This is a genomic window from Neisseria sp. P0008.S004, from assembly GCF_051962755.1.
Classification (GTDB): Bacteria; Pseudomonadota; Gammaproteobacteria; order Burkholderiales; family Neisseriaceae; genus Neisseria; species Neisseria subflava_A.
On record NZ_JBQCUZ010000001.1, the window covers coordinates 115,344 to 173,014 of the forward strand.

56 protein-coding genes and 2 tRNA genes (2 of these 58 cut by a window edge) are annotated in these 57,671 nt (G+C 49.7%); 15 read left to right on the plus strand and 43 right to left on the minus strand.

Features of this window, described 5'->3' with window-relative positions:
- From ftsA to mraZ, 22 genes are all read right to left on the minus strand, one after another.
- Positions 1-886: the 5' portion of a cell division protein FtsA gene (gene ftsA / locus ACTHSW_RS00530; protein WP_070459535.1), read on the minus strand. Its footprint begins 362 nt before the window's first position; the window shows 886 of its 1,248 coding nt (coding positions 1-886); the start codon lies at positions 884-886; its stop codon lies beyond the left edge, outside the window.
- A 74-nt stretch (positions 887-960) separates the two neighbouring features.
- A complete protein-coding gene (locus ACTHSW_RS00535; RefSeq protein ID WP_049328386.1) occupies positions 961-1,680 on the minus strand; it encodes a cell division protein FtsQ/DivIB in 720 nt (239 codons plus the stop codon).
- Positions 1,670-2,584, minus strand: a complete 915-nt coding sequence (locus tag ACTHSW_RS00540; RefSeq protein ID WP_070459538.1) for a D-alanine--D-alanine ligase — start codon at positions 2,582-2,584, stop codon at positions 1,670-1,672. The genes ACTHSW_RS00535 and ACTHSW_RS00540 overlap by 11 nt, the downstream gene beginning before the upstream one ends.
- Before the next feature lie 87 nt (positions 2,585-2,671).
- Positions 2,672-4,081, minus strand: a complete 1,410-nt coding sequence (gene murC, locus ACTHSW_RS00545; protein WP_070459541.1) for a UDP-N-acetylmuramate--L-alanine ligase — start codon at positions 4,079-4,081, stop codon at positions 2,672-2,674.
- A 166-nt stretch (positions 4,082-4,247) separates the two neighbouring features.
- On the minus strand, positions 4,248-5,315 hold the full coding sequence (gene murG / locus ACTHSW_RS00550) for an undecaprenyldiphospho-muramoylpentapeptide beta-N-acetylglucosaminyltransferase (RefSeq protein WP_070459546.1): 1,068 nt from the start codon (positions 5,313-5,315) through the stop codon (positions 4,248-4,250).
- Positions 5,316-5,319: 4 nt separating this feature from the next.
- The gene (locus ACTHSW_RS00555) at positions 5,320-6,582 is read right to left on the minus strand and encodes an FtsW/RodA/SpoVE family cell cycle protein (RefSeq protein ID WP_070459549.1); all 1,263 of its coding nucleotides are present in this window, start codon (positions 6,580-6,582) and stop codon (positions 5,320-5,322) included.
- A gap of 271 nt (positions 6,583-6,853) precedes the next feature.
- Positions 6,854-8,332: an amidase gene (locus ACTHSW_RS00560; RefSeq protein WP_440373739.1), complete on the minus strand. Its 1,479-nt coding sequence runs from the start codon at positions 8,330-8,332 to the stop codon at positions 6,854-6,856.
- Between the two features lie 203 nt (positions 8,333-8,535).
- Positions 8,536-9,096 (minus strand): L,D-transpeptidase family protein, encoded by a 561-nt coding sequence (locus ACTHSW_RS00565; protein ID WP_070459555.1) that lies wholly within the window; start codon positions 9,094-9,096, stop codon positions 8,536-8,538.
- A gap of 13 nt (positions 9,097-9,109) precedes the next feature.
- On the minus strand, positions 9,110-10,447 hold the full coding sequence (murD, locus tag ACTHSW_RS00570) for a UDP-N-acetylmuramoyl-L-alanine--D-glutamate ligase (protein ID WP_070459558.1): 1,338 nt from the start codon (positions 10,445-10,447) through the stop codon (positions 9,110-9,112).
- A gap of 86 nt (positions 10,448-10,533) precedes the next feature.
- Positions 10,534-11,562: an SEL1-like repeat protein gene (locus ACTHSW_RS00575; protein WP_250591738.1), complete on the minus strand. Its 1,029-nt coding sequence runs from the start codon at positions 11,560-11,562 to the stop codon at positions 10,534-10,536.
- A 61-nt stretch (positions 11,563-11,623) separates the two neighbouring features.
- On the minus strand, positions 11,624-12,112 hold the full coding sequence (locus ACTHSW_RS00580) for a group II truncated hemoglobin (protein ID WP_440373740.1): 489 nt from the start codon (positions 12,110-12,112) through the stop codon (positions 11,624-11,626).
- 115 nt (positions 12,113-12,227) lie between these two features.
- A complete protein-coding gene (gene mraY, locus ACTHSW_RS00585) occupies positions 12,228-13,310 on the minus strand; it encodes a phospho-N-acetylmuramoyl-pentapeptide-transferase (protein ID WP_003685861.1) in 1,083 nt (360 codons plus the stop codon).
- Positions 13,311-13,411: 101 nt separating this feature from the next.
- Positions 13,412-13,561 carry a hypothetical protein gene (locus tag ACTHSW_RS00590; protein WP_003748282.1) on the minus strand — a complete coding sequence of 50 codons (150 nt, stop codon included), beginning with the start codon at positions 13,559-13,561 and terminating at the stop codon, positions 13,412-13,414.
- A 15-nt stretch (positions 13,562-13,576) separates the two neighbouring features.
- Complete coding sequence (locus tag ACTHSW_RS00595) at positions 13,577-14,941, minus strand: UDP-N-acetylmuramoyl-tripeptide--D-alanyl-D-alanine ligase (protein WP_070459563.1); 1,365 nt, start codon at positions 14,939-14,941, stop codon at positions 13,577-13,579.
- Positions 14,938-15,441, minus strand: a complete 504-nt coding sequence (locus ACTHSW_RS00600; RefSeq protein ID WP_107768706.1) for a hypothetical protein — start codon at positions 15,439-15,441, stop codon at positions 14,938-14,940. Before ACTHSW_RS00600 ends, ACTHSW_RS00595 begins: the two co-directional genes overlap by 4 nt.
- 21 nt (positions 15,442-15,462) lie before the next feature.
- A complete protein-coding gene (locus ACTHSW_RS00605) occupies positions 15,463-16,317 on the minus strand; it encodes a peptidase (RefSeq protein ID WP_070459570.1) in 855 nt (284 codons plus the stop codon).
- A 24-nt stretch (positions 16,318-16,341) separates the two neighbouring features.
- Complete coding sequence (locus tag ACTHSW_RS00610) at positions 16,342-16,863, minus strand: M23 family metallopeptidase (RefSeq protein ID WP_063069084.1); 522 nt, start codon at positions 16,861-16,863, stop codon at positions 16,342-16,344.
- A 180-nt stretch (positions 16,864-17,043) separates the two neighbouring features.
- Positions 17,044-18,522, minus strand: a complete 1,479-nt coding sequence (locus tag ACTHSW_RS00615) for a UDP-N-acetylmuramoyl-L-alanyl-D-glutamate--2,6-diaminopimelate ligase (RefSeq protein WP_070459574.1) — start codon at positions 18,520-18,522, stop codon at positions 17,044-17,046.
- Positions 18,523-18,548: 26 nt separating this feature from the next.
- Positions 18,549-20,297 (minus strand): peptidoglycan D,D-transpeptidase FtsI family protein, encoded by a 1,749-nt coding sequence (locus ACTHSW_RS00620; RefSeq protein WP_004518895.1) that lies wholly within the window; start codon positions 20,295-20,297, stop codon positions 18,549-18,551.
- Positions 20,298-20,375: 78 nt separating this feature from the next.
- On the minus strand, positions 20,376-20,639 hold the full coding sequence (ftsL, locus tag ACTHSW_RS00625) for a cell division protein FtsL (RefSeq protein WP_003681879.1): 264 nt from the start codon (positions 20,637-20,639) through the stop codon (positions 20,376-20,378).
- A 63-nt stretch (positions 20,640-20,702) separates the two neighbouring features.
- A complete protein-coding gene (rsmH, locus tag ACTHSW_RS00630; RefSeq protein ID WP_070459580.1) occupies positions 20,703-21,665 on the minus strand; it encodes a 16S rRNA (cytosine(1402)-N(4))-methyltransferase RsmH in 963 nt (320 codons plus the stop codon).
- Entirely contained in the window at positions 21,662-22,117 is a 456-nt protein-coding gene (gene mraZ, locus ACTHSW_RS00635; protein WP_003748265.1) for a division/cell wall cluster transcriptional repressor MraZ, read from the minus strand. The genes rsmH and mraZ overlap by 4 nt, the downstream gene beginning before the upstream one ends.
- Positions 22,118-22,518: 401 nt before the next feature.
- Here mraZ and ACTHSW_RS00640 point away from each other — a divergent pair, with 401 nt between their 5' ends.
- From ACTHSW_RS00640 to ACTHSW_RS00650, 3 genes are all read left to right on the plus strand, one after another.
- A complete protein-coding gene (locus ACTHSW_RS00640) occupies positions 22,519-23,670 on the plus strand; it encodes a class I SAM-dependent methyltransferase (protein WP_070459582.1) in 1,152 nt (383 codons plus the stop codon).
- Between the two features lie 106 nt (positions 23,671-23,776).
- Positions 23,777-23,853: transfer RNA gene (locus tag ACTHSW_RS00645), tRNA-Met, on the plus strand.
- 6 nt (positions 23,854-23,859) lie between these two features.
- Positions 23,860-23,935, plus strand: a tRNA-Ala gene (locus ACTHSW_RS00650).
- A gap of 140 nt (positions 23,936-24,075) precedes the next feature.
- Here the strand turns inward: ACTHSW_RS00650 and ACTHSW_RS00655 are convergent.
- The 6 genes from ACTHSW_RS00655 to ACTHSW_RS00680 form a co-directional block, all read right to left on the minus strand.
- The gene (locus ACTHSW_RS00655) at positions 24,076-24,480 is read right to left on the minus strand and encodes a ClpXP protease specificity-enhancing factor (RefSeq protein ID WP_070459585.1); all 405 of its coding nucleotides are present in this window, start codon (positions 24,478-24,480) and stop codon (positions 24,076-24,078) included.
- An 11-nt stretch (positions 24,481-24,491) separates the two neighbouring features.
- Complete coding sequence (locus ACTHSW_RS00660; protein WP_039861850.1) at positions 24,492-25,097, minus strand: glutathione S-transferase N-terminal domain-containing protein; 606 nt, start codon at positions 25,095-25,097, stop codon at positions 24,492-24,494.
- A 214-nt stretch (positions 25,098-25,311) separates the two neighbouring features.
- On the minus strand, positions 25,312-26,097 hold the full coding sequence (locus ACTHSW_RS00665; protein WP_039864285.1) for a cytochrome c1: 786 nt from the start codon (positions 26,095-26,097) through the stop codon (positions 25,312-25,314).
- 14 nt (positions 26,098-26,111) lie between these two features.
- Entirely contained in the window at positions 26,112-27,635 is a 1,524-nt protein-coding gene (locus ACTHSW_RS00670) for a cytochrome b (protein WP_168160493.1), read from the minus strand.
- Positions 27,636-27,653: 18 nt separating this feature from the next.
- A complete protein-coding gene (gene petA, locus ACTHSW_RS00675; protein WP_070459589.1) occupies positions 27,654-28,235 on the minus strand; it encodes a ubiquinol-cytochrome c reductase iron-sulfur subunit in 582 nt (193 codons plus the stop codon).
- Positions 28,236-28,357: 122 nt separating this feature from the next.
- Positions 28,358-29,107: a Nif3-like dinuclear metal center hexameric protein gene (locus tag ACTHSW_RS00680; RefSeq protein WP_070459592.1), complete on the minus strand. Its 750-nt coding sequence runs from the start codon at positions 29,105-29,107 to the stop codon at positions 28,358-28,360.
- A gap of 175 nt (positions 29,108-29,282) precedes the next feature.
- On the opposite strand from ACTHSW_RS00680, the gene ACTHSW_RS00685 reads away from it, so the two are divergent.
- Complete coding sequence (locus ACTHSW_RS00685) at positions 29,283-30,209, plus strand: LysR family transcriptional regulator (protein ID WP_003748251.1); 927 nt, start codon at positions 29,283-29,285, stop codon at positions 30,207-30,209.
- A gap of 75 nt (positions 30,210-30,284) precedes the next feature.
- On the opposite strand, the gene ACTHSW_RS00690 is transcribed toward ACTHSW_RS00685, so the two are convergent.
- From ACTHSW_RS00690 to dnaJ, 3 genes are all read right to left on the minus strand, one after another.
- The gene (locus tag ACTHSW_RS00690; RefSeq protein WP_070459594.1) at positions 30,285-30,935 is read right to left on the minus strand and encodes a TIGR01621 family pseudouridine synthase; all 651 of its coding nucleotides are present in this window, start codon (positions 30,933-30,935) and stop codon (positions 30,285-30,287) included.
- A 1-nt stretch (position 30,936) separates the two neighbouring features.
- Complete coding sequence (locus ACTHSW_RS00695; RefSeq protein ID WP_004518907.1) at positions 30,937-31,515, minus strand: TMEM165/GDT1 family protein; 579 nt, start codon at positions 31,513-31,515, stop codon at positions 30,937-30,939.
- A gap of 296 nt (positions 31,516-31,811) precedes the next feature.
- On the minus strand, positions 31,812-32,969 hold the full coding sequence (gene dnaJ / locus ACTHSW_RS00700) for a molecular chaperone DnaJ (protein ID WP_070459597.1): 1,158 nt from the start codon (positions 32,967-32,969) through the stop codon (positions 31,812-31,814).
- Positions 32,970-33,439: 470 nt separating this feature from the next.
- Between dnaJ and leuS the strand changes: the two genes are divergently transcribed.
- Complete coding sequence (leuS, locus tag ACTHSW_RS00705; protein WP_070459600.1) at positions 33,440-36,070, plus strand: leucine--tRNA ligase; 2,631 nt, start codon at positions 33,440-33,442, stop codon at positions 36,068-36,070.
- 147 nt (positions 36,071-36,217) lie between these two features.
- Here the strand turns inward: leuS and merA are convergent, their stop codons facing one another.
- The 5 genes from merA to ACTHSW_RS00730 all read right to left on the minus strand — a co-directional run bounded on the left by merA (position 36,218) and on the right by ACTHSW_RS00730 (position 43,136).
- The gene (gene merA, locus ACTHSW_RS00710) at positions 36,218-37,858 is read right to left on the minus strand and encodes a mercury(II) reductase (protein ID WP_001031935.1); all 1,641 of its coding nucleotides are present in this window, start codon (positions 37,856-37,858) and stop codon (positions 36,218-36,220) included.
- A 28-nt stretch (positions 37,859-37,886) separates the two neighbouring features.
- Positions 37,887-38,279 (minus strand): Hg(II)-responsive transcriptional regulator, encoded by a 393-nt coding sequence (merR, locus tag ACTHSW_RS00715; protein WP_001863748.1) that lies wholly within the window; start codon positions 38,277-38,279, stop codon positions 37,887-37,889.
- Between the two features lie 197 nt (positions 38,280-38,476).
- On the minus strand, positions 38,477-38,758 hold the full coding sequence (locus tag ACTHSW_RS00720) for a helix-turn-helix domain-containing protein (protein WP_070459603.1): 282 nt from the start codon (positions 38,756-38,758) through the stop codon (positions 38,477-38,479).
- Between the two features lie 125 nt (positions 38,759-38,883).
- On the minus strand, positions 38,884-41,499 hold the full coding sequence (gene adhE / locus ACTHSW_RS00725) for a bifunctional acetaldehyde-CoA/alcohol dehydrogenase (RefSeq protein WP_070459607.1): 2,616 nt from the start codon (positions 41,497-41,499) through the stop codon (positions 38,884-38,886).
- 317 nt (positions 41,500-41,816) lie between these two features.
- A complete protein-coding gene (locus tag ACTHSW_RS00730; protein WP_107810952.1) occupies positions 41,817-43,136 on the minus strand; it encodes an MFS transporter in 1,320 nt (439 codons plus the stop codon).
- A 346-nt stretch (positions 43,137-43,482) separates the two neighbouring features.
- Between ACTHSW_RS00730 and ACTHSW_RS00735 the strand changes: the two genes are divergently transcribed.
- Both ACTHSW_RS00735 and ACTHSW_RS00740 read left to right on the plus strand, forming a co-directional pair.
- Positions 43,483-44,856, plus strand: a complete 1,374-nt coding sequence (locus ACTHSW_RS00735; RefSeq protein ID WP_070459610.1) for a Na+/H+ antiporter family protein — start codon at positions 43,483-43,485, stop codon at positions 44,854-44,856.
- A 1-nt stretch (position 44,857) separates the two neighbouring features.
- Positions 44,858-45,085 (plus strand): SlyX family protein, encoded by a 228-nt coding sequence (locus ACTHSW_RS00740; protein ID WP_003684644.1) that lies wholly within the window; start codon positions 44,858-44,860, stop codon positions 45,083-45,085.
- Positions 45,086-45,187: 102 nt separating this feature from the next.
- Here ACTHSW_RS00740 and lysA read toward each other — a convergent pair whose 3' ends face one another.
- Together lysA and lptM are read right to left on the minus strand one after the other, a co-directional pair.
- On the minus strand, positions 45,188-46,408 hold the full coding sequence (gene lysA / locus ACTHSW_RS00745; RefSeq protein WP_070459614.1) for a diaminopimelate decarboxylase: 1,221 nt from the start codon (positions 46,406-46,408) through the stop codon (positions 45,188-45,190).
- A gap of 16 nt (positions 46,409-46,424) precedes the next feature.
- Entirely contained in the window at positions 46,425-46,616 is a 192-nt protein-coding gene (gene lptM, locus ACTHSW_RS00750; RefSeq protein ID WP_003684659.1) for an LPS translocon maturation chaperone LptM, read from the minus strand.
- A 50-nt stretch (positions 46,617-46,666) separates the two neighbouring features.
- On the opposite strand from lptM, the gene cyaY reads away from it, so the two are divergent.
- The 3 genes from cyaY (at position 46,667) to ACTHSW_RS00765 (ending at position 49,050) form a co-directional block, all read left to right on the plus strand.
- Positions 46,667-46,990, plus strand: coding sequence for an iron donor protein CyaY (cyaY, locus tag ACTHSW_RS00755; RefSeq protein ID WP_070459616.1), 324 nt, complete (start codon positions 46,667-46,669; stop codon positions 46,988-46,990).
- A 54-nt stretch (positions 46,991-47,044) separates the two neighbouring features.
- Positions 47,045-47,551, plus strand: coding sequence for an S-ribosylhomocysteine lyase (gene luxS, locus ACTHSW_RS00760; RefSeq protein ID WP_004518928.1), 507 nt, complete (start codon positions 47,045-47,047; stop codon positions 47,549-47,551).
- A gap of 155 nt (positions 47,552-47,706) precedes the next feature.
- On the plus strand, positions 47,707-49,050 hold the full coding sequence (locus ACTHSW_RS00765; protein WP_234396206.1) for a hypothetical protein: 1,344 nt from the start codon (positions 47,707-47,709) through the stop codon (positions 49,048-49,050).
- Positions 49,051-49,160: 110 nt separating this feature from the next.
- Here ACTHSW_RS00765 and ACTHSW_RS00770 read toward each other — a convergent pair whose 3' ends face one another.
- The 4 genes from ACTHSW_RS00770 to ACTHSW_RS00785 form a co-directional block, all read right to left on the minus strand.
- Complete coding sequence (locus ACTHSW_RS00770; protein ID WP_070459619.1) at positions 49,161-49,850, minus strand: hypothetical protein; 690 nt, start codon at positions 49,848-49,850, stop codon at positions 49,161-49,163.
- The gene (locus tag ACTHSW_RS00775) at positions 49,832-50,890 is read right to left on the minus strand and encodes a beta-ketoacyl synthase N-terminal-like domain-containing protein (protein WP_070459620.1); all 1,059 of its coding nucleotides are present in this window, start codon (positions 50,888-50,890) and stop codon (positions 49,832-49,834) included. Before ACTHSW_RS00775 ends, ACTHSW_RS00770 begins: the two co-directional genes overlap by 19 nt.
- A complete protein-coding gene (locus tag ACTHSW_RS00780) occupies positions 50,887-51,177 on the minus strand; it encodes an acyl carrier protein (RefSeq protein ID WP_003748215.1) in 291 nt (96 codons plus the stop codon). Before ACTHSW_RS00780 ends, ACTHSW_RS00775 begins: the two co-directional genes overlap by 4 nt.
- A 107-nt stretch (positions 51,178-51,284) precedes the next feature.
- Complete coding sequence (locus tag ACTHSW_RS00785) at positions 51,285-52,010, minus strand: 16S rRNA (uracil(1498)-N(3))-methyltransferase (protein WP_070459623.1); 726 nt, start codon at positions 52,008-52,010, stop codon at positions 51,285-51,287.
- Between the two features lie 166 nt (positions 52,011-52,176).
- On the opposite strand from ACTHSW_RS00785, the gene ACTHSW_RS00790 reads away from it, so the two are divergent.
- Positions 52,177-52,965: an inositol monophosphatase family protein gene (locus tag ACTHSW_RS00790; RefSeq protein WP_003684681.1), complete on the plus strand. Its 789-nt coding sequence runs from the start codon at positions 52,177-52,179 to the stop codon at positions 52,963-52,965.
- Positions 52,966-53,229: 264 nt separating this feature from the next.
- Here ACTHSW_RS00790 and ACTHSW_RS00795 read toward each other — a convergent pair whose 3' ends face one another.
- Positions 53,230-53,697, minus strand: a complete 468-nt coding sequence (locus ACTHSW_RS00795; protein ID WP_070459625.1) for a YchJ family protein — start codon at positions 53,695-53,697, stop codon at positions 53,230-53,232.
- A 163-nt stretch (positions 53,698-53,860) separates the two neighbouring features.
- Between ACTHSW_RS00795 and ACTHSW_RS00800 the strand changes: the two genes are divergently transcribed.
- From ACTHSW_RS00800 to ACTHSW_RS00815, 4 genes are all read left to right on the plus strand, one after another.
- Positions 53,861-54,709, plus strand: a complete 849-nt coding sequence (locus ACTHSW_RS00800) for an RnfABCDGE type electron transport complex subunit B (protein WP_199901400.1) — start codon at positions 53,861-53,863, stop codon at positions 54,707-54,709.
- A 70-nt stretch (positions 54,710-54,779) separates the two neighbouring features.
- A complete protein-coding gene (locus ACTHSW_RS00805) occupies positions 54,780-55,778 on the plus strand; it encodes a BtrH N-terminal domain-containing protein (RefSeq protein ID WP_070459631.1) in 999 nt (332 codons plus the stop codon).
- A gap of 113 nt (positions 55,779-55,891) precedes the next feature.
- Positions 55,892-56,806: an ABC transporter ATP-binding protein gene (locus tag ACTHSW_RS00810; protein WP_070459634.1), complete on the plus strand. Its 915-nt coding sequence runs from the start codon at positions 55,892-55,894 to the stop codon at positions 56,804-56,806.
- Positions 56,803-57,671, plus strand: partial view of an ABC transporter permease gene (locus ACTHSW_RS00815; protein ID WP_070459637.1) — the 5' portion only. Its footprint extends 385 nt past the window's final position; only the first 869 of its 1,254 coding nucleotides appear in the window; its start codon is at positions 56,803-56,805; its stop codon lies beyond the right edge, outside the window. The genes ACTHSW_RS00810 and ACTHSW_RS00815 overlap by 4 nt, the downstream gene beginning before the upstream one ends.

A 57,671-nucleotide genomic window follows, 5' to 3' on the forward strand; every position in this document is an offset into this window, starting at 1 on the left:
TGATTTCAGCCAATACACGGCGTGAAATTTGACGTGATTGACGGTCGCCAACGCTAGGAACTTCAATCATTTCATCCAAGCCGTCCATAGTCGGAATGGCAGCACCGTAATGGATTTTGATGTACTCGGCTGCAGTGTGCGGCGTACGCAAGGCTTGTGCCAAGTCTTTGGTAATCAAATCGCCGGCAACGGGAATGACCGCAGTATGGCGGATTGCGCCATTGGTATAAACCGCGATGTCGGTTGTACCGCCACCGATATCAATGACGCACACGCCCAAATCTTTTTCGTCTTCAGTCAAAACGGCGTGACCGCTTGCCAAAGGCTGAAGCATGATTTGATCCATTTGCAGGCCGCAACGTTGGATACATTTTTGGATATTTTGCAAAGCAGTATTCGCACCGGTGATGATGTGTACACGGGTATCCAAACGCACGCCGCTCATGCCGATAGGCTCTTTCACACCGGGTTGGTTGTCGATGATGTACTCTTGAACCACAGTATGCAAGATATTGTGATCAGGCGGAATATTGATGGCTTTGGCCGTTTCGATGGCACGATCGATGTCGGCTTGCGATACTTCGCCATCTTTAATTTTGACCACGCCTTGTGAATTCAGACTGCGGATATGGTTACCGGCAATACCGGTGACGACGTGGGAAATTTTGGTATCTGCCATCAGCTCGGCATCTTCTACCGCCTGACGAATGGCTTGTGCAGTGGCGTCAATGTTGGTCACCATACCTGCACGCAGGCCGCGTGAAGGGCTTTGACCCAAGCCAACAATGTGGATTTCGTTATCTTCCCGAATCTCACCGATTAAGGCGATGACCTTGGACGTACCAATGTCTAAGGCACTGATATATTTATTTTGTTGTTGTTCCATAATTGCTCGTTCGCTATGTTGTCTGACTGACGGTTTGATTATTTTTGAAACAAGATTGCTTCACGTCTAATCGGCTATTCACTGTCGGAAGGGTTTTCAGACGGCCTGTAACGGACTGAAAAACCATCCTTATAACGCATATCGACATACTCGATACGACTTTGTTTTTTACGCAGCAGCGATGGCCAAATCTGGGCAAACTGCTGCAAACGTTTGATTTCGTTTTCACGCCCCAAGCGCACGGTAATGCCGTTATTCAATACAAGCAGCCATGCCGAACGCGGCGTGTAGATCAATTCTTTGATGGTCAGTTTCAACGGGCTCAAAATACCGGAAAAGTCCGCATAATGTTTGACCATGTCTTTGCCTGTCCCCTGCTGCCCTTCAAATATAGGCAGGTCCTGTTTCAGGCTTGCGGCAAACACATTGCCCTTACTGTCCACCAAGCCGCCAGCGCGCCAATGCGCAACCGGCACACGCTCGGTCAGGATAATTTCCACAGTTTCCGGAAAACGGCGGCGTACCATTGCCGAGTCAATCCAAGGCAGCTCCTGAAAAGCGGCCTGCGCCGAATCAATATCGGCGCGGAACATATTACCCCTGATATGCTCTCTTGCAACAGTTTGCAATTCTTTGCTGGAAGCATATTTCAGCTTGCCCTGAATGGCAATCTGTTTCACAGGGAAATATTTGGAATTGTAAAGCCAAGCTATGCCCGAACCTATCAACAGAAAGGTCATCAGCACCAATAGCCGGCGGGTCAGCCGACCCAGTGCGCCTGCATCATCCCACATGAGCGGTCTTCAAAATCTCAATACACAAATCAGCAAAATCTACGCCGGTATGGCCTGCAGATTTTGGCACCAAACTGTGGCTGGTCATACCGGGCAAGGTATTAATTTCCAAGAGATACAGTTTACCGTCCGTATCTTTCAGAAAGTCCACGCGCGAACAGCCGTCCGCACCAATCGCCTGCGCGCCACGCACAGCGAGTTCTCGCATCAGGTTTTCCTCCGCCTCGCTCAAATCTTCCGACGGGCATTGATAAACCGTATCGTCGCGGTTGTATTTGGCTTCGTAGTCGTAAAACTCGGTAGCCGGAATAATATGAATGCTCGGCAGACCTTTGCCGTTCAATACCGGACAAGAATATTCGCCGCCGCCGATAAAGCGTTCGGCAATGATTTCGCCCTGCAAGTGTTTCAATTCTTCGTAAACGCTTTTCAGACGGCCTTTTTCTTTTACTTTTACCACGCCGACGCTACTGCCTTCCGCGGCAGGTTTCACAAACATCGGCAGGCCCAATTTTTCTTCAACGGCATCAAAGTCGCTGTCGTCATGCAATACGGCAAACTCAGGAACAGGCAAGCCCACGGCCTGCCAAATCAGTTTGCAGCGGTATTTGTCCATACCCAGCGCAGAGGCGGCCACACCGCTGCCGGTGTAAGGAATACCCATCAGTTCCAACGCGCCTTGAACCGCGCCATCTTCGCCGAAAGTGCCGTGCAGAATATTGAAGGCCGTCTGAAAACCTTGTGTTTTCAATTCAGACAACGGGGTTTCTTTGGGGTCGAACGCATGGGCATCGACACCTTTGCTTTTCAAGGCAGCCAAAATAGTGGCGCCGCTGTCCAGCGAAACTTCGCGCTCGCTGGAAAAGCCACCCATCAACACGGCCACTTTGCCAAAATTCTGCATAATTTCCACTTTCTTAAATACTGATACAGGCCGTCTGAATATTGTTCAGACGACCTATCTGTCCTCAAAGGCCAATATGCCTGTTTATTATGATTGTTTCGACAATTCCACCAATGCAGACGGAACGCGGTTGATACTGCCGGCACCCATATTCAACACGACATCGCCGTCTTGCAAAACATTCAACAGCATTTGCGGCAGGTCGGCAACGTTTTCACAGTAAATCGGCTCAAGTTTGCCTAATACTCGGATGGCGCGTGCCAGAGCGCGGGAATCGGCTGCGGCAATCGGCTCTTCGCCTGCGGCATAAACTTCGGTCAACACCAGCGCATCGACGGTATTGAGGACTTTGGTGAAATCTTCGAACAAATCACGTGTGCGGGTATAGCGGTGCGGTTGGAAAGCCAAGACCAAGCGTTTTTCAGGGTATGCACCGCGCGCAGCGGAAAGGGTTGCCGCCATCTCGACAGGATGGTGACCATAATCGTCCACCAGCAGCGCAGTTCCGCCGTTTGGCAATTTGATGTCGCCATATTTTTGGAAACGGCGGCCGACACCTTCAAAGCCGAGCAAACCTTTTTGAATGGCTTCAACCGATGCGCCAACTTCCAGCGCAACGCCGATAGCCGCCAACGCATTGAGGACGTTGTGGCGGCCGGGCATATTCAAAACAACTTCAAACGGCTCTTGCTCATGTCCTTTCATTTGAACATGAACGGTAAATTTCATTTGCGCGCCGATGTTTTCAATATCGGTTGCGTAGATATCGGCAGTATCGTCCAAGCCGTAAGTAGCATAAGGCTTGCTCACTTTGGGCAAAATCGCGCGGACGTGTTCGCTGTCGATGCACAAAAACGCTTTGCCGTAAAACGGCATACGGTGGATAAAATCCACAAACGCCTGATGCAGCTTCTCAACACTGTGGCCGTAAGTGTCCATGTGGTCTTCATCGATATTGGTCACAACGGACATAATCGGGGTCAGGTGCAGGAAAGAGGCATCAGATTCGTCGGCTTCGGCAACGATGTATTCGCCTTTACCCAAACGGGCGTTGGTACCTGCTGCGTTGAGCTTTCCGCCGATAACGAAAGTCGGGTCAAGACCTGCCGCGCCGAGAATAGAAGCAGTCAGGCTGGTTGTTGTGGTTTTACCGTGCGTACCGGCAATGGCGATACCATCGCGGAAGCGCATCAGTTCCGCCAACATCAACGCGCGCGGAATCACGGGAATCTGCTGTTCCAACGCGGCAACGACTTCAGGATTGTCTTTTTTAACGGCAGTAGAGGTAACAACCACGTCGGCACCATTGACGTGTTCGGCAGTATGCCCTGGGTAAACTTGGATGCCGAGAGCGCTCAAATGCTCAGTAACGGCATTACGCGCCTGATCCGAACCGGAAACTTTAAAGCCCAAATTGTGTAAAACTTCGGCAATACCGCTCATGCCGACGCCGCCGATTCCGACAAAATGGATGTTGGTCACTCGATTTTTCATCATAACGTTGCGTTCCGGTTGGTTTTTAGTGCGTAAAGGCGTTATTTTAAAGGGCTATCCGCTTCTGCGCTATGCTTTTATTGTAAAGGAATTTTAACAAAAGCAATAAAGGCCGTCTGAAACGCCGTTAATTAACTTTTCAGACGGCCTTGAACAAAGTCTTGCCTGCTTATTCGGCACAAGATATGGCAATTTCCGCCACATCGTCTGCACTGTGCGGCAACGCCAAGGTACGGGCATTTTTCGCCCATTTCAGGCATTTTTCACGGTTTAATCCGCCGAGGATTTCGGCCAGTTTTTCTGCCGTCAGTTGAGTTTGCGGAAGCAGCAAACCAGCTTCGGCTTGCACCATAAAGCGCGCATTAGCTGTTTGATGGTCGTCCACCGCGTGCGGATACGGCACCAGCAATGCACCCAAACCGGCAGCCGTCAGCTCGGCAATCGTCAGCGCGCCGGCACGGCAAATTACCAAATCGGCATCGCGGTAGGCGGATACCATATCGGTAATAAATTCGACGCACTCGGCTTGTACACCCAATGCATCATAATCCGCCTGCAGGTTACCCAATTTATTGCGGCCGGACTGATGATACATTTGCGGACAGGCCGCCTCAGGCAATAATGCCAAAGCTTGCGGAACGGTTTTGTTCAACACATCCGCACCCAAACTGCCACCCACCACCAAAACTTTCAGACGGCCTTGACGGTTTTCAAAGCGTTCTTCGGGAACAGGCAATGCCGCAATATCGGCACGGACAGGGTTACCCACCAATCCGCCTTCATGTTGAAATGCTTTGGGGAAAGCGTACAGGACACGTTTTGCCCAACGCGACAGTTGGCGGTTGGACAAACCGGCTACGGCGTTTTGCTCATGAATCACAATCGGCACACCGGAAATTTTTGCCGCCAAGCCACCGGGGAAAGTAACAAAACCGCCAAAACCGATAACGCACTCGACACGGTGTTTCTTAATAATCTGCTGCGCCGCACGGACGGTTTTATACAGCGTAAATGGCAACATCAGCTTGCGCTTGATTCCGTTGCCGCGTATGCCTTTAATGGCCAGCGTTTCCAAGCGTATGCCGTATTGCGGCACGATACGCTCTTCCATCGAATCCTGACTGCCCAGCCAAATCACATGATGGCCGCGCTTTTGCAGCGACTCGGCAACCGCCAATGCAGGGAAAATATGGCCGCCCGTACCGCCGGCCATCAGCATAAAAGTTTTACCGCTCATGGTTTTACTCCACCGAATAACCGCGCATTTTTTGGCGGTTTTCATAATCAATGCGCAATAACAAAGTAATGCACACCAGCATGATAAAGACAGCCGAACCGCCGTAAGACATAAACGGCAAAGTCAGGCCCTTAGTGGGTAGGATACCGATGTTTACACCGATATTGAAGAAACTCTGAATACCAATCCAAATACCGATACCGTTGGCAATGTACGCGCTGAACATCAAGCCCGAATCACGCGCCTGCTTGCCGATGGAAAACGCGCGCCACACCAGCCAGCCGTAGCAGAACACCAAAACCAGCATCCCGAAAAAGCCGAATTCCTCGCCGATGACGGCAAAAATAAAGTCCGTATGCGCTTCAGGCAGGTAGAAACGTTTTTCCAAACTCGCACCCAAGCCCTCGCCAAACCAGCCGCCGCGCGCAATCGCCATCAAGGAATGGGTCAGCTGATAGCCTTTACCCAAAGGATCGCTCCAAGGGTCCAAAAACGCCGCCACACGCGCCATACGGTAAGGCGCGGCCAAAATCAGCAAGCCCATACCGCTCACAACGGTCGCCACCAATACAGCAAAATACTTCCACGGGAAGCCTGCCAAAAACAGCATACCCATGGTAATCACAACAATCACGACAAACGAGCCAAAGTCCGGCTGACCCATAATCAAAACCAAACCGACCGCCACCAACATAATCGGCAGAATCAAGGTCTTAAACTTACGGAAGCGTTCCTTTACCCTTACCCAAGCTTCACTTTTAAAGGGGCTGCACACCAAATCGCCAATACCGGTAAACAAAGACGACCAACCCAAAGAATCCAAATCGCGCAACATTTCTTCACGGCGCGTAAACAGGCTGGACAAGTACAAGACCGTCGCCAATTTGAAAAATTCAGTCGGTTGCAAGTTGAGCGGCCCGATATGAATCCAGCGCGTCGCGCCATTAATCTCACGGCCGACAAACAAAACCAGCAACAACAGCAAACCTGAAACAGCAAAATAAAACGGAATAATCCGCCGCCAGAAACTCATCTTCAGCAGGAAAAGCGGCAAGCATATAGCCACTGTAAACAGGATAAACATTGCCTGCTTAAACACAAAAGAAAACTGGCTACCCCCTTCCGATGCCGCATACGCAATAGAAGCCGAATAAATCATAATCAGGCTGAAGACCGTCATTAAGACGACCATCCACAAGAGAGAAACATCAAACTTCCGACCATCGCGCGCAATCGGCCGGTCAAGCATTTTGGAAAGACTAATCATGAAAACATCCGTAACGGCTTGAATAAAATATTCAGACGGCCTGCTAATGGGCAAGAGGCCGTCTGAAAAAATGAATTAACGTTATTTTAAAGGTTTATTTCCAAACCAACAATTCAGAATCTTTAAAGATGCCGGATTCCGACGTTCTTTGCGCCCTCCCCTACCCTTTGATACCGGCAAAAGGCCGTCTGAAAACGCTTTTATGTTCTCAGACGGCCTTGTATAAATTTTTTCTTCAGAAAAATAGGCTACTTTTTATCCAATACAAACCCTAAGCCAACTGCGGTATTTCCACCCACGGCTGTATCTGTTCCAACTGCGCTGCAAGGCGGAGCAGCGTGTCTTCGCGTCCGTGAGCGGCGGCAAACTGAGTACCGACGGGCAGCTCGTTATGCCGGTAAAGCGACACGCTCATGTTCAGCGGCGACGTATAACCGACGTATTGCAGCGCGGCGGCGGCTTCTTTTTCTAAAAACGGGTTGTTTTTCAACAGAAAACCCAAGCGCAGCGTGCCAAACAGCAGGCGCATGGCTTTTTGTGCGGCGGGCGGCGGCATCATCTCGCCGATTTTCGGCGTGGTGCGCGGGCAGACGGGCGTCATTAACACGTCGTAGCGTGTGAAAAATGCTTTGGCGGCACGTTCCTGCGCCAGCATCACGTCGCGCGCCCATGCCATTTCGCCCGCACTGATTTGCCGACCCTGCACAATCATTGCCCACGTTGTCGGCTCAAGCAGGCGGTGCGGCAGTTTTTGTCCGGTTTCGTATTGATATTGGTAGAACAGTTTTGCCGTTTCGCCCATGACGATGATGCGGGCGGCTCGGTTGAGCTGTTCAGGCGGCGCAAAATCGGGCGTGGCTTCTTCCAATTCGTGTCCCGCGTCTTGTATCAGTTTCAAACTATGGGCGAACGCGGCTTCCGTGCCTTCGTCGTTGCCGCCGCCAAACCATGCCTGTTTCCAAAAAGCTATTTTCAGACGACCTGTTTCTTGTTTCAGGCTGCCTGCAAAACCGTTTTCGGGCGGCGGCGGGCAAGCATACAGGGCGCGGGCTTGGGTTTGGGCGGCGATGTCCAGCAAAACCGCGCTGTCACGCACGCTGCGGGTCAACACATGGTCGCATACCAAGCCTTGCCATGCCTCCGATGCGTTCGGCGCGTAACTGCTGCGACCGCGCGTGGGTTTCAGCCCGAACACGCCGCAGTTGTGCGCGGGTAAGCGGATGGAGCCGCCGCCGTCGCTGCCGTGCGCTGCGGGTACGACGCCCGAAGCCACTGCCGCCGCTGCACCGCCGCTGCTGCCGCCCGCGGTGTAATCCAAATGCCACGGATTGCGCGTGATGCCGTAAATTTCGGTTTCGGTAACAGGATACGCGCCCCATTCGGGCGTGGTGGTTTTGCCGAACACGCGCAGCCCAGCATCGAGATAGGCTTGGGTCAAATCGCTGTTTTGTTTGGCAATGTAATGCTGCATCATGCGCGAACCCGACCATGTCGGCGCACCTTCCCAATCCGCCAGCAGGTCTTTGAGCAAAAACGGTACGCCCTCCAGCGGCGTATCGGCATTTTCAGACGACCCCTGCCATGCCGCCGCGCGTTCGCGCAAATCATGCGCCAACAGATTGAGCTTGGGATTAACTTCGTCCAAGCGGTTTAAAGCAGCCTGCAACACTTCATCGGCGGACACTTCTTTTTTGCGGATCAGCTCTGCCAAACCGACGGCATCGTAACGGATGTAGTCTTGAAAATTCATGGGTTTTCCTTTCGGATTGATGAACACACGTTTTTTCGGTCAGGCATGGCTGCCCGCCGCCTCGCCGTTTGCCCGCATAGGCAAACTTTAAGAAACAGTAACACGGGTTAAAGGAAAAGAACAAATTTATCGTTGCTGCAAAAAGGTCGTCTGAAACCGCCTTGACGTTTTCAGACGACCTTTGAGGCAATAGCGCACAAGGTTTACGGCAGAATCTCAATTTCCGCATTGTGTTTCACGCTGCGGTAGAGTTCGTCGATTTCCTCGTCCGTTACCGCGATGCAGCCGTTGGTCCAGTCTTTTTGCAGGTGTTTTTTACCGATAAAACCCCAGCCGTTTTTCATGCCGTGGATTTTAATCAGCCCGCCCGGGCTTTTGCCTTGTGCCGCAGCGTAGGCTTTGTCGGCTTCATTGGGATAGGAAACGCCGAGATTTTTATGGTAGCCGCTATTGGGATTACGCTCATTAATGCGGTATTTCCCTTCGGGCGTTTTGCCGTCGCCTTCAAACTGTTTATGCCCGACCGGTTGCTTGCCCAACGAAATGGGATAGGTTTTCAGCAACCTGCCTTGCGAGTACGCCGACATGGTGCGTTTGCTTTTATGTACGACCAATCTGTCGATAACCGCATCTTCAGGCAACGGCGCTTCGCTTGGCATGGCAACGGTTATCGTGGAACGAATCGGCGCGGCAAACCAAAACACCAAAGCAGCGACAGCCGAAAACACGACTGCCGCCAAGCCGATCTTCAAACCCACTTTCATCTTTCAGACGGCCTTACAAAGCTTTGAACGCCTCGATAAACACTTCCGAACGGTGCGCATAGCCTTTGAACATATCGAAGCTCGCACAAGCCGGGCTAAGCAACACGATATCGCCCGCTTCGGCTTGGGCATATGCCGTCTGAACCGCTTCTTCCAAAGTGGCGCAGTCGGTCATATTCAGACCGCAGCCGTCCAAATCGCGGCGGATTTGCGGCGCATCGACGCCGATCAGGAACACGCCTTTTACCTTGCCGGCAAGCGCGTCGCGCAGGGGCGTGAAATCCTGCCCTTTGCCCATGCCGCCCAAAATCACGAAGAGCGGATTTTGCAAACCGGCAATCGCGGCGGCGGTCGCGCCGACGTTCGTGCCTTTGCTGTCGTCGATAAACACCACGCCGTTTTTCTCGCCGATTTTTTCGACGCGGTGCGGCAAGCCTTGGAAGGTTTTAACGTGTTCGAGCAATGCTTCGCGCGGCAAACCGATAGCCTCGCACAAAGCCACGGCAGCCATAACGTTGGCGGCGTTGTGCAAGCCTTGCAACGGAATGTCTTGCGTAGAAATCAAATCTTCATTGCCTTGTTTCAGGCGGCCTGTCTCGCGTTCCAACCAAAAATCGGCTTCGTGTTCCAACGAAAACCATTTCACCTCGCGCCCGGCGCGTTTCATTGCGCGGCAGAACGCATCATCCGCATTCAAAACCTGCACGCCATCGCCACGGAAAATCTTGTCCTTGGTATGCGCATAGTCGAGCAAGTCGTCGTAGCGGTCGAGATGGTCTTCAGAAATGTTCAGCACCGTCGCCGCCATCGGGTGCAGGCTTTCAGTGTTTTCCAGTTGGAAGCTGGAAAGCTCCAACACCCACACGTCCGCCTTTTTGCCTTCACGCTGCAATTCCGCCTCCAAAACCGGCGTGCCGATATTGCCCGCGATAACGGTATCCAGACCACACTTGATGCAGAGATAGCCGACCAGGCTCGTTACCGTGGTTTTACCGTTGCTGCCGGTAATCGCAATCACCTTGTCGCCACGGCGGTTCACAATGTCCGCCAACAATTCGATATCGCCCAACACACGTCCACCGTTTTGCTTGAACGCCTCAATATCCGGCTGCCGCTCGCTGATGCCGGGGCTGAGCGCCAGAATATCGAAACCGTTGTCCAGCGCATCTTTCAAACGACCCGTGTAAAACACCAGCCCGTCAAACATCTTACCGATTTGCGACACGCGCTCCGGTTTCAGCTCCGCATCATACGCGGCAACCTCCGCGCCGTTTTTACGCAGGTAGGCAATCATGGAAATACCCGTGCCGCCAAGTCCGGCGACGAGGATTTTTTTGTTTTGAAAAGTCATTTTGGTTTTGTCCTAAAACAAATCATATTGTGCAGGGGGGATGTCCGCTCCTGCTCAAGCCGCTTTCAGACGGCATCGCGAGCTGTTCAATAACCCGCCTTCAGGCGTTGGTAAATGTCGCAGCCGTCTTGGTCTCCGTTTTGACAAGCCTTACCAAACCATTCTTGAGCGAGCGCAAGGTCTTGGCGCACGCCGCGTCCTTCGGCATACATCACACCCAAATTGAATTGGGCACCAGCATGCCCTTGTTCTGCAGCCCTACGACACCACTGCACCGCCTGTGTATAGTCTTGACGGACTCCTTGCCCGTTGGCATACATCAGACCCAAATTAACTTGGGCATCGGCATTCCCTTGTTCTGCAGCCCTACGATACCACTGCACTGCCTGTGCATAGTCTTGACGGACGCCTTGCCCTTGTTCATACATCAGGCCCAAATTAACTTGGGCACCAGCATACCCTTGTTCTGCCGCCTTGCGATACCACTGCACCGCCTGTGCATAGTCTTGACGGACGCCTTGCCCTTGTTCATACATCAGGCCCAAATTAACTTGGGCACCAGCATACCCTTGTTCTGCCGCCTTGCGATACCACTGCACCGCCTGTGCATAGTCTTGACGGACGCCTTGCCCTTGTGCATACCCATTGCCCAAATCGGTTTGGGCTTGGACTAATCCCTGCTCCGCTGCCTTACGATACCATCTGAACGCTTCGGCATAGTCTTGACGGACGCCTCGCCCTTGGTTATACATATCACCCAAATTATATTGTGCTTGGACTAATCCCTGCTCCGCTGCCTTACGATACCATCTGAACGCTTCGGCATAGTCTTGACGGACGCCTTCACCTTTGTAATACATCAGACCCAAATTACTTTGGGCTTGGGCATCCCCTTGTTCTGCAGCCTGCCGATACCACTGCACTGCCTGTGCATCGTCTTGAGGGACGCCTTGCCCGATGGCATACATCACGCCCAAATTATATTGGGCATCGACATTCCCTTGCTTCGCAGCTTGAAGCGTTTTCTGAAAATTCGGCATATTATCCGCCCAAACTGCCTGCGCCAAGCCAAAAGATAACAGGGCTACCATCATTTTTTTTAATAATTTATTCATTCTAAAATCCATTTCTTTCAAATTATTGTTTCTGTTTTATCCAAGAAGTTTCAGACGGCCTTTAGCCAGCAAATTCCTTAAAAAAGCTATTTACACCGTAGCTACTCAAAATCTGCTGCAATTCCGGTGCGCGCACCCATGGGTCAACCGCCATCAGCGGCATAGGCGGTTCGATACCGTCTTCGTTTTGGTTACGGCACCAATCTGCCATGGCAAAAACTTGGATTAACACCGGCTCAGCAAGTACTTTGTCGATGTCCAGTTCGCTCATGGCTTGGGCAAAGCAGGCGATCCATTCGTTGCGGACTTGTACGTTGACGGCAAAAGGCATATGGCGGGCGCGCAGTTGAGGATGGCCGTATTTTTCGACAAAAAGTTGCGGTCCCCCGAGCCAGCCGCTAAAAAATTCGTAGAGCTTTTCGCGTATCAGGGTCATGTCTTCGCCGTGCATCTGGCGCAGGGCGCGGTATTGCGGTTCGAGTTCCATCAAGTCGTAGAAACGGTCGGTCAGGGTGCGGATGCCGGTTGCACCACCAAAAGATTGGTACATGTTTGGGGACTTTCTGTGTGGATTATTACGGGATTTATTTTGAGACGTAGGATTCAGGCAAGCATGCTTACCTTACATAATGGCCGTCTGAAAGTTTCAGACGGCCTTTGGAGATTTAGCGGATTTTGAGGGTACTCAAGCCGATTAACACCAAGACGATGGTGATAATCCAGAAACGGACGACGACTTGGGTTTCTTTCCAGCCTTTTTGTTCGTAATGATGATGAATCGGCGCCATCAGGAAGATGCGTTTTTTGGTGCGTTTGTACCAACCGACTTGCAACATAACGGAAATGGCTTCAACAACAAACAGGCCGCCCATGATGACGAGGACAAATTCTTGGCGGATGATGACGGCAACGGTACCGAGCGCCGCACCAAGCGCGAGCGCGCCGACGTCGCCCATAAAGACTTGTGCCGGATAGGCGTTAAACCACAAAAAGCCGAGGCACGCACCACACATGGCGGTACAGAAAATCACCACTTCGTTTGCGCCGGCAACGTAAGGCAATTGCAGGTATTGGGCAAATTGGGAGTGTCCACTGGCATAAGCAAAGATGGCAAGGCCGGCGGCGACAAGTACAACGGGGAATGCGGCCAAGCCGTCCAAACCGTCGGTCAGGTTAACGGCATTGGATGTACCGACGATAGTCAAGTAGGACAATACCAAGAAGCCGACTACGCCAAGCGGCAAGGCAACTTGTTTGAAGAAGGGAACAATCAGGATATTGTTGGCAGAGTTTGTCGCAAGGTAGAACAATGCCAAACCGGCAATGATGGCAACGCTGGACTGCCACACCATTTTGAATTTGGCAGACACGCCGTTAGGGTCTTTATAAACCACTTTGCGCCAGTCGTCGTAAAAACCGAGTGCACCGGTAGCAAGCAAGACGCCTAAGAGAATCCAGATATAAGGATTTGCCCAGTTGCCCCACAAGATTGTGGATACGGTAATGGCAGTCAAAATCAGCGAGCCGCCCATGGTTGGCGTACCGTTTTTGATCAGGTGGGTTTGAGGGCCGTCGGTACGGACGGCTTGGCCGACTTTAAGCGCAGTCAGCTTGCGGATGGTCCACGGACCCAACAATAATGAAAATACCAGCGCAGTCAGCGCGGCCATTACGGCACGAAATGTGGTGTATTGAAAAATATTCAGACCGGTTAACCAGTTACTGAAATGTGCGAGCCATAAAAACATGGGGCTTCCTTTTTTGTTTTTGTTGTTACAGCGGGCTTATTGCCCAATTAAAAATAAATCGGTATGCCATCTGAAATTGCAGACGGCCTTGTTGAGTAAGATTATTTCTCTACCACGCAAATCGGATAGTTTCCAGGATTCTTTCCGCCGCCCAAATCCAAGCAGGTATCTTCATAAATAAATGCCTGTACTTTCATTCCGGCATAAAACGCGGCAATCAGCAAACCAGCCAATAGTAAAATCTTTTTCATATTTCAGACGGCCTTTTACGCAGTTGTTGTTGCCAATGCCTCGACCACTTCTTCCATCTTCATAAAGCGCGAGCCCTTGACCAATACGGTGGCGCGTTCAGGCAAGTCGTGCCTCAACACTTGAATCAGCGGATCTTTGTCAGCAAACCACAAACCTTCCGCGCCAAACGTTTCCGCTGCTTCAACGCTGTTGTCGCCGACAAAATATGCGGCCTCGATGCCTTTATCCCGTGCATACGCGCCAACTTCGGCGTGCATGGCAGCGGCTTCGTCCTCGCCCAATTCGCCCATATCGCCCATCACAAAAATACGCGGCGCAGGCATAGCGGCGAGCACATCAATGGCAGCTTTCATGCTGTCGGGGTTGGCATTATAAGTATCGTCAATCAAAGTCGCGCCTTTAATGCCTTGCTTGATATTCAGACGGCCTTTGATATTACTGAAATTTTTCAGGCCGTCTGAAACTTCGGCAAGACTCAAATCTGCCGCCAAAGCCAGAGCAGCCGCCGCTACGGCATTATGCACATTGTGTCGGCCGGGGACTGGCAACACCACGGCAACACGTTCATTGCCACGCACCAAATCAAATTCGCAGAACAACGGTTTCAACTCAATATTTTCTGCATGGACATCGCCACTGGCAACGCCGAAAGTCTGAGCGTTCAATTGCGCAGTAGCAGCTTCAAATGTAGCGATATTGGCATCTTCACACGGAATCAGCGCAATGCCGTCTGAAAGCAAACCTTCGTAGATTTCACTTTTAGCTTTAGCAATATCGCCGACACCATCAAAACCACAACCGACATGCGCGCGCAAAGCGTTATTGACCAAAGCAACATTCGGACCGGCGATTCGTGTCAACAAAGACAACTCGCCAAAATGGTTCATGCCCATTTCAATGACGGCATAACGATGTTTTTCGTTCAGTTTCAACAAAGTCAGCGGCAAGCCGATATGGTTGTTGAAATTGCCGGCAGTCGCCAACACAGCTTCATCACCGAATCGATGACGCAATACGCCGGCCAACATCTCTTTAACCGTCGTTTTGCCGGAAGAGCCGGTAATACCGAAGACAAACGGATTCACATTTTCACGCCACGCCTTCGCCAGTTTTTGCAAAGCCGCAAGCGTATCGTCAACCTTCAACGCGCCTTTCAAAGCCGCACAATCTTCGTGCGAAACCAAAACTGCCGTTGCCCCCGCTGCCAACACATCTTCAACAAAGTCATGAGCGTCAAAACGCTCACCGGCAAGCGCGAAAAATACATCGCCTTCCTGAATATCACGGCTGTCGGTTACGATGCGCGAAACGGGTTGATTTTCAGACGGCATCGGAAGGCCGAGCGTTTGGCAGATGAAATTTAGGTCTAGTGGTTTCATAATTGTGTTTCTTGTCCTTGTTCTAACGGCTCCACATTTTTATCCGTATTTTGGGAAACCATTTTTAAATGACGATAATTACGTCCTGCCAGCACAATAAAAAGAATAGCGGCAAAATTTACACCGACAGAAAGCTTATTTACCGTAAGGCTGAACCATAGTTTCAATACACTATCTATATAAAATACAAAAGAAAATACATCGCTTGCAAAAGCAATCTGCAATAAGCATGGTATGTACACATATGTCATTCTCTTAAAACCGACTTCACGGAATTTAAACGCATTCCATGCTGCAGACAGCGCCAACACACCCAAAATGAAAAGTAAAATCCCAAAAAACACAGCCCATGCTATGTTGTTAATCAGTCCTTGCACACTCTGAATTGATGCCAGAATCAACCAAACCACGCCCTGCACCAAAGTCAGCCATGCCATAAATTTGCCGCTTTTGGGCAATTTTTTATATTCAGGAAATGTATTGGAAAACCAACTTTTCATACTATAAATCACTTTCTCTTATCAACTGCCGATTTTCCCGTACTGCTGGTAATCAGAAAAACACAATACAATGGTTTTACCGTTTTGTCGGTAGGGGTGGCAAAGGCTGTAATTACCGTCTTTTGCCTCATAACGTATTTCATTTATTTGTCCGGCAAATATTCTTTGCAAGTATTCACGCTCGCTCAAATTCGGAGCATAAAGATATTGCGTTTTGCTGATTGTTTCTTTATTGCCATTCCGAGTAACGACAAAATCATTATCATCGCCTCCTCCCTGAGCATTGGGCGCCTGCTCATCAATCCCACTTAAATAGGAATCGGCTGAGAAAGCCAAATAAACCTGTTTATTACCTATTGTATCCGGCACAATCACCGTAGCTGCTTTAAAGGCAGAATCTTCCTTCGACATCAGCTCAAGGATTAACGCTGCTTTTTTAATATACGCAAAATCAAAACGATAATCTGCCAATGCGTTGATTTGCGACGGATTGTCCTTGACGATGCGCTCTAGCGATTGAGTCAAAATCTGACGTTTTTTCTGAACCGTCAGATAATTTCCGCCAAATAGCAAAGCGGCCAAAACGGGAAATACGGCCAACAACAAATATAAGGTTTTCCGGCCACCTTTGCTTTCTTCCTCTTGTCCTCGCTCGGCAATACGGGTCAAATTCAGCATGATGTTCAGTATCAAGGCACCCGCCATTACAGCAAAAATCCCCAAAATACTCATCAGGAAAATTTCCGTAATGTATTCGCGGAACACCTTAAGCCCGAAAACATTGGATAGAGTCAGAACAAATACCCAGTACACCAGCAGCACAACTGCCACCATACCGACGATATTCGTTGCCTTAACCAATTTCTTTGCGTTCATACTCTCAAATCTTGTTCAGACGGCCTATCTGTTCTGATTAATCAGCGGATACGGATTCACTGCGCCGCTGGGTAGATACACGCCATAATGCAGGTGGGCCGGTGTGGTTCTGGCGTTGCCGGTTTTACCGACATAGCCGATGACCTGCCCTTCTTTTACTCGTTCATACAGGCGGATACGGGCAAATTTATTGAGGTGGGCATAGTAATGCCACGCACCCGGCCCTTGGATACCGATAACTTTACCGCCCAATCGGTTGCGCCCGATTTTGGTGACGATACCGGGCGTAGTACTGCGTATCGGCGTGTTTTTCTTAGCAAAGATATCCACACCTTCATGCCTGCGCCCCTGACTGCGCGCCGCGCCCCAAGTGTCGTCAAAACGTTTGCCTTTAACAGGATTGGGCAGGCTTTGCTCGGCAGGAGGCTGTTGCGCCCTCAACTGCTCGATTTCGGCAGTAGGACGCGGAAGTTGTTTGGTTGTACAGCCTGCGAATAAAACTACGGCTGCACTGATTAATAAGGTTTTTATCGGCATTTTCAGCATCAAATCGGTCTCCTTATTGTTCAGACGGCCTTGTTAAAAAATCCTCTGAAACAAACAACTGTGATGGGTTTAATGGCTGACGTGCCGTAATGCGTGTGTCGTGTTGCTTTTATTGTATATGCTTAAATCTTTTTCAGACGGCCTTGAGGTTTCGGGCCGTCTGAATATTTGCGATATGGCTTAACCGCGCTCTGCCAATGCTTTTTCTGCGATTTCAAAATCGGAGAAATGGTGCTTCACGCCTTGTACATCCTGATAGTTTTCATGCCCTTTACCGGCAATCAGAATGATGTCGTTCGCAGCGGCTTGTTCAACCGCATAACAGATGGCAACAGCGCGATCAACCTCGACGCGTTCAGGATTAGGTACGGCAGGCAAAATATCGTTGATGATTTCTTGCGGATTTTCCAAGCGTGGATTGTCGCTGGTTACGACGACTTTATCCGCACCCTGTACGGCTGCTGCGCCCATCAAGGGGCGTTTGCCACGATCTCGGTTACCGCCGCAGCCAAATACGCACCACAAAGCCGCGCCCTGCGGTTTGATTTCCTGCAAAGTGGAGAGTGCTTTTTCCAATGCATCGGGCGTGTGGGCGTAATCGACGACGACCAAAGGTTTGCCGCTGTTCATAATGCAATCCATGCGGCCTGAAGCAGGACGGATTTTTGCCAGTACTTCCAAAACGTTATTGAGTGGGTAACCGTTGGCACATAGCAAGGCAACGCAGGCGGCGAGGTTTTGCGCGTTGAACCGTCCGAGCAGACGGGTACGGCATTTTCCTTCGCCCCACGGGGTTTGGAATACGGCTTCCATGCCGTCTGAAGAAGCGGTGAAATCGGTAATGCGGATATCGGCTTGCTCGCTGAAACCATAGCCGTAAACGGCTAAATCGGGACAGCCTTTTTTCAGACGGCCTACGAGTTCCGCACCGTATTCGTCATCAACATTGATGATGGCGTGTTGCAGACCATGCCAGTAGAACAGGCGCGATTTGATGGCGCCATAGGCTTCCATGGTGCCGTGATAGTCGAGGTGGTCACGGGTAAGATTAGTGAAGATTGCGCTGCGGAATGGCACGCCGTTGACGCGCGATTGGTCAAGGCCGTGACTGGAAACTTCCATCGCAGCGGCTGTTGCGCCTTGCTGACGGAAGCGGTAGAGCAGAGTTTGGACATCGACAGGGGCAGGCGTGGTATGCGTGGTCTCTTCCAATGCGCCCCAAAAGCCGTTGCCGACTGTGCCGATAATAGTGGTTTTTTCGCCCAACAGATCAGCAGCTTGCGCCAGCCATTGTGTGATAGAGGTTTTGCCGTTGGTACCGGTTACGCCCCAAACTTTAAGGCCGTCTGAAACATTGCCGTAAACCTGTGCCGCCAACATACCGGCGCGATGTTTCAGATCTTTAATGCCTTGATTGGGAACGTTCCATTCGGGATTCCATGTGAATTTGCCGTCATCATCCCAAAAAACAAAGGTGGCACCGTTGACAATGGCGGCAGGAATATAGCTGCGGCCGTCTGTATATTCACCCTGACAGGCAACGAAAATGTCACCCTGTTTAATTTGTCGGCTGTCTGAATGCAACAAACGCCCTGCTGCGTTTTCACACAGCAGAGGCGGAAAGTTGGTTTCAGCCAAGGGGGTTAACTTGCTGAACATAAACAATATCTCTTTGATTGTTTGGATTATGACGGTACTTTGACAGTAGCGGTATTACTTAAAGGCTTGGTCGGGGAAACGCCCAAGATGTTCAAGCTTCCGCTCATGACTTCTTTGAATACGGGACCGGCAACCACGCCGCCGTAATAGCCGTTGGCAGTCGGTTCGTCGATGGTAACGGCCACAATCACGCGTGGATTTTTAGCCGGAGCAAAACCGATGAACGTACCGACGTGTTTGTTGTCCACATAGCGGCCATTGACCAGTTTGCGCGCCGTACCGGTTTTCGCACCTACGTCGAAACCATCTACCGCACCTGCAGTACCGGTACCGCCGGCTTCAGTAACGGAAACCATCAACTCGCGCACTTTTTTCGCAGTAGAGGCTTTGATGACGCGCTTGCCTTTAGGGGCAACCGCTTGTTTTTCAAAGCTGACCGGCAACAATTCGCCATCATGGGTCAAGACAGTATAGGCACGCGCCAATTGCAACAGGCTCAATTGCAGGCCATAACCGAAAGACATGGTTGCCTGTTCGATTTTTTGCCATCTGCGCCAGCTTCTCAACAAACCTGCAGTCTCACCAGGAAAGCCTGAATGCATGCGCACGCCCACACCTAAATCGTGATAGAAATCGTACATTTCTTTAGGCGTAAACATGGCAGAAAGTTTACTGGTACCGACGTTGGAAGATTTTTGCATGATGCCGCGCACATCCAAAGTAGGATAAACGTGGGTATCTTGTACGGTAGCCGGACCGATTTTGTACGGCAGGGTATTGAACGTATCGGTTGCATCCACTTTGCCTGAATCCAATGCTTTGGCAATGGTAAACGGCTTCATGGCAGAACCTGGTTCAATCATGTCGGTTACAGCGCGGTTGCGGCGCTGTTCGCTATTGGCTTGACCCGGTTGATTCGGATCGTAAGCCGGGCTGTTGACCAAAGCCAAAATCTCGCCGGTTTGCGCATCCAATACCACAACAGTACCTGCTTTGGCTTTGTGATAAGCCACCGCTTTGTTTAACTCGTCATAAGCCAGCGTTTGAATACGCTGATCCAAAGACAAAATCATGTCTTGGCCGTTTTTAGGCACGCTGTTGCGCGGAGAGTCGAGGCTGTCTACGATGTTGCCTTTGTTGTCGCGCAATACGACTTTCGCGCCATCTTCACCGCGCAGGCTGTCTTCACGAGAAAGCTCCAAGCCCTCCTGACCTTTGCCGTCGATATTGGTAAAACCGATAACATGCGCAAACAGATTGCCCATCGGGTAATGGCGTTTCAATTCTTTTTGGAATGCAATGCCTTTAATGCCCAATGCTTTGATTTCTTCTGCTTTCTCGTAGCTGAGTTGACGTTTCAAGTAGATAAAGCCTTTGTCTTTTTTAGACAATTTATTTTTCAAAACTTCAACAGGCACATCAGCAATGGCCGACAATTTTTCCAACTGCTCGTCAGTCGGCATTTCCTCCATACCGGAAGGCATGGCATACAATGATTCGGTAGGCGCACTCAAAGCCAATGTAGCACCATTGCGGTCGGTAATCATACCGCGTGATGCCGGCAGCGGAAGCGTACGCACAAAACGTTGGTCGCCCTGATTTTTCAAAAATTCATGCTGACTGGTTTGCAGATAAACCCCGCGTACCAACAGACCGGTAAATGCCAGCGCAACAGCGCCCAGCACCAAACCGATTCGCCCGTTACTTGTCAGCGGCTTTTTCGTTTTTGTTGTTCCAGACAGCATTTGAGGTTTATATTCGTTCTTAATTAACATGTTGAACTTCTCATGACTTAGCTGCTCAGTGAGCCATCAAATCCCGTAAATCTTGCACCAATGCAAGGCTCTGTATTCTTATTTTTTGCGTTCCAGCATAGCCGTATTATGCGCACCCGGAGGAAGCAGATGTTGCTTTTCGGCCGCCACTTTAATCAACTTGTGGTTTGCCAATCTTGCTTGCTCCAATTTCAGGCGCGCGTAATCCTGTTCCAACTGAATTTCCCGTTTTTGTGCCTTATCCAACTCGATAAAATGCAAACGGGACTGGTTTTGCTTAAACACTACGGCAAAGGCTGAGACCGTCACCAAAACCAGTAATAAAATATTCAACTTACCCATCTCAAACTTTCAGACGGCCTGTCAACAGGACTATCTCTTACGACAGCGTTTAGACGCCATCCCCTACTCAATAACCGAAAATTCGCCACTGCTTCGCTCCGCCACACGCAAAACTGCACTGCGCGCACGCGGATTGGCTTCAGTCTCTGTCGAATCCGGTTTGATTGCTTTGCCCACAGCCTTCAAAGGCGGCTGAGGTAAATCCGCTTCCTTAACCACTGCCCAACGGGGCAATGGCGCATGTTGCGAATATTTTTTAATAAACTGCTTCACAATTCTGTCTTCCAGCGAATGGAACGCAATGACAGCCAAGCGCCCACTCTCTTTCAGACGGCCTGCAACCTGCGGTAAAACTGCCTCTACCTCTTCGAGCTCGCGGTTAATAAAGATGCGAACTGCTTGGAAGGTGCGCGTTGCAGGGTCTTGTCCGCGCTCACGAGTACGGACGTTTTGCGCCACAAGCTGCGCCAGCTTGCGGGTTGTATCGATGGGACTTTCCTCCCGTTGCGCAACAATGGCGCGCGCAATCTGGCGACTAAACCGCTCTTCACCATAATTCTTAATGACCTCGTGTAAATCCTGTTCGGATGCGGTTGCAATCCATTCCGCCGCAGACATCCCGCGAGTCGGATCCATCCGCATATCCAACGGTGCATCAAAGCGGAAACTGAATCCGCGGCTGCCATCGTCAATTTGCGGCGACGAAATCCCCAAATCAAAAAGCGCACCGTCAATCTTATCGATGCCCAATTCATCCAAGGCCGTCTGAAATGTTTCAAAACCATTGTGTACGACACTGACACGTTTATCTTGCGCCGCCAGCTCATTAGCTACCGCAATCGCCTCGGGGTCTTTATCAAAAACAACCAAACGACCCTGCTCACCCAAACGCGACAAAATCAGCCGGGAATGCCCTCCCCTACCGAACGTACCGTCCACATAAATCCCGTCTTCACGGATTGCCAACGCATCCACCGCCTCATACAACAAGACAGTAACATGCTGATAATTTTCAACTTTACTCACAATTGCAAATCCGTTTGACTCAATTGGAAAGCCAATTCATCAGGATCAATATCCAAAGCCTGATTCATTTCCTCTTCCCAATGTTCGCGGCCCCACAACTCCATACGGTTTGCACGGCCAACCAAAGTAACTTCTTTTTCAAAATCCACGCGTTTACGCAGATTCGCCGGAATCAAAACACGTCCGGCGCTGTCCCACTCCAAAATCTCCGCATTGTGCAGCAGCAGATTCTGATACCGTTGCAAAGACTCATTGCCGGCCACTTTCAACTTCAAAATCTGCTCGGCTTTTTCTTCCCAAACGGGCTCGGGGTACATCAATAATTTTTTTCGGGAATCCAGTGTGACCACAATCGCAGGCGTATAACGGCGCAGCAAAATATCGCGGAATTTGGCAGGAATTGCCAACCGCCCTTTACTGTCCATACTCAATTCATGAGCACCGCCAAACACATCACACCCCAAATTCGATTAAAATAAAACAGAGTGGGATTAAAAATCCCACCTTTCTAAAATCTTTCGTTTTCACTTCTACGGAACACTTTTTAGGAAAAAGTAACCACTTTCACCCACTATGCCCCACTAACCGACACTATAAGAAATTTTGGCAATCAGGTCAAATCCGTTTCTTATCTGAAATAAAACACTAAACACTTTAAATTCAATATCTTATATATATAATGATGCATGACATATGGGTTTATTAAGTGTCTCGTTTAGCATTAAATACTATATGTAGTATTATTCATAGTATAAAAATACTATATATAGTATTTTTATACTCAATTACCACCCCTCTCATAAGGAGCTATAATATACAAACAAATTCAATTTTTTTACATTATCTAACAGTCATGAAGCCTCAACTCCCCCTTCCTTCCCCTGATGCACAAGCCTCTTCAGCACACCTGACCAAGCTTATAAAAAACGAAATTGAACAACATCAAAACTGGATACCCTTCTCCCGTTTTATGGAGCTTGCCCTTTACACACCTCAATACGGCTATTACAGCGGAGGCAGCCATAAAATTGGTACGGACGGCGACTTCATTACCGCCCCCACCCTCTCCCCCCTATTCGGACAAACCCTTGCCAAACAACTTGCCGAATTACTGCCGCAAACAGCAGGCAATATCTATGAATTTGGTGCAGGTACAGGTCATCTCGCTGCTACACTCTTGCAAAACCTTTCAGACGACCTGAATCATTACTATATTATTGAGCTATCGGCAGAACTTACAGAGAGACAACGCCAATATATTATTGAACATACCTCCCCAGAAGTAGCCGCCAAAGTCATCCACCTCACCACATTGCCCGAACATTTTGACGGCATCATCATCGGCAACGAAGTATTGGATGCCATGCCGGTGGAACGCTTGATTTATCAAGATGAAGGGTTTCAACAAATCGGCGTTAGCCTAGAGAATGACGAGCTAATCGAAGTCATTAGACTATTAACCCAAGCCGAACTTACGCAAACAGCCGCCTTATACTTCCCTCCCCTTCCCTCATACACAAGCGAGCTGCATCCGGCACAATATGCCTTTATCCAAACCCTGGCCGCCAAATTGCAGCGCGGCGGCATGATATTTATCGACTACGGCTTCGATGCCGCTCAGTATTACCATCCGCAACGCAAGGAAGGCACATTTATCGGCCACTATCGCCACCACACCATCCATGATCCGTTTTTCAATATCGGCCTGACCGATTTGACTGCGCACGTCAACTTCACCGATATCGCACGCGCCGGCACGGAATCAGGTTTGGACTTAATCGGCTACCTGCCCCAATCTTATTTCTTGCTCAATCTCGGCATCACCGATCTGCTGGCACAAATCGGCAGCCCGGATTCGGTTGAATATATCCAAGCCGCAGCAGCAGTACAGAAACTGATACATCAGCACGAAATGGGTGAACTTTTTAAAGTGATCGCTTTTGGCAAAGACATCGATATTGATTGGACAGGCTTTAGCCACGGCGATATTTGCCATAAGCTATAGCCTGACAACTTACTTTTTATTTTTTAAAAACAATAAGAAATAAAAAAAAGCAAAATTAGCGCTTGCCAAATATTCAAAAAAAACTATAATAGCGACTTCACGAAACGGCGAATTAGCTCAGTCGGTTAGAGCAGAGGAATCATAATCCTTGTGTCCGGGGTTCGAGTCCCTGATTCGCCACCAAATTTCGGGGGTATAGCTCAGTTGGTAGAGCGCTTGCATGGCATGCAAGAGGTCAGCGGTTCGATCCCGCTTACCTCCACCACTAAACAAAAAAGCTCTTGTTAAACGCAAGAGCTTTTTTGTTTGGTTTAATTAATAATTAATTGCTCATTAATTTTGCCATTTCAATACCCAATCAATAAAGGCCGTCTGAAACATTTCAGACGCCCTTTTATCTTTTAATTACTTCACAAGCTTCAATACTTTTTTCGGTTTTTCTTCCGTAGATTCAGCTTTTTTATCTTCCGCTGCTGCAGCTTCGACAGAAGCAGGCTGATATGGTTCTACCTCAAACCCCATACCCTCTCCACTTTCGCGGCCAAATATACTGACAATATGACCGACCGGAATCCAAATCTCGTGCGCTACGCCGGAAAAGCGTGCAGAAAAATTGACCCATTCGTTGTCGATATTCAAGTTATGACTGGCGGTAGGACCAATATTTAAAACAATTTCATTGTCGCGCACATACTGCATCGGCACACGGGTATGTTCATTTACCCAAGCTACGATGTGCGGTGTTTGGTTATTATCCAAACACCATTCATACAAAGCACGCAACAAATACGGTTTGGTTGAAGTTGCCATAGATCCGTCCTTTAGCGGCGCATGGCTTTTTCAGCCGGCGTCAATGCTTCAATAAAGGCTTCGCGTTGGAAAATACGCTCGGCGTATTTCAGCAAAGGCGCAGCAGATTTACCCAGTTTGATGTCGTAATAGTCCAAACGCCACAACAGTGGAGATAAGGCAACATCAATCATGGAGAAGTCATCGCCCAAGATGTATTTGTTTTTAGTAAAAGACGGTGCCAACAGTGTCAAACCATTGCCAATGGCTTCACGCGCTTTAGCTTGTTCTTTATTGGTAGATTCAGGGTTTTCCAACACTTGCACCAAGCTGAACAATTCTTTTTCCATGCGGTACAGCACCAAACGGCCGCGACCGCGCATAACAGGATCACCCGGCATCAACTGAGGATGAGGGAAACGCTCATCAATGTATTCGTTGATGATGTTTGATTCGTGCAAAATCAAATCACGCTCAACCAGAACCGGTACTTGGTTATACGGATTCATCAAAGCCAAGTCTTCAGGTTTATTGAACACGTCCACATCTTTGATTTCAAAATCCATGCCTTTTTCGTACAGCACAAAACGGCAACGTTGGCTGAATGGACAAGTAATACCTGAATACAATGTCATCATAATCTTTTACTCCTGATAAATCTTTTCAGACGGCCTTAAGCCTTATAAAAATTCAGACAGAATTATACATAATTTCAAACACTTAATCCAGAAATTTCACATATCACATTGTTTATATTAAGTAATTTTAAAATTTACATTATTTCCGCATAAACTGATTTCACAAACAAAAAAGGCAAACCTGAAACAGGTTTGCCTTTTTGATTCAAAAGAATTAGTGAACGTCTTTCCAGAATTCTTTTTTCAGGAAGTAAGCCAATGGCAGCATTACCGCAAACAGGAATGCCAAAACCATGTAGCCGATGCGGTGGCGTTGCAACTGAGCAGGCTCGCCCATGTACACCAAGTAGTTCACCAAGTCGCGTACATAAGTATCGTACTCTTTTTGGATCACTTTACCGTTAGGCAGGCGACGGCTGTGCAAACCGGTAGATTCCCAATACAGCTTAGGAGTCAGGTTGCCATGCTCGTCTTTAATCATAACAGGCTGACCTTTGGCATCCAACTCAACAGCCTGAACACCTTGTTGTTCCCACAGTGGGTGAGGCATACTCGCACCGGCCAAAACAGTATTGTTCCAACCGGTCGGACGAGTTGGGTCTTTATAGAAGCCGCGCATATAGGCGTACAGGTAGTCTGCACCTTTAGAACGCGCAATCAGGGTCAAATCCGGAGGAGGCGCACCCAACCATTTGGAGGCATCTTTCGGATCCATTGCCGCTACCATGACGTCACCAACGTTGTCTGTTGTGAACATCAGGTTTTTCTTGATTTCATCTTCAGTCAAACCAATATCTTTCAGACGGTTGAAGCGCATACCGCTTGCAGAGTGGCAAGACAAACAGTAGTTTGTAAAGATTTGCGCACCGTGCTGCAGACTGACTTGGTCACGCAGGTCGATATCGACTTTTTCGTAGTGTCCGCCGCCGCTGGCGACGGCTGCACTCATAGGCACTGCCAGCAATAAGGCAGCAAACCAGTTTTTCAGAGTTTGTTTCATTTTCGCTGCCCTCATCAGATATTGGTTGCAAACAAGTAAGCACCGACAACGGTAATACCGACGTAAACAAAGAACATAATTTTTTGTTTAGTAGTGCTCATGGTTACGCGTTCAGGCGTAGCTTTTTCGCTATTAAACGCATTCAGGAATGGAATAGCTGCAAAGAAAACAGTGTAAGCCAGAACGAACGCCTTAACGATGTTATTTGGCAAGACTGCAACTAAATACAGGTTATAAATAATTAAAGCTGCATAAACAAACAGACTGATTAAATATTTAATACCACCAGCTTTTTCAGCCAACCATTTAGGATTTGTATGCAAAGGCATACCGATGAAGAACAAGAAATAGAATGCACTGAATGCACGAGCAAAAGCTGTACGTGTATCATCTGCTACCAATGCACCCAAAATTCCCAAGCCGATAAAAGATACAACAAACAACGCCAACATTACTTTGAACGAGTTGCTGCGGTAACGAACAGATTTTACAGGTGACTTATCCAACCAAGGCAACAAGGCAATCAATACAACTGCTGCACCCATGCCGATTACACCCCATACCTGAGTACCTGCCATCGAAGGAATCGCACGCAAAATAGCGTAGAACGGGGTGAAATACCATACCGGCGCAATGTGCGGCGGTGTTTTCAACGCGTTTGCTGCATCGAAGTTTGGCGCTTCCAAGAAGTAGCCGCCGCCTTCAGGTGCAAAGAACAACACAGAACAGAAGACAATCAAGAATACAACAACACCCAAGATGTCTTTAACGGTGTAGTAAGGATGGAATGGGATACCATCGCGTGGAATACCGTTTTCGTCTTTGTTTTTCTTGATTTCAACGCCATCAGGGTTGTTAGAACCCACTTCGTGCAGGGCGATGATGTGAGCCACAACCAAGCCGAGCAATACCAAAGGCACAGCGATAACGTGCAGGGCGAAGAAGCGGTTCAAAGTAACGTCGGAAACGTTGAAGTCACCGCGGATCCAAGTGGACAAATCAGGACCGATAACAGGGATGGCGGAGAACAGGTTAATAATTACCTGCGCACCCCAGAAGGACATTTGACCCCAAGGCAACAGGTAACCCATAAAGGCTTCTGCCATCAATGCCAAGAAAATCAGGGAACCGAAAATCCACACCAATTCACGAGGTTTTTTGTACGAACCGTAAATCAGACCGCGGAACATATGCAGATAAACGACGATGAAGAAGAAAGATGCGCCGGTGGAGTGCATGTAGCGGATAATCCAACCTCCGGACACGTCGCGCATGATGTACTCTACTGCGGTAAAGGCAGCAGGCAGATGGTAAGCGTTAAGGTTGCCGTCCGGTTTGTAGTTCATGGTCAGGAAAATACCGCTGACGATTTGAATTACAAGGACGAGTAGAGCCAAAGAGCCGAAGTAATACCAGAAGTTGAAGTTCTTCGGCGCATAGTATTGAGCCAAATGCTCATTCCACATTTTAGACAGAGGGAAGCGAGCGTCCATCCAGCCTAACAATGCTTTTGCTTTGCTATTGGTTTGGTTTGCCATAATTATCGTTCCTTATTTTTAGTCTTCGCCCACCAAAACAGTTGTATCGCTCAGATATTTGTAAGGCGGTACAACCAAGTTGGTCGGTGCAGGAACACCTTTGTATACTCGGCCTGCAATGTCGAATTTCGAACCGTGGCAAGGGCAGAAGAAACCGCCTTTCCAGTCTGCGCCCAAGTCGGCGGGAGCAATGTCGGGACGGTAAGTCGGAGAGCAACCCAGGTGGGTACAGATACCGATAGCGACGAGGAGGTTCGGCTTGATCGAACGGGTCTCGTTTTTAGCGTATTCCGGTTGCTGATCCACTTCGGAATTAGGATCGACAACTGCGCCATCCAAACTTTTCAAGTCTTTGAGCTGTTGATCTGTGCGGTTGACCAGCCAAATCGGTTTACCCTGCCATTCGGCAGTCAGCATTTGGCCTGCTTCGATTTTGCTGACATCTACTTCGACAGCAGCACCAGCAGCCTTAGCTTTCTCCGATGGGAAGAAGCTGGCCACGAAAGGCGTAGCTACGCCTAGAGCCGCCACACCGCCTGCACCGCATGTAGCCAGTGTCAGGAAACGGCGGCGACCGTTGTTGATTTCTTGATTATCCATTATTCAGTCGTCCTAAAATTTTGGGAATACCGAGCCATTAAACAGCGTAATTCTACCTAGTTTGTTGTAATACTCAAAGCATTATTTAAAATAAGGTAAAGTTTTATGATATTTCTCAATACTCAAGCAGGATTGTTTTCATCAAAGTGAACTACTTCGATACCGAATTTTTCTGCCACGGCATCGCCTAAGGCACGTACGCCGTAGCGTTCTGTCGCATGATGACCGGCACTGATAAATGCCACACCCGTTTCATTGGCAAGATGATATTGCGCTTCCGAAATCTCACCGGTCAAATACGCATCGACACCTTCGTCTACGGCCGTCTGAAAAAATCCCTGCGCACCGCCGCTACACCAGGCAATGCGTTTGATTTCGCGTTCAAGATCGCCGATAACGGTCGGCTTGCGGCCGAATACCGCCTCAATGCGTTCAGACAACTGCGCCAGCGTTTGCGTGGTTTTCAGACGGCCTGTATTCAACAGGTTTTGCTCGCCGAATTGTTTTTCGAGCACCCAATCGAGTTTCTCGGCCAACTGTGCGTTATTGCCTAATTGCGGGTGCGCGTCCAGCGGCAGGTGGTAGCCCGCCATATTGATTTGGTGTTGCAGCAAGGTTTCAATGCGTGCTTTTTTCCAACCGGTAATCGTGACAGGCTCGCTTTTCCAAAACATGCCGTGGTGGACCAAAAGCATATCCGCCCCCTGCTCTACGGCAAAATCGATTGCAGCTTTGCTGGCGGTAACCGAAGTGGCGATTTTGGCAATTTCTTCTTTGCCTTCGACCTGCAAACCGTTGGGCGCATAGTCCTTAAACAGCCCGACCTGCAATGTCTCATCGCACCAAGCCAGAATTTCGCGGCGTAAAGCCATATTCCGCTCCTTATATCTATCTTCAAAAACAGCTTCGCATTCTAACCGCAAAATCTGTTTATGCCTCAAATTCTTACATTCCGATTTCAGCAATCATTCCCAACATTAATCATTTGCACATCATCATGAATTATTTTAATATACCCCACCTTACCCACAGGCCGTCTGAAAACACATGGACTCTATTATCGAATTGCGTCATCTCAAAACCTTGCTGGCTTTAGAAGAAACCGGCAGCGTTTCCCTTGCCGCCAAACGGGTTTTCCTGACCCAATCCGCCCTGTCGCACCAAATCCGCGCCTTGGAAAATTATTACGAAACGCCGTTGTTTGAACGTAAATCCACACCTTTGCGCTTCACTCCGGCCGGTATGCGCCTGTTGCAACTGGCACGCGAGCTATTGCCGCAGGTTGCCGCCGCCGAACGTGATTTGGTGCGGATTATCGAAGGTGAAGCGGGCGAACTCAGACTTGCCGTCGAATGCCACACCTGCTTTGACTGGCTGATGCCTGCCATGGGCGAATTCCGCCCGTTATGGCCGCAAGTTGAATTGGACATCGTTTCAGGCTTCCAAGCCGATCCGGTCGGGCTACTGTTGCAACACCGCGCCGACCTTGCCATCGTTTCCGAAGCCGAGCCGCTCAACGGCATCAGCTACCGCCCTCTGTTTGCCTATGAAATGGTCGGCATCTGCGCAGAAGACCACCCGCTTGCCGACAAAGACGTTTGGGAAGCGGAAGACTTTATCGACGAAACCCTGATCACTTATCCCGTCCCCGACGAAATGCTGGATTTGCCCAAAAAAGTGCTGCTGCCTAAAGGCATTAATCCGCCACGCCGCCACAGCGAGCTGACCATCGCCATTATTCAGCTGGTTGCCAGCAAACGCGGCATCGCCGCCCTGCCCTATTGGACGGTCATGCCGTATTTGGAAAAAGGCTACGTCGTCCACCGCAAAATCACTTCAGACGGCCTACAAAGCAAACTTTATGCCGCCATTCGTACGGAAGACGCCAACAAAGGCTATCTGGACAACTTCTGCCAAATCACGCATGACCGCTGTTTTGCCGACTTGCCGGGCTTGAGCGAATTGGAAATGTAAACTTGAAACAATCAAAAGGCCGTCTGAACAATTTTCAGACGGCCTTTTTTAATATACACAAAAATTTCACTGCTTCTATTCGGACTCATCCGAGTTCAAACACGCCGACAAATCGATTTCAGACGGCCATGTTTTATCAGGCGCAACCCGAATATCGAAATGCTCGCCGCGATAGTCGAAAACCAAACGCCAAGCGTGCAAAAACAGATGTTCCGCCTCATCGCCGCCATACAGCGTATCGCCCAAAATCGGACTGCCTATGCTTTTCATGGCCACGCGCAGCTGATGGGTTTTGCCGGTAAACGGTTGCAACACAAACAGCCGCAAACCGGGCTTCAGGCTTTGGCTGCTGAAACGGGTAACGGCAAAATTATCCTCATCACGCGTCAGCTTCCATGTACCGCGCCGCGAACGCGCCATACCGCCTTTCACCCAGCCCTGCTTTTTCGCCGGCTTGTGCGTACCGAGTGCCAAATAAGTTTTACGCATGGTTTTCTCGGCAAACTGTGCCGACAAAGCCGCCGCGCTGTCGCGGTTGAGCGCAAACAGCAACAGGCCGCTGGTGGCTTTATCCAAACGGTGAGCCAGCCACACGCGTTCAACGCCGAGTTGCTGCGCCAGCGAAGCGGTCAGGCAAACATCCCCTTCCGATTCGCTGTGCACCGATACGCCGCAAGGCTTATTAATGACCACAAAATCTTTGTGTTCAAAAACAATGTCCCACATTTCAGACGGCCTTCAACACGATACCGTCGCCAAGCAGGGTCAAAATACCCAGCAGGCAGAACAAGATACATGCGGCAATGCGCACTGCTTTGGCCGGAATCTTGCGCATCAGCATTTCGCCCAAATACACGGCAGGCACAGAAGCAATCATCAAACCGGCAATACTGCCGACCACGACCAGCAGGATAGATTGGTATTTTGCCGCCAAAAGAACTGTCGCAATTTGCGTTTTATCGCCGATTTCCGCCAAGAAAAACAGGACGACCGTCGCCGTAAATGCGCCGTATTTCAGCCACTTGCCGTCAGGGTCTTCGTCTTTGTCCGGCAACAGCAGCCATAATCCGACCGCAATAAAGCTGCCGCCGACCACCCATTTCATGACTTCGGGCGAAATAGCGGATGCCAGCCAGACACCGAGTGCGGCTGAAACAAGATGGTTCAACAGGGTTGCAATAAAGATACCGGCAACAATCGCGTTTTTATGGGCAAAACGTGCTGCCAAAAAGAGCGCCAGTAATTGCGTCTTATCGCCGATTTCGGCAATGGCAACGCCCAGCGTCGAGGAGAAAAAAGCTTCCATGATTTAAGATACTCAACCGAAAAGCGGGCAAACAAAAAGCGCTGTGCATACCGCCCGCAAGGGTATGGACAACGCTTACGTCTTGCCTGTCTTCCGATAAAGCAGAGAAGATACCGCTGCCACGGCCGCACAAGCCGATTATGTTGACAACGGTTTCGGCATTGCGCCGAATGGCTACTCCCGTAAGAGTGAAGCCCGAATTGTAAGGCAATCCATGGCTTGAAGCAACAGAAAGAAAAACAAAAGGCCGTCTGAAACCCTATAAAGCAGGTTTCAAACGGCCTTTTTCACAATGATTAATTATCGGAGAACAAATCGCCTACTTTTTCCCAAAACGATTTTTTGCGCGGGGTTTGGCTGAGGTCGAGGCCGGAGGAGATTTTTTCAAATTCTTCCAGCAACTCTTTCTGACGATCGGTCAGGTTGACCGGTGTTTCAACCAAAATGTGGCAGTACAAATCGCCGGTCGAGCCGGAACGCAGAGACTTGATGCCTTTGCCTTTCACGCGCATGCGGCGGCCGGTTTGCGTTTCTTTCGGAATGTGCAGTTTGACTTTGCCGTCCAGAGTCGGCACTTCGACTTCGCCACCCAATGCGGCAATGGCAAAGCTGATCGGCAGTTCGCAATGCAGGTCCAAGCCGTTGCGCTCGAAGATTTTGTGCTGTCTTACGCGGACATTGACGTACAAATCGCCTGCCGGTGCGCCGTGTTGACCCGGCTCGCCCTCGCCGCTCAAGCGGATGCGTTGACCGTCGTCGATACCTGCCGGAATGTTGACTTCAACTGTTTTACTGGTTTTGGTGCGGCCTTCGCCACGGCATTTGACGCAAGGGTCTTTGATTTCTTTGCCTGTACCGTGACAAGTCGGACAAGTCTGCTGCATTTGGAAAATGGCTTGGCGGACGTGTACCGTACCTGAGCCGTGACAGGTCGAACAAGTCGATGCGGATGTGCCCGGTTTGGCACCTGAACCGTGGCAGACATCACATTCTTCGTAAGTCGGAATGTTGATGCGTTTTTTCACGCCTTTGGCGGCTTCTTCAAGCGAAATCTCTATGCCGACCTGCAAGTCCGCGCCGCTGTAATCCGGCTGACGGCCGCCTGCGCTGCCGCCACCGCCGAACATTTGGCTGAAAATATCGGAAAAATCGAAGCCTTGCGCACCACCAAATCCGCCTTGGCCGCCGAAACCGCCAAAGCCACCGAATCCGCCCGCACCTGCGCCCTGTTCAAACGCGGCATGGCCGTATTGGTCGTACATGGTACGTTTTTCCTTGTCAGACAAGGTGTCGTACGCTTTTTGGACTTCTTTAAATTTTTCTTCCGCTTCTTTGTTGTCAGGATTGCGGTCGGGATGGTATTTCATTGCCAGCTTGCGGTAGGCTTTTTTGATTTCATCGTCGCTAGCGCTGCGGGCAACACCAAGGGTTTCGTAATAATCTTGGGTACTCATAATTTTGATAGTGTTTTGAATAAGTTTGAACTGGGTCGGATATGTGGGCGGAAGGTAAAAAACTCAAGTCGATATTTTTAAGGCCGTCTGAAAATTTTGTTTCAGACGGCCTTCCTCGCTTTGTCAAAGCATGATGATGGCCTTAAAGTGAAAGAAGATTTGACTCTATATCGCTGTTTTGTATTAGAAAGGTTTTCTTCCATGATACAAAAAATTGCTTCCTTTTTATGCCTGATGCTGATGATGACCGCTGCCAGACTTACCGTTAACCGTTTCATACTCAGGCCGTCTGAAACCCTGTTTTCAGACGGCCTTTTGATTGTTTGCGTTCTTCCACGTCAAAACAAACGGGAAACAACAATGCCAAAGCGGTTTGACATGATGTTACGACACAAGCAATCCGCTTCTGAATCCGCTATAATCTGCGTTTGATTTTATTTTCCAACGCCTTTTGTATAAAGCAAAACATCATGCAAGAACAATATCAACCCGCCGCCATCGAGCCTGCGGCGCAGAAAAAATGGGATGACGCCCGTATTTTCAACGTCTCCGAAGACGCTTCCAAACCCAAATACTACTGCCTTTCCATGTTCCCCTATCCCAGCGGCAAGCTGCACATGGGGCATGTGCGCAACTACACCATCGGCGACGTATTGAGCCGCTTCAAACTCTTAAACGGCTTCAACGTCATGCAGCCTATGGGTTGGGACGCGTTCGGTATGCCTGCGGAAAATGCGGCGATGAAAAACAACGTCGCCCCTGCCGCATGGACTTACGACAACATCGAATACATGAAAACCCAGCTTAAAAGCCTGGGTTTTGCGATTGACTGGGAACGCGAAGTCGCCACCTGCAAACCCGAATACTACCGCTGGGAACAATGGCTGTTTACCAAGCTGTTTGAAAAAGGCATCGTCTATCGCAAAAACGGCACGGTGAACTGGGATCCGGTCGACCAAACCGTCCTTGCCAACGAGCAAGTCATCGACGGACGCGGTTGGCGCTCCGGCGCGTTGATCGAAAAACGCGAAATCCCAATGTATTACTTCAAAATCACGGATTACGCCGAAGAGCTGCTCAATGATTTGGACAAGCTGGAACACTGGCCTGAACAAGTCAAAACCATGCAGCGCAACTGGATCGGCAAATCTCGCGGCATGACCGTGCGCTTCGCCGTTTCAGACGACAGCAAACAAGGCTTGGAAGGCGATTACGCGAAATTCCTGCAAGTTTATACTACCCGTCCTGACACGCTGATGGGCGCGACTTATGTTGCCGTTGCCGCCGAGCATCCGCTGGCAACCGCCGCCGCAGCCGACAAACCTGAATTGCAAGAATTTATCGCCGAATGCAAAGCCGGCTCGGTTGCCGAAGCCGATATGGCGACGATGGAGAAAAAAGGCGTGCCGACCGGCCGCTACGTCGTCAACCCGCTCAACGGCGACAAGCTGGAAGTGTGGATTGCCAACTATGTATTGTGGGGCTACGGCGACGGCGCAGTGATGGCTGTTCCGGCGCACGACGAACGCGATTTCGAGTTCGCCACCAAATACAATCTTCCGAAAAAACAAGTCATTGCCGTTGGCGACAACGCATTCGACGCAAACCAATGGCAAGAATGGTACGGCGACAAAGAAAACGGCGTCTTGGTCAACAGCGACGACTTGGACGGCATGAATTTTCAGACGGCCTTCGACGCCATCTCCGCCAAGCTGCAAAGTCAAGACGCAGGTGAACCGAAAACCCAATACCGCCTGCGCGACTGGGGCATTTCGCGCCAACGCTACTGGGGCTGCCCGATTCCTATCATCCATTGCGAAAAATGCGGCGACGTACCCGTCCCAGCCGACCAACTGCCGGTCGTCCTGCCTGAAAACGTCGTACCCGACGGCATGGGTTCGCCGCTGGCAAAAATGCCCGAGTTTTACGAAACCACCTGCCCATGCTGCGGCGGCGTGGCGAAACGCGAAACCGACACCATGGACACCTTCATGGAGTCAAGCTGGTATTTCTTCCGCTATATGTCGCCCAAGTTCGCAGAAGGCATGGTATCGACTAAAGCCGCAAAATACTGGGGCGCGGTCGACCAATACATCGGCGGCATCGAACACGCGATTCTGCACCTCTTATACGCGCGTTTCTTCACCAAACTGATGCGCGACGAAGGCTTGGTCAATGTTGACGAACCGTTTGAACGCCTGCTGACGCAAGGCATGGTCGTTTGCGAAACCTACTACCGCGAAAACGACAAAGGCGGCAAAGACTGGATCAACCCTGCCGATGTCGAGCTGACTTTTGACGACAAAGGCCGCCCTGTTTCCGCCGTTCTGAAAGCAGACGGACTGCCAGTCGTCATCAGCGGCACGGAAAAAATGTCCAAGTCCAAAAACAACGGCGTCGATCCGCAAGAACTGATTAACGCCTACGGCGCAGACACCGCCCGCCTGTTCATGATGTTCGCCGCACCGCCCGAACAGTCCCTCGAATGGAGCGACAGCGGCGTCGAAGGCGCACACCGCTTCCTGCGCCGTCTGTGGCGTACCGTTTACGAATACTTGAAGCAAGGCGAAACAGTCAAAGCGTTCGCAGGCAACCAAGATGGTTTGTCTAAAGAACTCAAAGACCTGCGCCACAAACTGCATTCCACTATCACCAAAGTCAGCGACGACTACGGCCGCCGTCAGCAGTTCAACACCGCCATCGCCGCCGTAATGGAACTGCTCAACCAATACGATAAAACCGACACCGGCAGCGAACAAGGCCGCGCCGTCGCTCAAGAAGTATTGGAAGCCGCCGTACGCTTGCTGTGGCCGATTGTGCCACACATCTGCGAAACCCTGTGGAGCGAATTGAACAGCGCGAAACTGTGGGAAGCAGGCTGGCCGACAGTCGATGAAGCCGCTTTGGTCAAATCCGAAATCGAAGTGATGGTTCAAGTCAACGGTAAACTGCGCGGCAAAATCACCGTCGCCGCCGACGCATCCAAAGCCGACCTCGAAGCCGCCGCCCTTGCCAACGAAGGCGCAGTGAAATTCATGGAAGGCAAGCCTGCGAAGAAAATCATCGTCGTTCCGGGCAGACTGGTGAACATCGTGGTGTAAAGCTGATTCGACATTAATTGCTGTAATTAGGAAAGGTCGTCTGAAAACTTGGAAACAGGGTTTTCAGACGACCTTTTTAAGGTAGATTGAGCTGTCTACATTACAGACCTCAAATAACTTAAATCTCAAAATCCTAAAAAAGTTCCCTTAGCCTGCACAACAAGATAATTTCGAAATATCTTTATCGAACGTAAGTGCAACTAATTTTAGCCCTTCAGCCATTGTTAAATATGGTGCTAGGGTTTCTGTTAAATCTTCTATCGTTAAGCCAAATTTAACAGCTAATGATGCTGCATAGATGACATCTCCTGCATTTTCAGATACAATATGAACCCCTAATACTTTTAGTGTTTCTGCATCTGCTACTAGTTTAAATACACCGGTTGTTTCACGGTTTACAATTGCTCTTGGAACAGCATCTAAAGGTAATACAGATGTCTTCACATCATACCCTTTCTCTTTTGCTTGTTCTTCTGTTAAACCAACCGTTGCAACCGTCGGATTCGTAAACGTAACAGCAGGAACTACCGATAAATCTATTTTTTTGTTTAATCCACCAATAGCATTATCAGTAATAATTCCACCTTCATAGGCTGCTACATATACAAATTGTGGTCCTAAAGTCACATCTCCTGCTGCATAAATCTTTTCATTACTTGTTTGACCAAAATCATTGATCAGGATTTCATTATTTTTTCCAGTTTCAACACCTGCTGCACTTAAATTTAAAGAATCCGTATTTGGTTTTCTTCCAGTGGCAACAAGTAACTGATCTGATTCAATGACTTCTCTACTGCCATTTACTGTTACGTAAACCCTTTTTATCTCTCCACTTTGTTCAACACGCTCAAAAGTTGCCCCTTTGACAAGGTTTATACCCTGTTCAATTAACGCTTTTTCAACTGACTCTGAAATCTCAGGATCATACTCCTTTAAAAGTCGCTCACTTCTTTGCATAAGCGTTATTTCTGAACCTAAATGATGAAATAGTTGTCCAAGCTCCATTCCAATGTATCCTGAACCAATTACAGTTAATCGTTTTGGTATTTTCTTTAACTCAAGAAGTGTTGTACTAGTTAAATAGTCCATTTTTTCAAGTCCTGAAATTTGGGGCAACGAAGGCGATGCACCTGTTGCAATTAAAAAGCGTTTTGCAGATAACTTTGCCCCATTGACCTCAACCGTACTAGCATCAACGAATTTTGCTTCACCTTTAATTAAATCAAAATTATATTCATCAATTAAATCCATATATTTTTGATTCCGAAGTTCGCTCACCAATTTATCCTTTTGCGTGATTAAACTAGCTAAATCCACTTCTCCAGCGGATGTTTGTAAACCTATAAACGGATTGTCTTTTGATAAATGATTGATTTCCCCTGCCCTAAGAAGAGTTTTTGACGGAACACAGCCAATATTCACACAGGTTCCCCCAACCGTTCCACGCTCAATCATTCCAACTTTTGCACCGTATTCTATAGCTTTAATTGCCGAAGAAAAGGCAGCAGCACCAGAACCAATAATAAGAAGGTCATAATTGTCTTCATTAATTAACGCCACGTTTTCTAGTGATGATACTTCTTCAATTTCTCCGGCTTGGTAATTTGCTTCATCAATCGCCTTTATTGCACTTTCAACCTCAATATCATCGGGCAGTTCAAATACTGCTTCACCACGACGATAACTAGACTCAATATTTTTAGCACCTATCTTTTCAAGTGCTGATTCTACGTGTTTTTCACAACCCGTACATGTCATTCCTGAAATGTTTACCTTAAATTTATTCATAAAAAAGCTCCTTTCGTTAATTAATCTCTCATGTTAATGTTTCTATTATTGGACACGAATGTAATTGCTTTTCATCTGGACATCGTTGTTTTAAGTCGTCTAACATAGTTTCAATTCGTTTTAAATCCTCTATTTGTTTTTGCACTTCCTTTTGTTTTTTAGAAACAAATTCGAACATATCTTGACAACGAACTTCATCTTTATCTACAACACCAAGTAATTTATAAATCTCGCTTAAAGAGAAACCAAGTTCCTGTATTCGTTTAATAAACCCAACACGCTTAACGTCATCATATGAATATATCCGATAACCAGCTTCCGTTCGGTGAGGTTCTTGTAATAAATTTTTTCGCTCGTAATATCTGATCGTTTCTTTATTAACTCCACATTTATCTGCAAACTCACTAATGCGATAAATCATCTTATTTCACCCCCTGAATATTATAAACCATGTACCATAGTACACGGTCAAGTAAATTGGACTATTTTATTTTTTTCCCAAAGTATCACTCGTATGTGATTGATACTTTTATATAATACTATTGATTATCCTAACATCCCACCAGAAAATCCGATTTAAACACCAGTTGTTTTTAAACTATTAAGAAAGTAATTCCACTATATATTCCGAAGACCCAAAAAACCATACGAATCAGTTAGATTCATTATCACAGTTCCCGTCATTAACATAGCCCTTAAAAGTTCAGGCAAAGAAATATCTAATGCGCTAGCCAAACGAATAAGATTTAATAGGGCGGGGTTACGCTCTCCACGTTCTATCATTCCGATATAAGTCCGGTACATATTCACTTTTTCAGCCAATGCTTCCTGACTTAAATCCTGGAGTTGTCTTAAATAACGAACATGTTTGCCAAATTGTTTTAAAATTTCTGATTTCATGATGACTATTCTTAATGTTTGCAAATTAAATTCCACATACAATAAGTATCAACTTTAGTTCTAATACAAAAGGCCGTCTGAAACCCTATATTCAGGTTTCAGACGGCCTTTTTAACTGCCCGATTTTATTCGCCGTAGTAGGCTTTGGTCAGGATTTCTTCCATATCGGCCACCATGGCGAGGCGTGGGTTGGCCGGGGTGCATTGGTCTTCAAAAGACATCATGGCCAGCTCTTTTCTGCCGTCGAGGAAGGTTTTCTCATCGATGCCCTGCTCTTTCAACGACATTTTGATGCCGACGTTGACCGCCAGTTCGTGGCAGGCGCGGGCGAAGGATTCGACACCTTCTACCGGTGTGCTGCATGGCAAGCCTAAAGTACGGGCGATTTCTTGATATTTCAGGTCGGCTTTGTAGTAGTTGTACTTCGGCCAAGTGGCGGTTTTCTGCGGACGCGTACCGTTGTAGCGGATGACGTGCGGCAGCAGGATGGCGTTGGCACGACCGTGCGGAACGTGATATTTGCCGCCGATTTTGTGTGCCATCGAGTGGTTGATACCCAAGAACGCATTGGCAAACGCCATGCCTGCGATGGTGGAGGCATTGTGCATATGCTCGCGCGCTTCGGGATCAGCCGCACCGTGTTTGTAGGAGCGTTCGAGGTATTGGAACACGAGCTTGATGGCTTGCAGGGCGAGGCCGTCTGTAAAATCGTTCGCCAGTACGGAAACGTATGCTTCTACGGCGTGAGTCAGTACGTCCAAACCGGTGTCGGCGGTTACGCCTGCCGGAACGGTCATGGTAAACGCAGGATCGACAATCGAAATGGTCGGTGTCAGCGAGTAGTCGGCAATCGGATATTTTTTGTCGCCATCGCTGATGACGGTAAACGGTGTCACTTCGGAGCCTGTGCCCGATGTGGTAGGGATGCCGATAAATTTGGCTTTGCGGCCCAATTCAGGGAAGCGGAACGCGCGTTTTCGGATGTCCATGAATTTTTGCACCAAGTCTTCAAAATCGACTTGCGGCTGCTCGTAGAAGAGCCACATGGCTTTAGCCGCGTCCATCGGCGAGCCGCCGCCCAGCGCGATAATGGTGTCGGGCTGGAAGCTGCGCATCAAATCCGTGCCTTTATAGACGGTTTGGACGCTCGGATCGGCTTCAACATCGGTAAACAGCTGGATGGTCACTTTGTTTTTGCGTTGATGCAGTTGGTGGGTGATTTTATCGACAAAGCCCAGATCAACCATCGAACGGTCGGTCACAATCATGACTTTTTCGCAGTCTTTCATGTCTTGCAGATATTGGATGGAATCTCGTTCAAAATAGATTTTGGCGGGCACTTTGAACCATTGCATGTTGTTTCTCCGACGGCCTACTTTTTTGATGTTTAACAGATTGACTGCGCTGACGTTGCCGCCGACGGCGTTTTTACCGTAAGAGCCGCAACCGAGGGTCAGAGAAGGCAGGAAGGCGTTGTACACGTCGCCGATGCCGCCGAAGGTGGAAGGCGAATTCCAAATCACGCGTAGGGCTTTGACGCGGGAGCCGAACGTTTTGACCAATTCTTCGTTAGCGGTATGGATGGCGGCGGAGTGTCCCAAGCCGTCAAAGGCAACCATTTCTTCGGCGAACTTCAAACCTTGTTCGGTCGAATCCGCCTTAATCATGGCCAAAACAGGCGAAAGTTTTTCGCGGGTCAGCGGCTCGTTCGGGCCGACTTCTCGGCATTCGGCGATGATGATGTTGGTTTTTTCAGGTACTTTAAACCCGGCCTGCTCAGCAATCCATGTTGCCGGTTTGCCCACTACCGCAGAATTGAGTTTCGCACCGCCGCAGCTGACGCAATTCGCCGTTACGCCGAAGATAAACTCTTCAAGCATGGCTTTTTCTTTTTTGTTGGCAAAGTACACGCCGTAGGATTTGAATTCTTCGGCCAACTCTTTGTAAATCTCTTTATCGGCAATCACCGCTTGCTCGCTGGCGCACACCATGCCGTTGTCGAAAGATTTCGACATCACAATATCGTGTGCTACCTGTTTGATGTCCGCCGTTTTTTCAACATAAGCAGGTACGTTGCCCGCCCCGACGCCGAGCGCAGGTTTGCCGCAAGAATACGCGGCTTCCACCATCGCATTGCCGCCTGTCGCCAAAATCGTTGCCACGCCCGGATGCTTCATCAGCGCGGAAGTGCCTTCCATAGACGGCTTTTCAATCCACTGGATACAGTTTTCCGGCGCACCGGCCGCAATCGCCGCATCGCGCACGATACGCGCTGCATGGGCGGAACACTGCTGGGCGGACGGATGGAACGAGAAAATAATCGGATTGCGGGTTTTCAGCGCAATCAAGGATTTGAAAATGGTGGTGGAGGTCGGATTGGTGGTCGGCACGATACCGCAAACCACGCCGACCGGATCGGCAATTTCAGTAATACCGGTTACATCGTTTTCGCTGATGACGCCTACGGTTTTCAAATCGCGCAGGCGGCGCACGACGTTTTCGCAGGCAAACAGGTTTTTCGTCGCCTTATCTTCAAACACGCCGCGTCCCGTTTCTTCCACCGCGTGCATGGCGAGCACACCATGTTTGTCCAGCGCGGCGATAGAGGCTTTGGCCACAATAAAGTCAATCTGCTCCTGATCGAGCTTAAGAAACTCGTCCAATGCCCGTAAACCCTTGTCAACCAGGCTGTTTACCTCGGCTACGGCTGGGCTGACGACGTTGTCGGCTGATGCGTTCATGGTGTATCTCCTTAATAAAAGGTGGCAATAAGGTCAATAAATTTTCACTACGATAACTATAGGTAATTTAGTTACATTTTGCTTTGACCTACATCACAAACCATGATTGAACTTTTCAGACGGCCATTTTATCGTTTATTCATTTTAATTCTTTGAAGTATAATATTTTTATCTACGCAAAAACAAAGACGGTTATTCTTCGTCGCTTTCCTCGATAATTAAGATAAAAACAGAAAATCGATGTATTAAAATTACAAACGTAAATGAAAAAGGCCGTCTGAAAATATTTTTCAGACGGCCTTTTTCATGTCTATCTTTTATTGGCTGATGTCTTCCAGCGTACGGCCTTTGGTTTCTTCACCCAATACCAAGATTACCGCCACAATCAGCAGCATAACCAGCGCGAACATCATAAAGATATTGCCGAAGCCGCCGCTGTTGCCCACCATCGCCGCCACCACTATGGGCGCGAGTATGCCGCCGATGCGGCCGATGGCGCCTGCCCAGCCGGATGCGAAAGCACGGAAGCGCAAGGGGTAGAGCTCAGGGGTGTAGGTGTACAAAACGCCCCATGCGCCCAAGTTGAAGAAGGACATCAGGCTGCCCCAAATCATGACTTCGGCAGCAGTGGTGCTTTGCCCGAAAAACCATGCGCACACGGCGCACGCGGCCAAAAAGCCTGCCAGCGTTGCTTTGCGGCCGATTCTTTCCACCAAAGCCGCGGCGGCAATATAGCCGGGCAGTTGCGCAACAATCATTACCAGCACATATTCAAAGGTTTTGACCACGGTATTGCCCTGCTCGACCAGCAGTTTGGGCAACCAAGTAAAAATGCCGTAATACGAAAACACAATGCCGAACCAAACCAGCCACATCATCAGCGTACGCCGTGCAAACGGATGTTGCCAAAGTTGGAAGAAGCGGATGCGTTCGCGCGGGGCAGCCGGTGCAGCAACGGCTTCTGTCGGCGGCGCTATGCCCGATTGAATTTCCAGCGCGGATACCAAACGGTGCGCTTCGTTGGTTTTGCCGCGGGAAAGCAGGTAAGGCACGGATTCGGGAACGAATTTCAACACCAACGGCACATAAAACAGGGGCAAGGCGCCGAATAAAAACGCGCTGTGCCAGCCGGTTTGCGGAATAAAGAAATAAGATACCAGCGCGGCCGAGAGCCAGCCCAAGCCCCAAAAGCTTTCCAGCAACACAATAAAACGGCCGCGTACTTTCGGCGGCGCATATTCGCTGACCAGCGACACGGCAACGGGCAGTTGGCCGCCCAAACCGACGCCGACAAAAAAGCGGCACACCAGCAAAACCGTCAAATCAGGTGCAAACGCACACAAACCTGTGGCAATGCTGTACACCACCATCGTGCCGGCAAAAACGGTTTTCCGTCCGAACCTGTCCGCCAGCCAGCCGCTGAATACCGCGCCCAGAGCCATGCCGACAAAGGCAATGCTGACAATCCAGCCCAACTGCGCCGGAGCCAGCGCCCAATCTTTGCCCAAAGCCGGCAATACAAACGATACCAAACCGGTATCCATGGCATCAAACAGCCAGCCTATTCCGACCAAGACCAGAAGTTTGTAATGAAAGTGGGAAGGCGGCAGATTGTGCAGCCGCGTCAGAATATCCATAGTTTCTTTCCTTTGTTTGTATGATTGAATTGGGTTTTAGCAATAAATGCTTTAATTTCAGTGACAAACCTGAAACCGAGACATTGTGTCGATTTTAACATTGGTACCATATGCAAAGAATAGGAAGCACGTGTTTTTTAGATATTTTTATCGCCAGAACCGTACGCCCTATTAAAACTCTGAATAAGGGTTCACGGCAGGCCGTCTGAAACCGATGGTCTGTTTTTCAGACGGCCTGCCGTTTTTTGCAAAGGCTTCATGCTTGGGTTATGATGTTTATTTGTAATATGTAAACAGATGATTGCCTGTTTTTACATAACAGGCCGTCTGAACAACGGAGAACGATATGAATGCGGTTGTAATTGCGGTCATCATCATGCTTGTGCTGTCTTTATCGCGCGTGCATGTGGTACTCAGCTTGGCTGTCGGCGCGTTTGTCGGCGGCTTGGTGGCCGGTATGCCTTTGGAGAATGTAACCAACGCGGCCGGCGATGTGGTGCAGCAAGGGATTATTCCTGTTTTTAACGAAGGTCTGAAAGGCGGGGCGCAAATCGCGCTGTCTTATGCCATGCTCGGCGCGTTTGCCATGGCCATCACGCATTCCGGTCTGCCGCAACAGCTCGCCGGCGTGATTATCCGCAAGCTCAACGGCGGCGAAGGCAATGCGAAAGGCGAAGGCGCGGTCAAATGGCTGCTGCTGGCGATTATTTTGTGCATGGGCGTGATGAGCCAAAACGTTGTGCCGATTCATATTGCGTTTATCCCGATGATTATTCCGCCGCTGCTGTTGGTGTTCAACCGTTTGAAACTCGACCGCCGCTTGGTGGCCTGCGTGATTACGTTTGGCTTGGTAACGACTTATATGTTCCTGCCTTACGGTTTCGGCGCCATCTTCTTGAACGACATCATGTTGGGCAATATCCGCTCGGCAGGCATGGACACCAGCGGCATCAATGTGATGCACGCAATGGCAATTCCGGCTTTGGGCATGGTGTCCGGCTTGCTGCTGGCCTTTTTGCACTACCGCAAACCACGCATTTATCAAAACAATACCACTGACACGGAAGACAACCGTGCGGCAGTGCAACAACAAGAGCCTTCAACCTATCGCAGCTTGGTAGCTGCCGTAGCGATTGCCGTGTGTTTTGCCATTCAGCTTTTGTATGATAGTTCGCTGGTATTGGGCGCGATGTTGGGCTTTGCCGTGTTTATGATGTTGGGCGTGATGAACCGCTCCGCTGCCAGCGATGTGTTCGGCGAAGGCATCAAAATGATGGCGATGGTCGGCTTTATTATGATTGCGGCGCAAGGTTTCGCCGCCGTCATGAACGCGACCGGCGAGATTCAGCCTTTGGTCGAACACAGCATGGCTTTGTTCGGAAGCAATAAAGGCATGGCCGCCTTTACCATGCTGTTTGTCGGCCTGCTGGTAACCATGGGCATCGGCTCGTCTTTCTCCACCTTGCCGATTATTACTGCGATTTATGTGCCTTTGTGCATCAGCTTGGGCTTCTCCCCAATGGCTACCGTGGCCATTGTCGGCACAGCAGGCGCGCTGGGCGATGCGGGTTCCCCCGCTTCCGACTCGACACTCGGCCCGACCATGGGTCTGAACGCCGACGGTCAACACGACCACATCCGCGATTCGGTTATCCCGACCTTTATCCACTACAATATCCCGCTGATGGCTGCCGGCTGGATTGCCGCGATGGTGCTGTAATATGAGCGATATTCAGGAATTGGAACACCGCATCACCGAGCTGGAAATTCAGACGGCCTTGCAGGAAGATTTAATCGGCAGCCTGAACAACACCATCGCCAAGATGCAGCAGGCTTTAGATTTGCAGCAAGGCCAGTTGCGGCTTCTGTATCAACGGATGCAGGACAAAGGCGCAAACGGCGAACGCGAACCGTACAGCCTGCGCGATGAGATTCCGCCGCATTATTGATAAACTGAAAAAGGGCGTGTTTGATACATGCCCTTTTCTTTCATAACAAAGGCCGTCTGAAAGTCAATCAAACTTTCAGACGGCCTTTTAAACAATCAAACCTTACAAACAAGCCAATTCGTTGGCCATTTGCTGCTCGACGGTTTCACGTTGGCGGATAAGTTTGCATTCGTTGCCGTCAACCAATACTTCCGCCGCACGATTGCGCGTGTTGTAGTTGCTCGCCATGCTTGAGCCATACGCACCGGCGCTGCGGATAAGCAGCAAATCCCCTTCTTCACAGGCGATGGTGCGGTCTTTGCCAAGAAAGTCGCCGGTTTCGCAAATCGGGCCGACGATATTGGCCGTCAGAGGCTCAATGTCTTTGGTTTCGACCGCTTCGATGTGATGATAGGCATCATAAAGCGCCGGACGCATCAAATCGTTCATCGCCGCATCGACCATCACAAAGTTTTTCTCTTCGCCATGTTTGACGAATTCGACGCGCGTCAACAACGCACCTGCATTTCCGACCAAGCTGCGGCCGGGCTCAAGAACCAGTTTCAGACGGCGTGTACCCATCAGTTTTTGAACGGCTTGGGCATACGCGCCCAAATCAGGCACATTTTCATCTTGATAAACAATGCCGACACCACCGCCCAAGTCCAAGTGTTCTAACACAATGCCTTCAGCTACCAGTTGGTCAACCAAGGCCAAGATACGTTCGCAGGCTTCGACAAGCGGGCTGAGGTCGGTCAGTTGCGAGCCGATATGGCAGTCGATACCGACAATTTTCAAATGGCTTTGTCGGGAAGCATGACGATAAGCCTCAAGCGCATCGGCATAGGCAATACCGAATTTGTTGGCTTTCAGGCCGGTGGAGATATAAGGATGAGTTTTAGCGTCGACATCAGGGTTGACACGCAGGGAAACCGGAGCGACTTTACCCAAACGCGCGGCAACCTTTTGAATACGGTCGATTTCGGGAATGCTTTCCATATTGAAGCATTTCACGCCTGCATTCAACGCAAATTCAATTTCTGCCTCACTCTTGCCCACACCGGAAAAAATCGTTTTCGCCGCATCGCCGCCGGTCGCCAAAACACGCGCCAACTCGCCGCCGGACACAATGTCAAAACCGCTCCCCAACGAAGCAAAGTGCTTGATGATGCTCAGGTTACCATTCGCTTTCACTGCGTAGCAGACAAGCGGATTTAAAGCGGAAAACGCGGTTTGGTAGTTTTCAAATGCCTCGATCAGCGCAGATTTGCTGTACACATAAAGCGGCGTACCAAACTCTTCGGCAAGGTGTGTATAAGGGAGTTGTTCGCAGAATAAGGTCATGTTTCTGAAATCTTTTTTAATCGTTGGTTTGAGTGGTTGGTTCTTTGGCCGTATCGAATTTCAAGCCGGTTTGAATCACGCCGAAGCGCGCCTTGTCGCCTTCTTTGGGCAGGTAGAGGTCGCCTTTGTAGCCGCAGGCAGAGAGCAGCAGAGCCGTTGCCGCTGCAAAAAATACGCCGTATTTCATCAGTAAAACTTTCTTCATCATTACGAATGTGGCAAGATTCGGTATCTTAAACAAAAACCACACAAAAAGCCATGATGACCGAAAGCGAATTCATCCGCATGAGCGAAGAATTATTCGAACACATCGAAGACCAAATCGACGAAAACGGCTGGGATTTCGACTGCCAGTTTGCCGGAAACGTCCTGACCATCGAAGCGGCGGACGGCACGCAAATCATCGTCAACCGCCACACGCCCAACCAAGAATTGTGGATTGCAGCCAAAAGCGGCGGCTACCATTTCGCCGAGCAAAACGGCAAATGGCTGGCAACACGCGACAGCCGTGATTTCTACGATGTTTTGAACGAAGCACTGAGCGCGGCTTCGGGCGAAGCAGTTGAGATTGCGGAATTGTGATTCAGTCTTCAAATATCCCTAGCTAAAAATCTATTTACCTCAAAGGACACCCAAATGCCCCTACTAGACAGTTTCAAAGTCGACCACACCCGTATGCACGCCCCTGCCGTACGCGTGGCAAAAACCATGACCACGCCCAAAGGCGACACCATTACCGTGTTTGACCTGCGTTTCTGCATTCCCAACAAAGAAATCCTGCCTGAAAAAGGCATTCACACGCTGGAGCACCTGTTCGCCGGTTTTATGCGCGACCACTTAAACGGCAACGGCGTCGAAATCATCGACATTTCCCCGATGGGCTGCCGTACCGGTTTCTACATGAGCCTCATCGGTACGCCCGACGAGCAAAAAGTGGCCGACGCATGGCTCGCTTCAATGCAGGATGTTTTGACCGTTCAAGACCAAAGCAAAATCCCCGAGCTGAACGAATACCAATGCGGTACTTACCTGATGCACTCGCTTGCCGAAGCACACGAAATCGCCCAAAACGTTTTGGCACGCAAAGTCGCCGTCAATAAAAACGAAGAGCTGACATTGGACGAAAGCCTGTTGAACGCTTAATCCACCATGACAGCAAAGGTCGTCTGAAACTTTATATGACAAGTTTCAGACGGCCTAAGACCTTTTATTCCAATTTTCAACCTTTCAGCCACAGTTTTTACACCGCCTAAAAATAAGTTGGCGGATGCTGACAGTGTACATAGTATAATTACACTTTGAACAAACAACCTGATTCTATTGCCTTTATGAAACAGTTTTTCTGCAAAACCGCCATTGCCCTCAGCCTGACCCTCCCCGCCGCCGCCAACGCTGCCGAGTATGTCTGCAATGTTGAAGGCATTACCGTTTATACCTCACACCAGATCAACAATACCTGCCGCGTTACCGATTCGTACAGTCCAGTAGAAACAAATGTATTTCAAACAAACGCTGAGCAGCTAAATTTGAATTCGACTCTTACAGAACAACAAACAGATCCGAAATTGGTTGGAACACAGAACATTTTCGATAAAACAGGAGTAACAAACCAAAAAACTACTAGATCAACGGCTGATCACTATGTTCCTGTTATAGAAACACAAACGGCAATAGCTCCTGTTGAAACCAAGCAATATCCCGTTAATACTTTCGCCATATTCAATACCACACCTGTTGTTCAAATATACCCCTCTGCACCTATCGCTCAGGCACAAACTACCCCTCAGGAAAGTCATAGATCGGATAGCTTTTTCTCTCCTCATACCGAGCAGATATCTACCCAAACTCTCGCCGCCCCGAACGTGCACACTGACCAAGCTACCACCACCCAATTCCTGAATCATTCTCTAGATTTGGAGCCATTGGACAACAAGACAGCAAAAAGTACAACAGCCGAAGAACCGGCCACAACTGAAGTTACACACACAGAACAAACTGTTTCCAAAACATCGATAAACCGCACAACCAATATTAAAAAAACAGTAACCAAACCACTTAACGCTGAAAACTCTTCTGCATCGTCCGACAAAACCAATATATTAACAGGATCTACAACCGAGATTTTCGCACTGACAGACTCGGTCAAGCCGACCGAACCCATACCAGCGGCAGCAACTCCAACGAAGCCTACCAAAACCCCATTGCCCAAAGCATATGGACCAACCACTGATGCACTCTTCAGCGATAAAGATGTCGATAACGACATCAAAATTCTGCTAAATGGTCCGATCGGTGGCGTTACCAATACTGCCGCAGCTGCTAATCCGCGTCTGAATATCCTCCTACGCAACAGCATACAGAAACGCCAGGCCAAGCAAAATAGCCAGCAAGACATCCGCCGCAAAGCACCGATTCGTACCATTCCTGCAACCATTGCTGCACCACAACCCAAACCTAAAGAAACACGTAAACAGGTATTACAAGGGGAAATTCGCAACGAACAGGCCGCCATTACCCGCCTTCAAACACAGCTGAATGCGGCCAAACAAAAAGGCGATCAAATTAAAATCCAACAACTGACCCGTACCATCAACGCCCGTCAAGCGAATATCCGCGCTATTCAAGGTGAGATGTCTCGTTGATTGGTTTTTATACAAAAGGCCGTCTGAAAATATTTTCAGACGGCCTTTTTAATGGCTTATAACCTATTTACTTCAACAAACAAACTCATTCTCTAAAATCATTTTCCCCATCACGCCAAAGTATATTTCTTCACATCCCTACCCTCGTGCGCCATTACTGCTTCTAGCCAATCGGCGATATTTTGCCAATAATATTGCGGCTTTTCAGACGGCCTATCAGTCTGAGTACCTTCATCATTCAACACAACGGGAACACCCTGCTCTGCACCGTTTTCAAGCAAAATCCAAATACTGCCTTCATGGGTATCGGCACGGACTGCTTGATGTTCATATGCCCAACCAACCGCAGCTTGTCCGCCATTTTGCACAGATTGCATCGCCAGTAATAATGGATGAAAGCAAGTATCCATATTATTGTCGGCAACAACGACCAAAGTTGCACCATGCGTGCCTAAAGCTTGCGCGGCATGAAAAACGGGGGAGTTGTGCAGGTTGGCAATAAAGTCAAACGGCATCGCGGCGTGATGGTTCAGCACATTGTCTGCCATTTTTTCAAACACGGATGGCGAAGAAAACGGCGTACCGAGAAAAACAGCGCAATCAGAGCAGATTTCGCTTTGTTCCTTCAGTTGCCCTGCACCAAGCGCGGCAATCAAACTCAAACGGCTGAGGCGGCGGGTATCTATACCGCTTTGCTGCTTTAAGGTTTGTTTGAGGATTTTGCCGCTGGTGCCGGCGTCAGTATCAAAACGCACAGCGGCAGTAATACGGATATTAGAATTTACGGTTGCCATTGCCATACCAAAGATGTGTTGCTGCCGCCAAAACCAAATTGATTGGCCAAACAAAAAAAACCGCCTTTTTGTGAAGCCGCGCATTCGGAAAAACGAATTTCCCGCCCCTGATAATCGCTGCTTCCACCTTGTTTTAAAGCGGATAAAAGCAGGGCTGTTTCAAGGGCTGCCGTTGCGCCAAGCGTGTGTCCGATTTGCGGCTTGAATGCCATCAAAGGGGGCAGTGTACCGAATATATTTTCCAGTGCGGCCAATTCGGCGGCATCGCTGTCAGCCGTGCCGATGCCGTGTGTTTTAACGACCGCAATGCTTTCAGGAGCGATGCCTGCAACACCCAAAGCGCGTCGCATCACCTGCTCTTGTGCTTGGCCATCGCTTTGAATCAGGTCATTGCCTGTATTGGCGGCGTGTCCGATAAGTTTCAGACGGCCTGAAGAAGATTCGGGAGCAGCGGAAGATAAAGCAAGCGCGGCAACACCTTCGCCTAAAATCAAACCATTTCCGCCAAAAGGCCGATACTGCTCGGCCAGCAAACCCAAGCTGTGAAAATGCAGCAAAGTCAGCCGGTTGAGGTTTTCAATACCAAGCACAAAGGCGCGCTCCGCCCCGCCGCGCAAACAATTATCCGCCTGAATCAGCGCATGGGCAGATGAAGTGCAGGCAGTAGCGAAACTGAAAATCTGCCTATTGCCGCTGCGCCGGCGCAAATCTTCGGCAAGATAAAGCAGATTGTGTTCCTCTACCGCCCTATTACCCGCAAAATGGCGGTTTTCATATTCGGAGATGGAATAGGAACTGGAACCGATAAACACCGGCGCATCATGCCAGCTTTCAGACGGCCAGCCTGCATTTTCGGCGGCTCGGCGCAAATGTTGTTCGGCAATATTCGCAAATTCCTTCCGCCCCAAACTGTCGCCGGCGAATGCACGAAAATAAGCAGCCTGCTGCGGTTGATTTAAAAACATATAAGACACCGTATCAGGACGTCTGAAATCCGTTTGCGGATTCAAGGCAGAAGTGGCCGCCGTACCGCAAACCCAACTCACGCGCCATGCTCCGCACGGATAAACGCCGCCAAATCGCGTACGCACATCATATGTTTGCGCACCATCCGGTCGCCCTGTAGGCGCACTTGGAAATACTGTTGCAAGGCAACGCTGATTTGCAGCGCATCAAGCGAATCCAAACCGACCGGACTGTCATCGCCAAACAAAAGTGCATCGTCGGTGAAATCATCCATATCCACATCGTCGGCCTTATCGGCTTCTTGCACGATTAACTTTTTCAATTCCGCTTCCAGCTCGTGCTCGGCCAGTGTAAAGGTGTAAGACATTTTTTAAACTCCCATTTTTATATCATGAAGCAACAACTTGTTTGAGCGAAACTCGTTACACTCGTTTTAGCGAAACTCGCTACGCTCGTTTTCAGACGGCCTGAACTTTATGCAAAATCGCCCCAAAGCGTCTGCATGGCGGCAATGGCCGCAAGTGAAGCGGTTTCGGTGCGCAACACCCGTTTGCCAAGCGTAACGGATTGAAAACCGGCATCAAATGCCTGTTGCTCTTCCTTCTCCGTCCAGCCGCCTTCCGGGCCGACCATAAACACGACTTTGCCGGATTGAGGCCGAACATCGCTCAGTTTTTGTGCGCGGTTCAAGCTCATTAACAGTTTGGTCGTTTCCTGCGGCAACTGTTGCAATGCCTGTGCATAAGTCGTCAGCGGCAAAACCTTCGGCACAATATTGCGGCCGCTTTGTTCACACGCTGAAACAACGATTTCCTGCCAACGCGCCACCCGCTTTTCAGCGCGTTCGCCGCTCAAGCGCACGACACAGCGTTCGCTGATAACTGGGCAAATTTCTGCCACGCCCAATTCCACGCTTTTCTGCAAAGTGAAATCCATGCGCTCGGCGGCAGATACCGCCTGTACCAACGTAATGTTCAGCGGCGATTCGTTGTCCGTTGCCTCTTCCCGCAAAATCCGCACGCTGGCTCGGCGTTTTTCCAAAACTTCTGGCAAAGCCGGATATGCCTTGCCATTGCCGTTGAACAACACGATTTCTTCCGTATTTTTCACGCGCAATACATTCAGATGGCGCACCACATTATCGGGCAATTCGACCACGCTGTCGGGGCTTAAGGCAAAATCAACATAAAATCGGGGCATGGTTTCCTGCTTTATTCATGTATATAATTTAAATTTAAAATTTCATGAATGAAGTTGAAACACGGCGACATGCTCCTGCCTGATTTCGATTTCATCCACTATAATTTGAGAACTTCCCGAATTTTAATCTACTGTCACGCAAAACTGCAAAAAACAAGGATACGCCGTGCTATACCGTTTACAGAAAGTCGTCCGCCACATCGCCCAAACCGAAGTCATGCCGCGTTTTCTGAACACGCCGTCACGACGCAAGGAAGACGGATCGGTTTTGAGTGAAGCAGATTTGGCCGCACAAACCGCTTTTGCCGCCGCCCTTCCCTTATTGGAGGATTGTCCGATGTTGGGCGAGGAAATGAGCGTTCAGGAACAAACCCGTTTGTGGAACGAACATTCAGATGGCCTATGGATTGTCGACCCTATCGACGGCACAAACAACTTCGTCAACGGTTTGCCGCATTTTGCCGTATCCGTCGCACTGGTTAAAAACGGCCACGCCGAATTGGGCGTGATTTACAATCCGGTCAGCGGCGAATGTTTCTACGCCGAACGCGGCAAAGGCGCATTTCTCAACGGCACGCCGCTGCCGCTGCGTTCCGAAAACAAAAAACTCAACGAATCCATTGCCGGCGTAGAAATCAAATACCTGCGTTCGGGCAAACTCGCCAGTCGCATGAATACCCTTGCCCCATTCGGCACAATCCGCAGCATGGGCAGCAGCACGCTCGATTGGTGCTACCTTGCCAGCGGCCGCTACGATATTTACATCCACGGCGGACAAAAGCTGTGGGACTACGCTGCCGGCGCATTGATTTTTGAAGAAGCCGGCGGCTGCCTGACCACTTTGGAAGGCGACGATTTTTGGAGCGGCGAACATGTATTTAAGCGTTCCGTCATCGCCGCATTGCAACCCGAGCTGTTTCAGCAATGGGTGAAATGGATTCGAGAAAATCAGTAAAAATACCGTTTATCTTCAAAAAATCACGATTATCTTGCAACTTATTGAAATTATTTCACTTCTTAACAGCATTTAATACTAAAAACGGTAGAATATTAATCGCTGACACAACACCGCTCTTTCATCCCTTTTGGGCGGTGCAGCAAGTAAGACGTTTTCCCGCAATGTATTGGCCATTCATACTTCTCCCTTAGTATGAATGGTTTTTTTTATCTGCAAAAACAGCTCAGGCCGTCTGAACATTCAGACGGCCTGTTTACACTACTATTTGAAAAACTGTCCGCAACACGCCTTAAACTTTTTGCCCGAACCGCACAAACAAGGCTGTTTCATCGTCGGCAAAGCAACGGTCGGATCAATAAAGTACCAACGCCCGTCTATTTTCACGAACGCCGACAATTCATGATGGCACTCAGTTTGCCCATTCTCCTCAAAATACGCCTCAAACTCGACCAAAGCATGCAGTTTGCCAAACGGCACATGACGGATAACCTTCAATCCCGACCACTGCGTCTGCTTACTCCACGACGCCAAATCCTGCTTGTCCAACAAATTCTGCTGCGCAGGGACAGTCGTGTCCACGATATAGTCGATTTCCTGCAAAACATACGCACTGTAACGCGAACGCATCAACTCTTCCGCCTTCGAGGCCGCCGCCTCACACGCATGAAACGGTGCGCAACATTCCGTATAAACACGTCCCGACTGACAGGGACAAAGTGTAGCCGTCATTCCTAATTACCCGAATAAATCCATTTCAAAATTATAACGCAAACCCGGCTCAGGCCGTCTGAAAACGAGCGTAGCGAGTTTCGCTAAAATAAGCAAAGCGGGTTTCGCCAAAATAAACGCAACAATCTGATATAATGCGCCTTTTCGATTTTGACTATCCATGATGAACATTCCCATCCAAAGCATCAGCCGCCTGTTGCCGCAAACCCAATGTCGTGAGTGCGGCTATGAAGGCTGCCTACCCTATGCGCGCGCCCTGTCGGTAGGAGAAGCGCCGGTAAACCTGTGCGCGCCGGGTGGGGAAACCGTCATGAAAGATATTGCCGACCTGTTGGGCAAACCCTACCTCGCCCAGGCAAAAACACAAATCAAAGCCGTAGCCCTGATTGACGAGGCCGTCTGCATCGGTTGTACCGCCTGCATCCGCGCCTGCCCTGTCGATGCCATTATGGGCGCGTCCAAACTGATGCACACCGTCATCAGCGACGAATGCACCGGCTGCAGCTTGTGCGTTACCCCCTGCCCCGTCGACTGCATCGACATGGTTCCCGTATCGCAGCCCTTCCTGCCGTCCGCACGCCGTTTCAGCACCTCTGCCGAACCGCGCTTTGCCGCCGCCGAACACGCACAAAGCCGTTTCGAACGCCATACCGCGCGCAAACAGCGCGACGATGCCGAACGCAAAGCCCTGCTGGCGCAACGCGAAGCCGCCGTCAAAGCCAAACAGGCCGCACAGGCACAAACCCAAACAGCCGCACCAAGCGCCGCATTCAACCCCATGGATTTGATTGCCAAAGCCATGGCAAAAGCGCAATCGCAACAGGACAAACTCGTCTCCTCCGACAACCGCGAAGACTTCAAAGCGCGCCAAATCGAAGAAGCCAAAGAACGCGCCGAACTGCGCCGCGCCCAACGTGATGCCAAATACGGCAACGAAGCCGAAAAAGCCGCCGCCATCGAATTTCTGCGCCGCCACAAAGCCGAGCAGGAAGCGTCCAAAGAAGCGCGCTGATTTCCAAAACAACAAACCATTCCGACCGCTTCAGGCCGTCTGAAAACATTGCACGAAAACCAATAACTTTATGACCATACAAGAATTTCCACACCAGCATACCGCCCATTGCGAAAGCGGTGTGATGTCCACCCTGCTCAAATACCATGGCCACAATTTAGACGAAGCCATGATTTTCGGCATTGCCCACGCACTGACGTTTGTCTGGATGCCGCTGATCAAATTAAACGGCATGCCGCTGGTTTCCTACCGTACCGCGCCGCGCAGCATCATCAAAAACACCTGCAAAGCATTGGGGCTGAAATTATCCGTCCGCAAATTTTCCGACGCACAAAGCGGACAAGCCGCATTGGATGCCGCGCTGTCCTCAGGCAAGCTGGCAGGTTTGCAAACCTCCGTCTTCTGGCTGCCCTACTTCCCGCCGCAAATGCGCTTCCATTTCAACGCACACAATCTTTTAGTGTACGGCAAAGACGGCAACGACTACCTCATCAGCGACCCCGTATTTGAAACCGTACAACGCTGCGCTGCCGAAGATTTGCAGCGTGCACGCTTTGTCAAAGGCGTATTGGCGGCAAAAGGCATGATGTACACCTTGGAAGACAACAGGCCGTCTGAAAAAATCATGGCAGACTTGCCCGCCATTATCCGCAAGGCCATACGCAAAAACGCCAAACATATGCTCGCGCCAGTCTTTTTCATCGGCGTAAAAGGCATCCGTACGCTGGCCAAAAAAATCGAATCCCTGCCTGCCAAACAAAATGACAAATACCAAAAACTGTTTCTCGGCCATTTGGTGCGGATGCAGGAAGAAATCGGTACCGGCGGCGCAGGTTTCCGCTATATCTACGCCTACTTCCTCGAACAAGCCGCCCATATCTGCAACGAACCTGCATTTCAGACGGCCTCGGAACAAATGACCTCCATCGGCGACCAATGGCGTCAATTCGCAGCCATGTGCGTGAAGCAGTGCAAAAAGCCGTCTGAAAACGGCTGCCGCAACATCGCTGAATTTCTGCGCAAAATTGCGGATGATGAAGAAGCGTTATGGCGGGGATTATTGAAATAATGGGGTTATGCGGTAGCGAGAAATTTTCTGTGCCCGTTTGTACACAGATGACCTAATGCCGCCTTTGTCAATGATTTCACTATGCTCCATCCATACTAAGGCCGTCTGAAACCATGATTCACATCCAATCCCTCTCCCACCGTTATCCCAAAGCCGAAATTGCCGCGCTGGACAATGTGTCGTTCGATATTGCCGACGGCGAATGTTTGGGGCTGCTCGGTCACAACGGTGCGGGGAAAACGACGCTGATGTCGCTTTTGGCAGGCTTGCAGGAAGTACGGCAGGGCGAAATTTTGTTTGACGGCAAGCCGTTGCGCCTATTAAGCCGCAGCGAGCGGCAGAAAATCGGTTTGGTGCCGCAGGATTTCGCGTTTTATCCGCAGCTTTCGGTGTGGGACAACCTGCTGTTTTTCGCCTCGCTTTACAAAGTGCGCGACAAAGGCCGTCTGAACGCGCTGTTGGAACAGACCGACCTGACCGCCCACAAAAACAAGGCGGCAAAGCATCTTTCGGGCGGGCTTAAACGTCGTCTGAATTTTGCCATCGGTCTGATTAACACGCCGCAACTGGTGTTCCTCGACGAAATCACGGTTGGCATCGACCCGCAGTCGCGCCGCTTTATCCTCGACAGCGTGGCGGATTTGACGCGGCAGGGGGTAACGGTGGTTTACACCTCGCACTATCTGTCGGAAATCGAGCAGCTTTGCGGCAAAATCGCGCTGCTGCAACACGGCAAACTGGTGTACCACGGCGGTTTGGACGAGCTTCTAAGCACGCAAACCGGTGTCGTGCGTTTTACCGTCGAACCGCCACTGCCGCCTCAAACGCTAGCCGCTTTGGGTGCAAAGCAAGTGGACAGCCGCGGCATGATGGAAACGGCGCACGATGCCGCCGCCGTTTACGCCGCCCTGCAACAAAGCGGCGCGCAAATCCGCTACTTCCAGCAGGGACACGGTTCGCTAGAAACGTTTTACCTTGATTTCCTGCGCAAAGACGAACCGGCAACAGATAAGCAAAATCCACAATGACGATTTCCTCCCTCCTCAAAGAACTCAAACTGCTCTGCCGCGACCTGCACGGTTTGGCCGTGTTGTTTGTGATGCCCATCGCCTTCATGCTGATTATGTCGTTGGCGCTGAGCCGCGACCAAGATCCGCACAACGACAGCCGCATCGCGCTGGTTGGCGTAGCAAACGACAGTATCAATACCGCGCTGGCCGCCGCGCTGGAGAAAGAACAAATCCATGTCACACTGATGCCGTCTGAAAAACTGACCGACGCGCAAAACGGCCTACACGACAAACGTTTCCAACTGGTGCTGCACAACCCGAACCCCGCTTCCGGCAAAATCGCCGACGACAAAGCCCTGCAAATCTATGTACCGCCCGATACCGAGCCTTCATGGCTGGCGGCTGTCAAAGGCGTTTTGCAGCAGCACTACACTGAAACGCGGCTGGACACTTATTTCGACAACAACGACGGCATCAAAATCGACAATAAAAAACTGCCCCGCGCCATCCGCAAAGACATCCAGAAAAAAGTGGATGAAAAAAACGACGAACAATTTGCCGCCGTGCGCAGCTTTTTAGATAAGAAAATGCTGGAAGAGCATTACCTGAGCGCAGGCAGCGGCACAGTGGAAAAACCCAACGCCGTACAGCACAGCGTCCCCGCATGGCTGATTTTCGGTATGTTTTTCATTATGATACCGCTATCGAACGTCATGGCGCTGGAACGCCAGAACAACACCATTACCCGCTTACGTCTCGCCCGCGCCTCCGCATCCGGCCTGATTGCTGCGAAACTTATCCCCTATTTCCTGATTAACCAGCTTCAGTTTGTCGGAATGCTGTTGCTCGGCCGCTACCTGCTGCCCGAAATCGGCGTGCCCGC

Bases quoted from the DNA above. Each gene is read 5' to 3' on its own strand.
- ACTHSW_RS00535 (WP_049328386.1), bottom strand. From the start codon at position 1,680: ATGTGGGATGATGCAGGCGCACTGGGTCGGCTGACCCGCCGGCTATTG.
- ACTHSW_RS00540 (WP_070459538.1), bottom strand. From the start codon at position 2,584: ATGCAGAATTTTGGCAAAGTGGCCGTGTTGATGGGTGGCTTTTCCAGC.
- murC (WP_070459541.1), bottom strand. From the start codon at position 4,081: ATGATGAAAAATCGAGTGACCAACATCCATTTTGTCGGAATCGGCGGC.
- murG (WP_070459546.1), bottom strand. From the start codon at position 5,315: ATGAGCGGTAAAACTTTTATGCTGATGGCCGGCGGTACGGGCGGCCAT.
- ACTHSW_RS00555 (WP_070459549.1), bottom strand. From the start codon at position 6,582: ATGATTAGTCTTTCCAAAATGCTTGACCGGCCGATTGCGCGCGATGGT.
- ACTHSW_RS00560 (WP_440373739.1), bottom strand. From the start codon at position 8,332: ATGAATTTTCAAGACTACATCCGTTACGATGCCGTCGGTTTGGCAGAG.
- ACTHSW_RS00565 (WP_070459555.1), bottom strand. From the start codon at position 9,096: ATGAAAGTGGGTTTGAAGATCGGCTTGGCGGCAGTCGTGTTTTCGGCT.
- murD (WP_070459558.1), bottom strand. From the start codon at position 10,447: ATGACTTTTCAAAACAAAAAAATCCTCGTCGCCGGACTTGGCGGCACG.
- ACTHSW_RS00575 (WP_250591738.1), bottom strand. From the start codon at position 11,562: ATGAATAAATTATTAAAAAAAATGATGGTAGCCCTGTTATCTTTTGGC.
- ACTHSW_RS00580 (WP_440373740.1), bottom strand. From the start codon at position 12,112: ATGTACCAATCTTTTGGTGGTGCAACCGGCATCCGCACCCTGACCGAC.
- mraY (WP_003685861.1), bottom strand. From the start codon at position 13,310: ATGTTTTTATGGCTCGCACATTTCAGTAACTGGTTAACCGGTCTGAAT.
- ACTHSW_RS00590 (WP_003748282.1), bottom strand. From the start codon at position 13,561: ATGAAAAAGATTTTACTATTGGCTGGTTTGCTGATTGCCGCGTTTTAT.
- ACTHSW_RS00595 (WP_070459563.1), bottom strand. From the start codon at position 14,941: ATGAAACCACTAGACCTAAATTTCATCTGCCAAACGCTCGGCCTTCCG.
- ACTHSW_RS00600 (WP_107768706.1), bottom strand. From the start codon at position 15,441: ATGAAAAGTTGGTTTTCCAATACATTTCCTGAATATAAAAAATTGCCC.
- ACTHSW_RS00605 (WP_070459570.1), bottom strand. From the start codon at position 16,317: ATGAACGCAAAGAAATTGGTTAAGGCAACGAATATCGTCGGTATGGTG.
- ACTHSW_RS00610 (WP_063069084.1), bottom strand. From the start codon at position 16,863: ATGCTGAAAATGCCGATAAAAACCTTATTAATCAGTGCAGCCGTAGTT.
- ACTHSW_RS00615 (WP_070459574.1), bottom strand. From the start codon at position 18,522: ATGTTCAGCAAGTTAACCCCCTTGGCTGAAACCAACTTTCCGCCTCTG.
- ACTHSW_RS00620 (WP_004518895.1), bottom strand. From the start codon at position 20,297: ATGTTAATTAAGAACGAATATAAACCTCAAATGCTGTCTGGAACAACA.
- ftsL (WP_003681879.1), bottom strand. From the start codon at position 20,639: ATGGGTAAGTTGAATATTTTATTACTGGTTTTGGTGACGGTCTCAGCC.
- ACTHSW_RS00640 (WP_070459582.1), top strand. From the start codon at position 22,519: ATGAAGCCTCAACTCCCCCTTCCTTCCCCTGATGCACAAGCCTCTTCA.
- ACTHSW_RS00655 (WP_070459585.1), bottom strand. From the start codon at position 24,480: ATGGCAACTTCAACCAAACCGTATTTGTTGCGTGCTTTGTATGAATGG.
- ACTHSW_RS00660 (WP_039861850.1), bottom strand. From the start codon at position 25,097: ATGATGACATTGTATTCAGGTATTACTTGTCCATTCAGCCAACGTTGC.
- ACTHSW_RS00665 (WP_039864285.1), bottom strand. From the start codon at position 26,097: ATGAAACAAACTCTGAAAAACTGGTTTGCTGCCTTATTGCTGGCAGTG.
- ACTHSW_RS00670 (WP_168160493.1), bottom strand. From the start codon at position 27,635: ATGGCAAACCAAACCAATAGCAAAGCAAAAGCATTGTTAGGCTGGATG.
- petA (WP_070459589.1), bottom strand. From the start codon at position 28,235: ATGGATAATCAAGAAATCAACAACGGTCGCCGCCGTTTCCTGACACTG.
- ACTHSW_RS00680 (WP_070459592.1), bottom strand. From the start codon at position 29,107: ATGGCTTTACGCCGCGAAATTCTGGCTTGGTGCGATGAGACATTGCAG.
- ACTHSW_RS00685 (WP_003748251.1), top strand. From the start codon at position 29,283: ATGGACTCTATTATCGAATTGCGTCATCTCAAAACCTTGCTGGCTTTA.
- ACTHSW_RS00690 (WP_070459594.1), bottom strand. From the start codon at position 30,935: ATGTGGGACATTGTTTTTGAACACAAAGATTTTGTGGTCATTAATAAG.
- ACTHSW_RS00695 (WP_004518907.1), bottom strand. From the start codon at position 31,515: ATGGAAGCTTTTTTCTCCTCGACGCTGGGCGTTGCCATTGCCGAAATC.
- dnaJ (WP_070459597.1), bottom strand. From the start codon at position 32,969: ATGAGTACCCAAGATTATTACGAAACCCTTGGTGTTGCCCGCAGCGCT.
- leuS (WP_070459600.1), top strand. From the start codon at position 33,440: ATGCAAGAACAATATCAACCCGCCGCCATCGAGCCTGCGGCGCAGAAA.
- merA (WP_001031935.1), bottom strand. From the start codon at position 37,858: ATGAATAAATTTAAGGTAAACATTTCAGGAATGACATGTACGGGTTGT.
- merR (WP_001863748.1), bottom strand. From the start codon at position 38,279: ATGATTTATCGCATTAGTGAGTTTGCAGATAAATGTGGAGTTAATAAA.
- ACTHSW_RS00720 (WP_070459603.1), bottom strand. From the start codon at position 38,758: ATGAAATCAGAAATTTTAAAACAATTTGGCAAACATGTTCGTTATTTA.
- adhE (WP_070459607.1), bottom strand. From the start codon at position 41,499: ATGAACGCATCAGCCGACAACGTCGTCAGCCCAGCCGTAGCCGAGGTA.
- ACTHSW_RS00730 (WP_107810952.1), bottom strand. From the start codon at position 43,136: ATGGATATTCTGACGCGGCTGCACAATCTGCCGCCTTCCCACTTTCAT.
- ACTHSW_RS00735 (WP_070459610.1), top strand. From the start codon at position 43,483: ATGAATGCGGTTGTAATTGCGGTCATCATCATGCTTGTGCTGTCTTTA.
- ACTHSW_RS00740 (WP_003684644.1), top strand. From the start codon at position 44,858: ATGAGCGATATTCAGGAATTGGAACACCGCATCACCGAGCTGGAAATT.
- lysA (WP_070459614.1), bottom strand. From the start codon at position 46,408: ATGACCTTATTCTGCGAACAACTCCCTTATACACACCTTGCCGAAGAG.
- lptM (WP_003684659.1), bottom strand. From the start codon at position 46,616: ATGATGAAGAAAGTTTTACTGATGAAATACGGCGTATTTTTTGCAGCG.
- cyaY (WP_070459616.1), top strand. From the start codon at position 46,667: ATGATGACCGAAAGCGAATTCATCCGCATGAGCGAAGAATTATTCGAA.
- luxS (WP_004518928.1), top strand. From the start codon at position 47,045: ATGCCCCTACTAGACAGTTTCAAAGTCGACCACACCCGTATGCACGCC.
- ACTHSW_RS00770 (WP_070459619.1), bottom strand. From the start codon at position 49,850: ATGGCAATGGCAACCGTAAATTCTAATATCCGTATTACTGCCGCTGTG.
- ACTHSW_RS00780 (WP_003748215.1), bottom strand. From the start codon at position 51,177: ATGTCTTACACCTTTACACTGGCCGAGCACGAGCTGGAAGCGGAATTG.
- ACTHSW_RS00785 (WP_070459623.1), bottom strand. From the start codon at position 52,010: ATGCCCCGATTTTATGTTGATTTTGCCTTAAGCCCCGACAGCGTGGTC.
- ACTHSW_RS00795 (WP_070459625.1), bottom strand. From the start codon at position 53,697: ATGACGGCTACACTTTGTCCCTGTCAGTCGGGACGTGTTTATACGGAA.
- ACTHSW_RS00800 (WP_199901400.1), top strand. From the start codon at position 53,861: ATGAACATTCCCATCCAAAGCATCAGCCGCCTGTTGCCGCAAACCCAA.
- ACTHSW_RS00805 (WP_070459631.1), top strand. From the start codon at position 54,780: ATGACCATACAAGAATTTCCACACCAGCATACCGCCCATTGCGAAAGC.
- ACTHSW_RS00810 (WP_070459634.1), top strand. From the start codon at position 55,892: ATGATTCACATCCAATCCCTCTCCCACCGTTATCCCAAAGCCGAAATT.